57 protein-coding genes (1 of these 57 cut by a window edge) are annotated in these 57,178 nt (G+C 42.2%); 22 read left to right on the plus strand and 35 right to left on the minus strand.

Annotated elements, in window-relative coordinates; translation table 11 throughout:
- Positions 1-138: 138 nt before the first annotated feature.
- Positions 139-930: an Rpn family recombination-promoting nuclease/putative transposase gene (locus AC5JM2_RS00420; protein ID WP_495832946.1), complete on the plus strand. Its 792-nt coding sequence runs from the start codon at positions 139-141 to the stop codon at positions 928-930.
- Between the two features lie 16 nt (positions 931-946).
- Here AC5JM2_RS00420 and AC5JM2_RS00425 read toward each other — a convergent pair whose 3' ends face one another.
- From AC5JM2_RS00425 to AC5JM2_RS00440, 4 genes are all read right to left on the minus strand, one after another.
- On the minus strand, positions 947-1,207 hold the full coding sequence (locus AC5JM2_RS00425) for a type II toxin-antitoxin system RelE family toxin (RefSeq protein WP_495832947.1): 261 nt from the start codon (positions 1,205-1,207) through the stop codon (positions 947-949).
- A complete protein-coding gene (locus tag AC5JM2_RS00430) occupies positions 1,204-1,452 on the minus strand; it encodes a hypothetical protein (RefSeq protein WP_495832948.1) in 249 nt (82 codons plus the stop codon). Before AC5JM2_RS00430 ends, AC5JM2_RS00425 begins: the two co-directional genes overlap by 4 nt.
- A 329-nt stretch (positions 1,453-1,781) precedes the next feature.
- The gene (gene sir, locus AC5JM2_RS00435) at positions 1,782-3,809 is read right to left on the minus strand and encodes a sulfite reductase, ferredoxin dependent (protein ID WP_495832949.1); all 2,028 of its coding nucleotides are present in this window, start codon (positions 3,807-3,809) and stop codon (positions 1,782-1,784) included.
- A gap of 329 nt (positions 3,810-4,138) precedes the next feature.
- Positions 4,139-4,684 carry an outer membrane beta-barrel protein gene (locus tag AC5JM2_RS00440; protein WP_495832950.1) on the minus strand — a complete coding sequence of 182 codons (546 nt, stop codon included), beginning with the start codon at positions 4,682-4,684 and terminating at the stop codon, positions 4,139-4,141.
- 876 nt (positions 4,685-5,560) lie between these two features.
- Between AC5JM2_RS00440 and AC5JM2_RS00445 the strand changes: the two genes are divergently transcribed.
- From AC5JM2_RS00445 to AC5JM2_RS00465, 5 genes are all read left to right on the plus strand, one after another.
- Positions 5,561-6,922 carry a CmpA/NrtA family ABC transporter substrate-binding protein gene (locus AC5JM2_RS00445; RefSeq protein WP_495832951.1) on the plus strand — a complete coding sequence of 454 codons (1,362 nt, stop codon included), beginning with the start codon at positions 5,561-5,563 and terminating at the stop codon, positions 6,920-6,922.
- A 50-nt stretch (positions 6,923-6,972) separates the two neighbouring features.
- Positions 6,973-7,812 (plus strand): nitrate ABC transporter permease, encoded by an 840-nt coding sequence (gene ntrB, locus AC5JM2_RS00450; protein WP_495832952.1) that lies wholly within the window; start codon positions 6,973-6,975, stop codon positions 7,810-7,812.
- 227 nt (positions 7,813-8,039) lie between these two features.
- A complete protein-coding gene (locus AC5JM2_RS00455; protein ID WP_495832953.1) occupies positions 8,040-10,046 on the plus strand; it encodes an ABC transporter ATP-binding/substrate-binding protein in 2,007 nt (668 codons plus the stop codon).
- A 45-nt stretch (positions 10,047-10,091) separates the two neighbouring features.
- On the plus strand, positions 10,092-10,934 hold the full coding sequence (locus AC5JM2_RS00460; RefSeq protein ID WP_495832954.1) for an ABC transporter ATP-binding protein: 843 nt from the start codon (positions 10,092-10,094) through the stop codon (positions 10,932-10,934).
- A 121-nt stretch (positions 10,935-11,055) separates the two neighbouring features.
- Positions 11,056-11,556: a hypothetical protein gene (locus tag AC5JM2_RS00465; protein ID WP_495832955.1), complete on the plus strand. Its 501-nt coding sequence runs from the start codon at positions 11,056-11,058 to the stop codon at positions 11,554-11,556.
- Positions 11,557-11,790: 234 nt separating this feature from the next.
- Here the strand turns inward: AC5JM2_RS00465 and AC5JM2_RS00470 are convergent, their stop codons facing one another.
- The 5 genes from AC5JM2_RS00470 to AC5JM2_RS00490 all read right to left on the minus strand — a co-directional run bounded on the left by AC5JM2_RS00470 (position 11,791) and on the right by AC5JM2_RS00490 (position 14,621).
- Complete coding sequence (locus AC5JM2_RS00470; RefSeq protein ID WP_495832956.1) at positions 11,791-12,540, minus strand: CHAT domain-containing protein; 750 nt, start codon at positions 12,538-12,540, stop codon at positions 11,791-11,793.
- 8 nt (positions 12,541-12,548) lie between these two features.
- Positions 12,549-12,965: a nucleotidyltransferase family protein gene (locus AC5JM2_RS00475; RefSeq protein WP_495832957.1), complete on the minus strand. Its 417-nt coding sequence runs from the start codon at positions 12,963-12,965 to the stop codon at positions 12,549-12,551.
- Between the two features lie 5 nt (positions 12,966-12,970).
- Positions 12,971-13,171 carry a hypothetical protein gene (locus AC5JM2_RS00480; RefSeq protein WP_495832958.1) on the minus strand — a complete coding sequence of 67 codons (201 nt, stop codon included), beginning with the start codon at positions 13,169-13,171 and terminating at the stop codon, positions 12,971-12,973.
- Positions 13,172-13,474: 303 nt separating this feature from the next.
- The gene (locus AC5JM2_RS00485) at positions 13,475-14,068 is read right to left on the minus strand and encodes a hypothetical protein (RefSeq protein WP_495832959.1); all 594 of its coding nucleotides are present in this window, start codon (positions 14,066-14,068) and stop codon (positions 13,475-13,477) included.
- On the minus strand, positions 14,055-14,621 hold the full coding sequence (locus tag AC5JM2_RS00490; protein ID WP_495832960.1) for a 7-cyano-7-deazaguanine synthase: 567 nt from the start codon (positions 14,619-14,621) through the stop codon (positions 14,055-14,057). The genes AC5JM2_RS00485 and AC5JM2_RS00490 overlap by 14 nt, the downstream gene beginning before the upstream one ends.
- 210 nt (positions 14,622-14,831) lie before the next feature.
- Here AC5JM2_RS00490 and AC5JM2_RS00495 point away from each other — a divergent pair, with 210 nt between their 5' ends.
- Positions 14,832-14,960 (plus strand): hypothetical protein, encoded by a 129-nt coding sequence (locus AC5JM2_RS00495; RefSeq protein WP_495832961.1) that lies wholly within the window; start codon positions 14,832-14,834, stop codon positions 14,958-14,960.
- Between the two features lie 1,227 nt (positions 14,961-16,187).
- Here the strand turns inward: AC5JM2_RS00495 and groL are convergent.
- The 6 genes from groL to sufB form a co-directional block, all read right to left on the minus strand.
- Positions 16,188-17,828 carry a chaperonin GroEL gene (gene groL / locus AC5JM2_RS00500; RefSeq protein ID WP_495832962.1) on the minus strand — a complete coding sequence of 547 codons (1,641 nt, stop codon included), beginning with the start codon at positions 17,826-17,828 and terminating at the stop codon, positions 16,188-16,190.
- 118 nt (positions 17,829-17,946) lie between these two features.
- Positions 17,947-18,258 (minus strand): co-chaperone GroES, encoded by a 312-nt coding sequence (gene groES / locus AC5JM2_RS00505; RefSeq protein ID WP_210613015.1) that lies wholly within the window; start codon positions 18,256-18,258, stop codon positions 17,947-17,949.
- Between the two features lie 477 nt (positions 18,259-18,735).
- Entirely contained in the window at positions 18,736-19,998 is a 1,263-nt protein-coding gene (locus AC5JM2_RS00510) for a SufS family cysteine desulfurase (protein WP_495832963.1), read from the minus strand.
- 23 nt (positions 19,999-20,021) lie between these two features.
- Complete coding sequence (gene sufD, locus AC5JM2_RS00515) at positions 20,022-21,425, minus strand: Fe-S cluster assembly protein SufD (RefSeq protein ID WP_495832964.1); 1,404 nt, start codon at positions 21,423-21,425, stop codon at positions 20,022-20,024.
- Positions 21,425-22,213 carry a Fe-S cluster assembly ATPase SufC gene (gene sufC / locus AC5JM2_RS00520; RefSeq protein ID WP_495832965.1) on the minus strand — a complete coding sequence of 263 codons (789 nt, stop codon included), beginning with the start codon at positions 22,211-22,213 and terminating at the stop codon, positions 21,425-21,427. The genes sufD and sufC overlap by 1 nt, the downstream gene beginning before the upstream one ends.
- A gap of 104 nt (positions 22,214-22,317) precedes the next feature.
- Positions 22,318-23,757, minus strand: a complete 1,440-nt coding sequence (gene sufB / locus AC5JM2_RS00525; RefSeq protein ID WP_495832966.1) for a Fe-S cluster assembly protein SufB — start codon at positions 23,755-23,757, stop codon at positions 22,318-22,320.
- Between the two features lie 232 nt (positions 23,758-23,989).
- Between sufB and sufR the strand changes: the two genes are divergently transcribed.
- Together sufR and AC5JM2_RS00535 are read left to right on the plus strand one after the other, a co-directional pair.
- Positions 23,990-24,667, plus strand: a complete 678-nt coding sequence (sufR, locus tag AC5JM2_RS00530; RefSeq protein WP_495832967.1) for an iron-sulfur cluster biosynthesis transcriptional regulator SufR — start codon at positions 23,990-23,992, stop codon at positions 24,665-24,667.
- 159 nt (positions 24,668-24,826) lie between these two features.
- The gene (locus AC5JM2_RS00535) at positions 24,827-25,087 is read left to right on the plus strand and encodes an NDH complex assembly factor CRR9 (protein ID WP_169155553.1); all 261 of its coding nucleotides are present in this window, start codon (positions 24,827-24,829) and stop codon (positions 25,085-25,087) included.
- Positions 25,088-25,307: 220 nt separating this feature from the next.
- Here the strand turns inward: AC5JM2_RS00535 and AC5JM2_RS00540 are convergent, their stop codons facing one another.
- Positions 25,308-26,018, minus strand: a complete 711-nt coding sequence (locus tag AC5JM2_RS00540) for a CHAT domain-containing protein (RefSeq protein WP_495832968.1) — start codon at positions 26,016-26,018, stop codon at positions 25,308-25,310.
- A gap of 698 nt (positions 26,019-26,716) precedes the next feature.
- Between AC5JM2_RS00540 and AC5JM2_RS00545 the strand changes: the two genes are divergently transcribed.
- Entirely contained in the window at positions 26,717-28,819 is a 2,103-nt protein-coding gene (locus tag AC5JM2_RS00545; protein WP_495832969.1) for an NACHT domain-containing protein, read from the plus strand.
- Positions 28,820-29,277: 458 nt separating this feature from the next.
- On the opposite strand, the gene AC5JM2_RS00550 is transcribed toward AC5JM2_RS00545, so the two are convergent.
- Both AC5JM2_RS00550 and AC5JM2_RS00555 read right to left on the minus strand, forming a co-directional pair.
- Entirely contained in the window at positions 29,278-29,913 is a 636-nt protein-coding gene (locus AC5JM2_RS00550) for a hypothetical protein (RefSeq protein ID WP_495832970.1), read from the minus strand.
- A gap of 477 nt (positions 29,914-30,390) precedes the next feature.
- Entirely contained in the window at positions 30,391-30,717 is a 327-nt protein-coding gene (locus AC5JM2_RS00555) for a YbjQ family protein (RefSeq protein WP_495832971.1), read from the minus strand.
- Between the two features lie 256 nt (positions 30,718-30,973).
- Between AC5JM2_RS00555 and AC5JM2_RS00560 the strand changes: the two genes are divergently transcribed.
- Positions 30,974-31,657: a tetratricopeptide repeat protein gene (locus tag AC5JM2_RS00560; RefSeq protein WP_495832972.1), complete on the plus strand. Its 684-nt coding sequence runs from the start codon at positions 30,974-30,976 to the stop codon at positions 31,655-31,657.
- Between the two features lie 2 nt (positions 31,658-31,659).
- Here AC5JM2_RS00560 and AC5JM2_RS00565 read toward each other — a convergent pair whose 3' ends face one another.
- The 5 genes from AC5JM2_RS00565 to AC5JM2_RS00585 all read right to left on the minus strand — a co-directional run bounded on the left by AC5JM2_RS00565 (position 31,660) and on the right by AC5JM2_RS00585 (position 36,208).
- Positions 31,660-32,511, minus strand: coding sequence for an ABC transporter ATP-binding protein (locus AC5JM2_RS00565; RefSeq protein ID WP_495832973.1), 852 nt, complete (start codon positions 32,509-32,511; stop codon positions 31,660-31,662).
- Between the two features lie 212 nt (positions 32,512-32,723).
- Positions 32,724-32,909, minus strand: a complete 186-nt coding sequence (locus tag AC5JM2_RS00570; RefSeq protein WP_495832974.1) for a hypothetical protein — start codon at positions 32,907-32,909, stop codon at positions 32,724-32,726.
- Positions 32,910-33,085: 176 nt separating this feature from the next.
- Positions 33,086-33,931 (minus strand): 3'(2'),5'-bisphosphate nucleotidase CysQ family protein, encoded by an 846-nt coding sequence (locus AC5JM2_RS00575; protein ID WP_495832975.1) that lies wholly within the window; start codon positions 33,929-33,931, stop codon positions 33,086-33,088.
- Positions 33,932-33,977: 46 nt separating this feature from the next.
- Positions 33,978-34,841, minus strand: coding sequence for a sugar kinase (locus tag AC5JM2_RS00580; RefSeq protein WP_495832976.1), 864 nt, complete (start codon positions 34,839-34,841; stop codon positions 33,978-33,980).
- A 5-nt stretch (positions 34,842-34,846) separates the two neighbouring features.
- The gene (locus AC5JM2_RS00585; RefSeq protein WP_495832977.1) at positions 34,847-36,208 is read right to left on the minus strand and encodes a TrpB-like pyridoxal phosphate-dependent enzyme; all 1,362 of its coding nucleotides are present in this window, start codon (positions 36,206-36,208) and stop codon (positions 34,847-34,849) included.
- A gap of 116 nt (positions 36,209-36,324) precedes the next feature.
- Here AC5JM2_RS00585 and rsmI point away from each other — a divergent pair, with 116 nt between their 5' ends.
- Both rsmI and rpsU read left to right on the plus strand, forming a co-directional pair.
- Positions 36,325-37,185 (plus strand): 16S rRNA (cytidine(1402)-2'-O)-methyltransferase, encoded by an 861-nt coding sequence (rsmI, locus tag AC5JM2_RS00590; protein ID WP_495832978.1) that lies wholly within the window; start codon positions 36,325-36,327, stop codon positions 37,183-37,185.
- A 121-nt stretch (positions 37,186-37,306) separates the two neighbouring features.
- A complete protein-coding gene (rpsU, locus tag AC5JM2_RS00595) occupies positions 37,307-37,486 on the plus strand; it encodes a 30S ribosomal protein S21 (RefSeq protein WP_171977719.1) in 180 nt (59 codons plus the stop codon).
- Between the two features lie 287 nt (positions 37,487-37,773).
- Here the strand turns inward: rpsU and pth are convergent, their stop codons facing one another.
- A complete protein-coding gene (gene pth / locus AC5JM2_RS00600) occupies positions 37,774-38,415 on the minus strand; it encodes an aminoacyl-tRNA hydrolase (protein ID WP_495832979.1) in 642 nt (213 codons plus the stop codon).
- Positions 38,416-38,427: 12 nt separating this feature from the next.
- A complete protein-coding gene (locus AC5JM2_RS00605) occupies positions 38,428-38,724 on the minus strand; it encodes a TatA/E family twin arginine-targeting protein translocase (protein WP_210613000.1) in 297 nt (98 codons plus the stop codon).
- Positions 38,725-38,898: 174 nt separating this feature from the next.
- Between AC5JM2_RS00605 and AC5JM2_RS00610 the strand changes: the two genes are divergently transcribed.
- Positions 38,899-39,162, plus strand: a complete 264-nt coding sequence (locus AC5JM2_RS00610; RefSeq protein ID WP_495832980.1) for a hypothetical protein — start codon at positions 38,899-38,901, stop codon at positions 39,160-39,162.
- 27 nt (positions 39,163-39,189) lie between these two features.
- Here the strand turns inward: AC5JM2_RS00610 and AC5JM2_RS00615 are convergent, their stop codons facing one another.
- Both AC5JM2_RS00615 and AC5JM2_RS00620 read right to left on the minus strand, forming a co-directional pair.
- A complete protein-coding gene (locus AC5JM2_RS00615; protein ID WP_495832981.1) occupies positions 39,190-39,459 on the minus strand; it encodes an alpha/beta hydrolase fold domain-containing protein in 270 nt (89 codons plus the stop codon).
- A gap of 45 nt (positions 39,460-39,504) precedes the next feature.
- Complete coding sequence (locus AC5JM2_RS00620) at positions 39,505-39,939, minus strand: putative quinol monooxygenase (protein ID WP_495832982.1); 435 nt, start codon at positions 39,937-39,939, stop codon at positions 39,505-39,507.
- Positions 39,940-39,957: 18 nt separating this feature from the next.
- On the opposite strand from AC5JM2_RS00620, the gene AC5JM2_RS00625 reads away from it, so the two are divergent.
- A complete protein-coding gene (locus tag AC5JM2_RS00625) occupies positions 39,958-40,092 on the plus strand; it encodes a hypothetical protein (RefSeq protein ID WP_495832983.1) in 135 nt (44 codons plus the stop codon).
- 3 nt (positions 40,093-40,095) lie between these two features.
- Here AC5JM2_RS00625 and AC5JM2_RS00630 read toward each other — a convergent pair whose 3' ends face one another.
- Both AC5JM2_RS00630 and AC5JM2_RS00635 read right to left on the minus strand, forming a co-directional pair.
- A complete protein-coding gene (locus AC5JM2_RS00630; protein ID WP_495832984.1) occupies positions 40,096-40,836 on the minus strand; it encodes a carboxymuconolactone decarboxylase family protein in 741 nt (246 codons plus the stop codon).
- 29 nt (positions 40,837-40,865) lie between these two features.
- Positions 40,866-41,852 carry an aldo/keto reductase gene (locus AC5JM2_RS00635; protein ID WP_495832985.1) on the minus strand — a complete coding sequence of 329 codons (987 nt, stop codon included), beginning with the start codon at positions 41,850-41,852 and terminating at the stop codon, positions 40,866-40,868.
- A 640-nt stretch (positions 41,853-42,492) separates the two neighbouring features.
- Between AC5JM2_RS00635 and AC5JM2_RS00640 the strand changes: the two genes are divergently transcribed.
- The gene (locus AC5JM2_RS00640) at positions 42,493-43,515 is read left to right on the plus strand and encodes an AraC family transcriptional regulator (protein WP_495832986.1); all 1,023 of its coding nucleotides are present in this window, start codon (positions 42,493-42,495) and stop codon (positions 43,513-43,515) included.
- A 307-nt stretch (positions 43,516-43,822) separates the two neighbouring features.
- Here AC5JM2_RS00640 and psbH read toward each other — a convergent pair whose 3' ends face one another.
- The gene (gene psbH, locus AC5JM2_RS00645; protein WP_169263314.1) at positions 43,823-44,029 is read right to left on the minus strand and encodes a photosystem II reaction center phosphoprotein PsbH; all 207 of its coding nucleotides are present in this window, start codon (positions 44,027-44,029) and stop codon (positions 43,823-43,825) included.
- 83 nt (positions 44,030-44,112) lie between these two features.
- Between psbH and psbN the strand changes: the two genes are divergently transcribed.
- The gene (gene psbN / locus AC5JM2_RS00650) at positions 44,113-44,244 is read left to right on the plus strand and encodes a photosystem II reaction center protein PsbN (protein ID WP_169263313.1); all 132 of its coding nucleotides are present in this window, start codon (positions 44,113-44,115) and stop codon (positions 44,242-44,244) included.
- Between the two features lie 43 nt (positions 44,245-44,287).
- Here psbN and AC5JM2_RS00655 read toward each other — a convergent pair whose 3' ends face one another.
- Positions 44,288-47,728 (minus strand): alpha-mannosidase, encoded by a 3,441-nt coding sequence (locus tag AC5JM2_RS00655; protein ID WP_495832987.1) that lies wholly within the window; start codon positions 47,726-47,728, stop codon positions 44,288-44,290.
- Between the two features lie 168 nt (positions 47,729-47,896).
- Here AC5JM2_RS00655 and AC5JM2_RS00660 point away from each other — a divergent pair, with 168 nt between their 5' ends.
- The gene (locus AC5JM2_RS00660) at positions 47,897-49,648 is read left to right on the plus strand and encodes a hypothetical protein (protein ID WP_495832988.1); all 1,752 of its coding nucleotides are present in this window, start codon (positions 47,897-47,899) and stop codon (positions 49,646-49,648) included.
- 710 nt (positions 49,649-50,358) lie between these two features.
- On the opposite strand, the gene AC5JM2_RS00665 is transcribed toward AC5JM2_RS00660, so the two are convergent.
- Positions 50,359-52,341 carry a hypothetical protein gene (locus AC5JM2_RS00665; RefSeq protein ID WP_495832989.1) on the minus strand — a complete coding sequence of 661 codons (1,983 nt, stop codon included), beginning with the start codon at positions 52,339-52,341 and terminating at the stop codon, positions 50,359-50,361.
- Positions 52,342-53,115: 774 nt separating this feature from the next.
- Positions 53,116-53,244 (minus strand): hypothetical protein, encoded by a 129-nt coding sequence (locus AC5JM2_RS00670; protein WP_495832990.1) that lies wholly within the window; start codon positions 53,242-53,244, stop codon positions 53,116-53,118.
- Between the two features lie 175 nt (positions 53,245-53,419).
- On the opposite strand from AC5JM2_RS00670, the gene AC5JM2_RS00675 reads away from it, so the two are divergent.
- From AC5JM2_RS00675 to AC5JM2_RS00690, 4 genes are all read left to right on the plus strand, one after another.
- The gene (locus AC5JM2_RS00675) at positions 53,420-53,896 is read left to right on the plus strand and encodes a GNAT family N-acetyltransferase (RefSeq protein ID WP_495832991.1); all 477 of its coding nucleotides are present in this window, start codon (positions 53,420-53,422) and stop codon (positions 53,894-53,896) included.
- Positions 53,897-53,898: 2 nt separating this feature from the next.
- On the plus strand, positions 53,899-54,363 hold the full coding sequence (locus AC5JM2_RS00680) for a GNAT family N-acetyltransferase (RefSeq protein WP_495832992.1): 465 nt from the start codon (positions 53,899-53,901) through the stop codon (positions 54,361-54,363).
- A 51-nt stretch (positions 54,364-54,414) separates the two neighbouring features.
- Complete coding sequence (locus AC5JM2_RS00685; protein ID WP_495832993.1) at positions 54,415-55,062, plus strand: pyridoxamine 5'-phosphate oxidase family protein; 648 nt, start codon at positions 54,415-54,417, stop codon at positions 55,060-55,062.
- A 237-nt stretch (positions 55,063-55,299) separates the two neighbouring features.
- Positions 55,300-56,088 (plus strand): Rpn family recombination-promoting nuclease/putative transposase, encoded by a 789-nt coding sequence (locus AC5JM2_RS00690; RefSeq protein WP_495832994.1) that lies wholly within the window; start codon positions 55,300-55,302, stop codon positions 56,086-56,088.
- Between the two features lie 370 nt (positions 56,089-56,458).
- Here AC5JM2_RS00690 and AC5JM2_RS00695 read toward each other — a convergent pair whose 3' ends face one another.
- A complete protein-coding gene (locus AC5JM2_RS00695) occupies positions 56,459-56,572 on the minus strand; it encodes a type II toxin-antitoxin system RelE/ParE family toxin (RefSeq protein ID WP_495833013.1) in 114 nt (37 codons plus the stop codon).
- Positions 56,573-56,617: 45 nt separating this feature from the next.
- Positions 56,618-57,178: the 3' end of a DUF3769 domain-containing protein gene (locus AC5JM2_RS00700; protein WP_495832995.1), read on the minus strand. 1,941 nt of this gene lie beyond the right edge of the window; 561 of the gene's 2,502 nt are visible here — the last part of the coding sequence; its start codon lies beyond the right edge, outside the window — the gene reads right to left on this strand; it ends in the stop codon at positions 56,618-56,620.

A 57,178-nucleotide genomic window follows, 5' to 3' on the forward strand; every position in this document is an offset into this window, starting at 1 on the left:
TGGTGAGTTTATTTACGGACTGATTACCGAGATTCACTCACAACGAATCGCACCAGTCAAGATTATCTCACCATCAAAATTTGGCGGTTACGGTAGTGATAAAATCGCTACAGCTAAAAACTACGCCAAAACCTAAGTGTGAAAACTGATAGCATCTTTTATCGTCTCTTTCAAGAATTTCCCAATATCTTCTTTGAACTGATTGGTAACTCTCCCGAAACAGCGAATCTCTACGAATTTTCTTCAGTTGAAGTCAAGCAAACAGCCTTCAGAATTGATGGTGTATTTCTTCCCATCCAAGATGAAGAAGTTCCGATTTATTTTGTCGAGGTTCAGTTTCAACCAGACACAGATATTTACTTACGTCTTGTGTCGGAAATTTCTTTATACTTACGCCAAAACAAACGCAAAAATTCTTGGCGAGGAGTCGTGATTTATCCTAGCAGAGAGATAGATAAAGGTGATAAACAAGATTTCTGGGAATTCTTCCATAGCCAGCGTATCAGTCTAATTTATTTAGATGAATTAGGTGAAGCTGCATCACTGCCGCTAGGCATTGCTACGATAAAATTAGTAATAGAAGAGGAAGATACAGCCATTAGCACCGCTAGGCAATTAATCAACCGTATCCAGCAATCAGTAAATTTGCAACTGCCACAAAAACAATTACTAGAATTAATAGAAACAATCTTAGTTTATAAATTTCCGAAAATGAGTCGCAAGGAGATAGAAGCTATGTTTAGTCTCAGTGAATTGAAGCAAACGCGGGTTTATCAAGAAGCGAGAGAAGAAGGTGAACAAAAAGCAAAATTAGAAGCTGTACCTAAGCTTTTAGCATTGGGCTTAACTGTGAAACAAGTAGCACAGGCTTTAGATTTAGATGTTGCACAAGTCCAGCAAGCAGAACAGCAAACGCGATTAGATGAATAGTAAGGTAATTTTCAAATTATTTTCTATAAACATCTTTCCGATGCTTGCACTGTAAAAGTTGTACAAGTTGACTTTCATCATCAATCTCATAACGAACTCTATAATCACCAACTCGGATACGATACTCGTTATCAGAGCCTTTTAATTTGATAACTCCATCGGGACGCGGTTCATTTGCGAGATTTTGAATTTTTTCAACAACGCGCTCAATAACATCATTTGGCAAGTCGTCAATCTGCTTTTGTACCGACTTTGAAATAACGATAGTATAGCTCATGATGCTTGATTTGAGCGCTTAGCAAGAAATTCATCCATAGTCGTGTACTCACCAACTGCATACTCAGCGCGAACTGCTTGAATTTCTGCCTGTGTTTCTGCATCATCTTCGTACAGCGCTTCTTCAGTTTCAAAAATTTGTTGCTCAATTATCTCTTGAAGTTGACGTTTTTCTTCTAAATTCAGAGAAGATATCACTTCTGCTAAAGCTTCCAAGGAGAGTTGTAGTTTAACAATGGCTGGCATTTTTCTCCAATTGGTTTTGTTGTTTTTCGTATTCTTAGACTATGAGGTTCGCCTCATACTCTCTGTTGGGTACAATACAAGTCGATTGTAGAGGCACAGCATACTGTCATTGGTGTCAACTTAAGCCAAAAGCCTTTCTTGGCAAGCATTTGAGCATTTTTTGATGTACCATCTAGATTTTCGATCCCCCAACCCCCTTAAAAAGGGGGCTAAGATTTATTTCCCCCCTTTTTAAGGGGGGATTAAGGGGGGATCGAAAACGTCGGTAAATTAAGTGTTTGAGCTTTAAGTTGACACCAATGAGCAAACTGTACCCCTACCCTGTAGTGCTACAGATTCTTCAAATAATCCAGAAGCGCTTCATTCACCAAATTAGTCATCGCCTTCCCTTGACGCTGAGAGATTTCCTTCAATCTGTTGTAAACCTCATCTTGCAGGGTGACGCGATGGCGGTTTTTGCTTGTCGCTGTTGTCGTATTGGCGATCGCCACTTCCTGACGATCGCTATCTTCTGTAATTGCTGCTGTGGTAGAATCTGCCATTGTCTCCACCAAACCATCACCATCGTCTGTGATTTCTGGTGGTGCAACAGTTTGAGATTCGTAGTTAGCAGCAAACTCGCGGATAGCATCAAAACCCATGCGATCGCAAAAATCACCAAATGTTTCTTCTGTCTGGCGCTGCTGTTTGAAGTAGACAAAAATCGGTTCTAGCTGGGTTTCTATGTCATTATCGTGCAGCCGCTCCATGTAAGGTAACGCCAGCCGTGTTTGATTTGGTGAACCTCCCAGCCAAACTTGGTAAGATTCAGGAGCGCTACCCACAAAGCCGAGTTCTGCCATGTAAGGACGAGCACAACCGTTGGGACAACCCGTCATTCTTACCACAAAATGCTCGTTTGGTAAATCCACTTTATCCAAAAGGGTGCGAATCCGCTCTAAAATTCCGGGAATTGCTCGTTCTGATTCGGTGATAGCCAAACCGCAAGTGGGCAAAGCTGGGCAAGCCATAGCATACCGTACAAGGGAGTCAATTTTTTCTGGTTCAAAAATGACTCCGTGACTGCTAAGAATCTTTTGAATCGCTTGCTTGTTCTTTGGTTCGATATCGTAGAGGACGAGGTTTTGGTGGGGTGTTAAGCGGATGGGCAAGTTATACTTTTCAACAATTTTCCGCAAAGCGGTTTTGAGTTGGAAGTCGCCTTCATCCTTAACTCGACCGTTGTCGATGGAAATCCCTAAGAACAGCTTACCGTCGCCTTGTTCATTCCAACCGAGGAAGTCATGATATTTAAACTCTGGCAGTTTTTTAAAGGGTGCGAGTGACTTGCCAAAGTATTCCTCAACTTGGGAGCGGAACTTATCAACGCCCCAATCGTGGATGAGATATTTTAACCTGGCATGACGGCGGTCAGTGCGATCGCCATAATCTCTTTGAGTCGCAACAATCGCTTTGACGAGATCGTAAACGTCATTCTTATCTACATAACAAATTGGATCTGCTATTCTGGCAAAGGTTTCTTCTTTATTATGTGTTCGTCCTAAACCACCGCCAGCAAAAACGTCAAATCCCTCTAACTCTTCCTTGTCATTGGTTATGACTACCAAAGTCAAGTCTTGGCTATACAAATCAATCGAATTATCTCCTGGAACCGTCACACAAGCTTTGAACTTGCGCGGCATATAGTAAGTTCCGTAAAGAGGTTCTTCTTTGTCGTGAAAGATTGTGCCAGTGCCATTTTTCTCTCGCGCCGCCTTCACTTCTGGGTTTTCCTCAGCGCTAATTGCCATTTCCCCATCTAGCCAAATTTCGTAGTAAGCGCCTGTTTGGGGTGTTAGCAAGTTAGCAATATTGTCAGCGTATTCCCAAGCGTACTGATACTCAGGCTTATTTTTGAAAGGTGCTGGAGGTGCCATGACGTTGCGGTTCACGTCGCCGCAAGCGCCCAGCGTTGAACCCATGTTTTTGATAATAGCGGCAAATGCTGCCTTAAGATTTTTCTTTAAAATCCCATGCATCTGAAACCCTTGACGAGTGGTTACTCGTAAGGTGTGGCTACCATATTCATCTGCCAGCTTGTCTAAAGTCAGAAACAGCTGTGGCGGGACAAACCCACCCGGATTTCTCGTCCGCAGCATGAACTGGTAGTCTTTTTCCTGTCCCTTGACCCGATTATCACGGTTATCTTGCTGGTAAGAGCCATGAAACTTTAGTATTTGTATGGCATCTTCACTAAAGTGAGTTGTATCTTGAAGTATTTCCGTTGCTACAGGTTCACGCAAAGAATTGCTGCGTTCCTTGATTGCTTCTACTTTGGAGGGCTTACGGCTTGTGGTCGGAGGAGCAGATTTAACCATTACAGTGGTACAGAGTTTTTTCAAAAAATTATTACCATGGGCCGAAGCGTAACTGAGAAGCACCCTTTCGGCTGACTTTTTTCCGATAATCCGGTCGGAATTAGGAGAAATACAATGATCTTAACACGCGGAAAAGCCGGGTTTTTCAGTGATGTTACACTTAGATAAACCCAGCAATATTACTTATACTATTGTTATGAGTTATAACTTACCATTTGGCACTTGAAAACAGACAAATGATTCGTTTATAATTCCTCAACCTAACGGGATATAGTTCCTGTGAGGATTCGCTTATCGCTGTGGTTCAACCCGACAATTGAACTACAGCTTTATCTAAAACGATAACCAACACCACCACTGAGGTTGACAGCAGAAGCAGGGCTATTTTTGTAAGCATCAACTCCCACGGTAGCGTTGCTGTAGAGCATAAAGCTATTACCCAGTTCTGATTCAACGCCAGCAGTCAGCGCTACACCATCTTTGTTACCCAACGGACTTGGTTTACCATCTTTCTCTACAAAAGAGTAACCAGCGCCAAGGTAAATATTAGTACCTTTACCCACACCTAAATCTGCGGAAATTTGTGGGATGATAGCAGTTGTTTCATTACCCCAAAGAAGTTGACCGCGTGCAGATAAAGGTGTGTCTCCTAATTTATAGCGACCAGTGACATTTCCACCAAATGTCGCTGCATCACCCTTTTGCCCACCATTGGTGATACCACCAGAAGGACCAACACCGATATAGCTAGCGTCAGTACCGTTTTCTGTTGGTCGAGGCGAAGCAGAAGCTTGACCAGCTGAAAGAAAAATAGGAGCAACCACAACAGACGACAATGCAGAAATTGTCACAAAAGACTTAAGCAACCGTTTCATAATCTTTACCAAATGTTGAAGGTATTGATTTTAGATCCCATGTCGAAAAACTACTTAAAAGGTTCCACATTTTTTAGAAAAAAAATCCTTATTTTTTGCGAGAAATGGAGAATACACCAAATATTTTATTAATGTATAAATAAGGCTTTTCTTATTACATAGTGTCATTTTTTTATCCGGAATTTTTATCTTGAAAGTAGACACTTGTTTTACTGGCACATAAGTAACTAAGTAAGTCAGCACAAATAAAGTTAACTCGTTAAGGCAGTCAGTTCCGAAGGGGCTGACCTTTTCCTTACAATGCATCGTCACTAGTTACTGCTACTCGGTTGATAAATAGAGGATTGTGATTCATCATTCTTTACAATTCCTCTGATAAGATAAACCGGAGAGCACTGTTATTTTGATGGGAGTGACTAAATATTAGATTTTTCTCTTGACTTTGTAGTAATTTAGTGCACATTGAAACTTTTTCTAAAATTATAAAATATTTATTATTAAAGACAATAGTTACTATAAATCAGAAGTTATAGCTTATTGTTAATACGGCTAAAACAGAATAGTTATTATTGAATAAACTCTATATAAAAGAGTCAAGCAATAAAAGTAAATATTTAATTAAGATTTTTCTTATAGGAACCATATAAGATTTCTTTAATTATTTTGCTTGAGACATTAACCACTGCTGATAAAAAAGTGATAAGTTGATTTACAACAGTAAATTCTGCTGATGACAAATACCTCAGTTCATCCAATTGAGGCGCGAATAGATTTCAAATTACGTGTGAATAGCACATAAAAAAGCAATGAACATAATTGTTCTGTTGCCCTCATTTGCATACCCAAAAACAATTGTAATTAACAAGTTTTAATGTTATGGCTGACTTTTCAAATCAATTTTCTCGACGCAAGTTTTTGTTAACTGCTGGAGTTTCTGCTGTAGGGTCTGTATTCCTCAAGGGTTGTTTGGGAAATCCTCCCGACACTGCAACTACAAGTCAAGTACAGCAAGTTGTTGCTACCAATATCAGTGCAGCGGATAAACCAGAAACAACCAAAGTCAAGCTAGGGTATCTGCCTATTGTTGAAGCTGCTCCTTTGATTATTGCAAAGGAAAAAGGCTTCTTTGCTAAGTATGGTATGACCGAAGTTGATATCTCTAAGCAAGCTAACTGGGGTTCAGCAAGAGACAACGTAGAAATTGGGGCTGCTGGAGGTGGTATTGATGGTGGTCAATGGCAGATGCCTATGCCGTATCTGATTTCTGAAGGACGCATCACCAAGGGTAACCGAAAAATACCCATGTATATCTTGGCTCAGTTAAATACTCAGGGTAATGGAATTGCGATCGCATCTAAGCACCAAGGCAAAGGTCTGGGTGTGCAGATTGCTGGCAAAGAAACGTTTTTTGCTCAACTCAAATCAGCAAAAAATATCTTCAAAGCTGCCATGACTTTCCCAGGAGTGAATCAAGAGCTTTGGATTCGCTACTGGTTAGCTGCATCGGGTGTCGATCCAGATAAGGAAGTTCAACTACTAACAGTCCCAGCAGCTCAAACAGTTGCAAATATGAAGACGGGGTCGATGGATGCTTTTAGTACAGGTGACCCTTGGCCCTACCGAATTGTCAAAGATAAGATTGGCTTCATGCCAGTATTAACTGCAGAAATCTGGAAAAATCATCCAGAAGAATATCTTGCAATGAGGGCAGATTGGGTTGACCAAAATCCCAAGGCGACTAAAGCCCTTTTGAAAGGTCTGATGGAAGCGCAACAGTGGTGCGATAACTTTAACAACAGAAAAGAACTCACTCAAATCCTTTCAAAGCGGAGTTACTTTAACGTGCCCGCAGACGTTCTCAACGATCCATTCATGGGTAAGTATGACATGGGTGATGGTCGCACTGTTAACGACAAAAAAATGGCATCTCTGTATTGGAAAGACGAAAAAGGTAACGTCTCGTATCCATACAAGAGCCATGACCTTTGGTTTTTAACAGAAAGTGTGCGCTGGGGCTTTTTACCACCAGACACCTTAGCAAATGCCAAAACATTGATAGATAAAGTTAACCGTGAGGATTTGTGGAAAGAAGCTGCCAAAGAATTGGGTGTTCCGGCTGCGGATATTCCCAGCAGTACGTCTCGTGGGGTTGAAGAATTTTTTGATGGTGTCAAGTTTGACCCAGAAAATCCAAAGGCTTATTTGCAAAGTCTGAAGATTAAGAAAGTGAAAGTTTAAGCTCAGTTTTTACTCAGTAAGAAAAACAAAATTTCAAGAGGAAATAAACAATGGTAACTCTGCAAAGACGCTCTCGGACAAATACTGGTGATAATGCTTGGTTCTCCCGTCTGCAAAAGCAATATCCTGGTTTGATACCACCGATTATAGCGATCGCCATCTTTTTAGTTCTATGGCAGTTGTTTGCTTGGACTCCTGGAGCAACACTACCAGGACCAATCCAGGTCATACAAGACACTTGGATACTGATTATGTATCCTTTTTATGACCGAGGTGGTACAGACAAAGGTTTATTTTGGCAAATCTTGGCAAGTTTACAACGGGTAGCAATTGGTTACTCACTTGCGGCAATTGTCGGTATTAGCTTGGGCATCGTAATTGGTACAAGTAAAGTCATGTCCAGGGCGTTAGATCCGATGATTCAATTATTCCGAACTGTACCACCTCTGGCTTGGGTGCCGATTTCTCTTGCAGCTTTACGACAAAACGAACCTGCTGCACTGTTCGTGATTTTTATTACGGCGATTTGGCCCATCTTAATAAACACAGCAGTTGGTGTAAAACAAATCCCTCAAGATTACAACAACGTTGCCAAAGTTCTGCAACTTTCTCGTCGGGAATATTTCTTTAATATCCTTATTCCTGCTGCTCTCCCCTACATTTTTACAGGCTTAAGAATTGCGATTGGTTTGGCTTGGTTGGCGATTATTGCGGCAGAAATTATCATGTCCGGTATTGTTGGAATTGGCTTTTTTATCTGGGATGCCTATCAGAATAACAAAGTCAGTGAAATTATTTTGGCTCTCGTCTACATCGGTGTGGTTGGTTTGATACTCGACAAGTTGATGGTTTGGGTACAGTCGAGAATTTTACCAGAAGAACAAAAGTAGTTGTTAGTTGCTTCTTGAGCGAAGAAGATTTATTTAATGAACCGCCAAGACGAGGCAGTGCGTTGCGGGGGTTCCCCCCGTTGTAGCACCTGGCGTGCCAAGAGCGCAAAGAAAGAAGAAAAAGAGAAGATAGTAATCTTGTCGCGGGAAAAGAGTGGTTATTCATCCTTTGTCATTAGTAAATGGCAAAGGGTAAAAACAAATAACAAATAACAAAGGATAAGAAAATGAGTGTTTTTGTTGCTGTTGACCAGATTGATAAAGTTTTTTCCTTAGCTAATGGTGGTGAATATATTGCTCTTAAAGGAATTGACCTCCAGATTAAAAGAGGAGAATTTATCTCTCTGATTGGTCACTCTGGTTGTGGTAAATCCACCCTTTTAAATATGATTGCTGGTTTGGATTTACCAAGCGAAGGTGTGGTGACGCTAGAAGGAAGAAGAATTACCAGACCTGGTCCAGATAGGATGGTGGTGTTTCAGAATTATTCACTCTTACCTTGGCGGACAGTACGAGAAAATATTGCTCTTGCTGTAGATTCAGTGCTGAATGATTACTCTGTGGATGAGCGCAAGGCAATTGTAGAGCAGCATATCGATATGGTAGGGTTGCGTCCTCATGCTGATAAAGCCCCAGCAATGTTATCGGGTGGACAAAAGCAGCGGGTGGCGATCGCCCGTGCCTTAGCAATTCGTCCCAAATTACTCTTGCTAGATGAACCATTTGGTGCGTTAGATGCACTCACACGAGGCAATTTGCAAGAACAGTTGATGCAAATTTGTCAAGAAAACCAAGTCACCGCTGTTATGGTGACTCACGATGTCGATGAAGCGGTGCTGTTGTCCGACCGAATCGTGATGTTGACAAATGGACCAGAATCGAAGATTGGAGACATTTTGGAGGTGGATATTTCTCGACCTCGTAAGCGGATGGAAGTGGTAGAACATCCTAGCTACTACAGCTTGCGGAGTGAAATGATTTACTTCCTGAATCAACAAAAACGGATTAAGAAAATTAGGGCAAGGAAAACAGCAGCGATCGCCCGTCATGGTTTAGAAAAAGTGAACCTGGAAATAGGTTTCCTTCCCTTGACTGCTTGCGCCCCTCTGGCTGTCGCTAAAGAAAAAGGTTTCTTCGCCAAACATGGTTTAGATGAAGTAACTCTGGTGCGCGAAGCGAGTTGGCGCGGAATTACCGATGGGATTAGTGGCGGATATTTAGATGCAGCGCAAATGCCTTCTGGGATGCCAGTTTGGATGACAGTGGGAGGTGATAGGGGTCGTCCTGTACCAGTTGTCAGCGCTCTTACTCTCACCCGTAATGGTAATGCTATTACCCTGGATAAACGTTTTTATGACCAAGGAATATATTCCCTGGCAGACTTTAGACGATTGCTGCAATATTCTACAGATCAACGTCATACTCTCGGGATGGTTCATCCTTCCTCGATGCACAACATGCTGTTGCGTTACTGGTTAGCAGCTGGTGGAATTGATCCTGACTATGATGTTTCCCTGAAAACGATTCCTCCAGCTCAAATGGTGGTTGACTTGCAAGCAGGGACTATTGATGGTTACTGTGTGGGTGAACCTTGGAACCTCAGGGCGTCAATCGAAGGTGTTGGCTTTACTATCGCTACAGATTTGGAAATATGGCAAGGACACCCAGGCAAAGTTTTAGGAGTTCGGGAAGACTGGGCAAATGCTTATCCTAACACCCACATCGCCTTAGTCAAAGCCTTGTTGGAGGCTTGTCAATACTGCGCTGATCAAAATAATTTTCAGGAAGTTCGCCAAATTTTATCTGGGCGGGAGTATGTCAGTACAACTGAGGATTACATCCAACTTGGCGATCCAAACTCCTACGTATGTAGTCTAGAACAACCAATGCGGCAGTATGCCCACCACCTATTTTTCGGAGATGGTGTGAATCGTCCCAGTCGAACAGAACATCTGTGGATGATGACTCAGATGGCGCGTTGGGAAGATATTCCCTTCCCCCGGAACTGGTTAGAAATCCTGGAACGAGTTTGTCGAGTTAGTGTGTTTAGTACCGCAGCACGAGAACTCGGTCTACTTGATATGAAGTATCATCGTGGTCCCATCGAGTTATTTGATGGCAGTGTGTTTAATGCTGATGATCCAATCGCCTATCTCAACAGTCTCGACATTAAACGCAATGTCTCAATAGCAGAAGTTGTCATTAACTCACGCCAAGTTTTGGCAGTTTCTTGAGAATTGTAGATTTTGATTCTGAATTTTGAATTGGGAAATACTGACATGTACGATCGCACTTTTTCTAACCCTTACAGACAGTCTGGGGCAACAGCTACACACCAAAATCCTTTCTTACTGATTGAGAACGTTTCTAAGGTTTATCCCACAGCGAAAGGTTCTTATACAGTACTACAAGATGTGAACCTCACCGTGAATGAGGGCGAGTTTATCTGCGTCATCGGTCACTCTGGTTGTGGTAAATCAACTTTGCTGAACATGGTTGCTGGGTTCGCCACACCCACTGACGGATCAGTGCTACTCAACTCCAAACCCATTACTCAACCAGGACCAGATAGAATGATGGTATTTCAGAACTATGCTTTGTTACCCTGGTTGACGACTTCTGAAAACATTTACTTAGCCATTAACGCCGTTTTCCCAAATAAGCCAAAAGCACAGAAGTCAGCGATTGTACGCGAACATTTAGCACTGGTGGGACTGACAGAAGCTGCTGACAAAAAACCGACGCAAATTTCTGGGGGGATGAAACAGCGGGTTGCGATCGCCCGCGCTTTGGCGATTCGTCCTCAAGTTTTAATTTTAGATGAACCTTTTGGGGCGTTAGATGCGATTACCAAAGAAGAATTGCAAGAAGAATTGTTGAAAATTTGGAACGAACGACGATGCACAGTGTTGATGATTACTCACGACATTGATGAAGCACTGTTCCTTGCAGACCGTTTGGTCATGATGACTAACGGACCTGCTGCTAGAATTGGTGAAGATATCCAAATTCCTTTTCCTCGTCCGCGCGATCGCGCTCGGATTATGGAAGATCCAGAATACTACAGACTGCGGAACCACGTCCTTGATTACCTCTACCGCCGCTTTGCGCACGACGAATAAATGTGACAAAGCTAAAATCTCGTTTCCAGGTTCTACCTGGAAACGCAATCAAAGCGGCTTTGCTACGAGTAAGTGAAGCGGTTTCGTTTATAGTATTCTCTATTGCCACTAAATGAAAGCTATGAGAATACTCGTTTTAAAAATAACATTAGCTACTGCAACCGCTTTAATTATTGTACTGACGGGAATAACTCCCGCTCATGCTATTACATTAAACTTCAACTGGAATGGTAATAATAATTATTCTGCTCTTGGTTCATTTAGTTATGATGAAAACACCGCGCCAGGAAGTTTTTCTGAAAAAGGGGCTGGACAGACTTATGTTTTACAATCCCTCAATGTTTCTTTTTTCGATCCTCTGAAGAATGTTATTGCTACTTATAATAACGTTGTAGATGGCGTATCAATACCTAAATATTTCCAATTCAATTTCAACACCGTCACGCAAGAAATTTTTGGCTTAATAGATTTAGGAGGCGAAGTCGCTGGCGAGACTTATTTAAAAGGAACAGTTAATACCGATTTATCACTATTTCAAGTTCCTCAATCTGGTTCTGATGCAACGATAGATAGTAATTCAGGAACTATTGTTGTTAAGCCTGCACCATTACAGAGTCATTAATTATTAATGTAAGCATGAGAATAAGTAGGTAGGCATGAAGAAACCTCACTATGTAACAAAATGTAAAATTATCAAAACCGCAAGCGAATTGCTTCACTCCGCTAAGTTCCAAGGGGACACGCTGCGCGTTCGCTCTTAGCGTGCGCTTTGCGCTTACGCTCTGAGGTAATCTGCCCCTACTCCTGATGCCTCAAAACCAGTAACAGGAGTGTTTGATAATTGTTTAATTTCATGTTAGTTTAAAGTTTTTTTGAAAACTGGTATCTCCCCTTGTGAAAGGCTCTCCAATTGAATAGCAACCATACCTTCATCAAAGGCTCTTTGAAATAAATCTTGGTTGCCTGAGTTTTTATAACCCAGTCCATCATAAAATCCTTGAGCAAATGTAATTGCTGCTTTGTCTTGAATTGGGTTATTCATCCCAATGACATAATTAATGTATTGGCTAATTGCCATAGCAGCTTGTTCTGAATAACAAGCATTAAGCAGTACGCATTTAACATAATCAGCGTGTAACTTAAACAGAAATGCTAAAGCTTCTGGTGAAACAGGTTTATTATTTCCGCCATCATCTTCTAATAATAAGCTGCCATCCGGTTCACCATGTCCACAGAAATGAACGATTTGAGGCTGTTCTTCCGCGATAGCTCTGCGAATATCTCTTGGACGTACAGCGGTTCTAATTTCAATTTCAAATAAATCTCGATTGGTGGCTCGTAGTATAGCTTCTTCAATTTCTCGAATCTCTTTATCCAAACGCAGTCCGTGAGGAATTGCTGTTAGAATCAAGATTTTTTGCATCAACGTAGATGGTTCTATTTGTTTATTAGTATCGTGAGATTCTAGAGCTTGGATTAACTTTACTATACCTCTTACTACTTCTTTCACAGGTCTTTTGCCTTGACGGGTGGTTAAACCAGTGACAAGACTGCCAACAGCACTAGTATCAAAAATATGGATGAAACGATGAGGTTCTCCACACATTTCCGTTGCTAAACGTGGCCCTCCCCCACTCCCATCATTGCGGCTAGAGGTTTAATTCGCAGTGCAAAGTAGTCTAAAACTTCTTGAGGAGAACTTTTTTCTAAAGACGTGTTATTAACGAGTACTAATGTATCTGCATCACTCAAACCATTGATGAATGTGTTTTTACGAATTGAGCCACCAAATAATAAGTCAACGCTATTTTCTATTTCTGAATCAATTGCTTCTTTGAGAACATCTAAATGCCGTTGGGTAGCCTCAGAGTCTCTATTATTAAAGTCCTTTAATGCACCTTGAAGTAGACTGTTGACTTCTGAGTTATAAGACGAAGTGTCGGTGCTTTCACATGCACGCTTGAGCATTTGGCTAATGTCTTCTGAGGAACTACTAGAAGACCAGCTATAACTTCCACTACTGCCACCCATAACTGTTACTCCTCAACTTCTAGTCCAGCATCTTTTACCAAATTAAGCACTTGTGGCATGACCTTTTCCCATGCAGAAAATTCTTGGAGAAGTTTTGTATGACAAAATCTATTCATTGCATGAGATAAGAGGTTAAGGTTTTGAAGATTTTTAATACTATAAAGTTGATTTAGCTCTGATTCAGAATAATGCCAATCTGCTTGCATGAGTGCTGCTGTTGATTGGTACAATGTCAGACCATCAACAAAAGCGTAGCGCAGCCAAGCAAGTCCATCAAATATGTCTGCTCCACAAAGAAAGTAGGAAATAATTAAAACCGAGTCTAAGCATCCTAAAATATGGATTGGTATTTCGATACTTTGTTGTTGAAGGTGGAAGCGAATTTTTAAAAGGTTACGGCATCTTTCTAGGATTGAACTCCCAAGTTCTTTTTCTGTTATGCCTAGTACAGTGCGGCGTAAGTTTAGATAGGGTTATACTGCCAAACGCTTCCCCTTAAAAGTCTATATTTACACCCTAACCGAATTTACGCCTTGGAGTACTAGTACTGAAAATGAAGTTAGGCAATGAGCGTGTTCAAGTAAACTATCTATATTGATTACTTCTGATTCAGGTGTTTCAGGTTTATAAAGAAAATTTGAGGCAAAATTTGGATATTGCTGAAAGAGAGATTTAGCAGTTTCTATTTGATAGAGTGTTAATTGATGTTTATCCCAATCATCATAACTTATTAAAACTAATTGAGATAATGATTGTAAGTTATCAAGTAGATCTTGGTGTAATTTTCTAGACCAGGGGCGGACAGGTCTACAGTCTCTGTACGCATAAACATCATCTGAAGTGGCAGTTAATTTGATTGGTTGAGTCTCATAACCACCACTATCTATAAAAAGAAGATCAGAGGCATAAATATATACGTCTTGGAGTTCGTAATGTATATCATAAGCACTTATTAGCGAGACATCTGAAATATATTCTTTTGTTTTTGTGTAAATGTTTTTTAATTCAGGAAATCCCCGGCTGGAAAATGATGGGACGATGAGGGGAGTAGGGATATCAATGATAGAAATTTGGCGAGATTTACAAATTTCAGAAACTCTCATCCAATGCTCTCCTGTCTAAACATGATGGGCATTCTTCACAGGGGATATCTCCGCGACGTTCGCAACTAAACGTCATCTCTATTGGCATTTTTGTGATTTTACAATATTTGAAAATATCTTTTTTGGTGAATTCTATAAATGGAGCTTCAACTTGAACGGAGCCTGCAAAATAACCATTAAAAATTCGTTGAATATCTTCTAAAAATGCTTTGGAGCAATCGTAATAAGGTGTTCCGGCATGAATTCCTATAGCAAATCTGCCGTGCTTAGTGGAAAGAATGCTAGCAGATGCGAGCAGTAGGGTTGCGTTGCGACAATGGTATTCTCCCTGAGTGCGGACAATTTTCAACCCCAAGTCAATTGTGTTGAGGGAGATGTTGTAATGTTGAGTTATTGCTAGGACAGCACGGCGTTCTCCTTCAAAGCTGGGTTGGTTATAGTTGAAGTGAATACCTCTTATAGTCAAACCGCGTGAAAGGTAGAAGGCGATTAAAGCTGCGGAATCAATCCCTCCCCCAAGTAGTAAATTTACGTCTGCATCTGGTTGAAGCATCAATTGCTGAACTAGCTAAAAAGTTGAGTGTCAATCCTAGCACAATAAACAAGTTCTGAGAATTAGCTCTTTGAACGCAACTTAGTATTAAATAGGGTTTTAAAGATTTCATTCTTCTAGGTGAAGTGATCACCTTGGTGAATATCTTCAGCATGTTGCTGATTGTCTTCGGCATTATCATTACTGGAGTTTAGACTACTGCATGACAAAATGACTCAAGGGCAAGCTTGTGATGAACTAAACACCTCAAATTTATCACTATTTCAAGTTCCTCAATCTGGTTCTGATGCAAGAATAGACAGTAATTCAGGAGATATTGTTGTTAAGCCAATATCATAACCGATTCCTTTCCTCGGTTGTTTACTTTCTAGTGTGGCTCATTTTCCACAATCAAATAGGATTGATATAGGACTCCTATTTGATTTTTGAACAACTAAGCTGGCTATAAGCTTGATATACAAAGCTTTCCTTATCAGTATACTGAGCAAGATTCAAGTAGGATTCCTATATAGCAATCCTAAATAATTCGTGAACAACAAGATTCCCGATTTCTTTGGCTCTTACTTTTATTACTTACTAGTGCCCAAGAATTTGCCATGATATAGCAGTCCTATTTCATTTGTGTGAAAGTGCCTGCGCTCTGCGCTTAAAAACAAAGTAAATTTGTACATTCTTCTTCCCTGTTATACCGTTTCACTTTAAGGTTGATACATATAAGGGGCAGGAAGCAGGGGGAAAGAATTAGAAACCAATCATTTGTATCAGGGATTTCGTGAAATGGTATTAAACGTTAAGCGTTCCCTACCTCAACGAGTAATTTCACAACTCCTGCACAGATTGCTATAACAGTTTTTTCATTACTGAAATTTATCAAATTGAGTAAAAATAATATTTGTAATTATTAAAAAACCTATTTAAACTAAAAATTAAGCACTTAATTGATGGCTTCTATCAAAGTAATATCACCACTACCAATCATGAGATGATGAGCTTATCGATGACAAATTTATTGTTAACATTTGGAATAATTTGCTTCATAATTGCAGTAATTGGTCAAGCCAAGCTGTTTTTTCTTGAAATTAATCCTGGTTGTTTTGGGAGATTTATAGCTTTAACAACTGCTATTTTTAGCTTTGCATTAGCAGTTATCTTCATACTATTCCCATTGTCAACACCAGATTTGGTGAGCAATTACTTGACCCCCTATATTTCACAGTTCATGGAGCAATTTCTGGGCATGATTTTTTATCATTAAAGGTGGTCGTCCAGGGGAAAAGCATCTAATTTCAATAGGATACCATGAGTGCAATGATTTTTTGTAAATTTTGGTGAGTTTGCCCTGTTTGGAAATCCTCTTTAATTTTTATTAGGAAATAAGATGCGTTTCTCCTGACGCCTACTCAAACTCTGCTTCGAGAAGCCTTGGGACTACATAAAGAGAAATCGCAATCTCAAAAGGTGATTTCAGCATCTGACGATCACCTCTTGAGATTGATACTTTGCACGGTTGAAACTGAGCTTTTTTGATTCAGGCAAGAGCAATTCACGGTTACTCTTGATGAATCATTAGTAATCGAAGTCGCCGCCTAAGCCACCGCCACCGGGTACAGCAGGAGCATTATCCTTCGGTTCTGGCTTGTCAACTACAATGGCTTCGGTGGTCAATACCATACCTGCAATTGACGCAGCATTCTGCACAGCCGAACGGGTCACCTTAGCGGGATCAACAATCCCCGCTGCAAACAAATCCACGAACTCGCCGGTTGTTGCGTCATAGCCCACATTGAAGTCCTTCTCTTTGACTCGTTCCGCAATTACCGCACCGTTTTGACCCGCATTTTCGGCAATCCGCTTTAGAGGTGCAGCCAGTGCCCGAGACACAATCAATGCCCCTGTCAATTCTTCACCTACTAGGGTAGACTTTGCCCAGCTTTCCAATCCAGGAGCCAGATGTGCTAGCGTTGTGCCACCACCGGGAACGATACCCTCTTCAACAGCAGCTCTAGTAGCGTTAATCGCATCTTCCAGACGTAGCTTGCGGTCTTTGAGTTCGGTTTCTGTGGCAGCACCGACTTTAACAACTGCAACCCCGCCAGCTAGCTTGGCCAAACGTTCTTGCAGTTTCTCTTTGTCATAAGAAGACTCGGTTTCTTCGATTTGCCGCCGGATTTGTTCTACCCGAGCCTTCACAGCTTGCTCATTGCCTTCAGCAACGAGGGTCGTGCTATCTTTGGTGATGGTGATGCGGCGAGCTTTCCCGAGTTGCTCAAGCTTGGTAGCATCCAGCTTCAGACCAGCATCTTCGGTAATCAACTGCCCGCCTGTGAGAATGGCAATGTCCTCTAGGATAGCCTTGCGGCGATCGCCAAATCCAGGTGCTTTTACAGCAGCTACGTTCAGCACACCACGCAAACGGTTAACAACCAAGGTTGCCAAAGCTTCTTTTTCAATATCTTCGGCAATAATTACTAAGGGACGACCAGCACGGGCTACTTGCTCAAGAACGGGTACTAAGTCCTGTACCAAAGCAATTTTCTTATCGGTTAGTAGCAGGAAAGGCTCATCCAGCACTGCTTCCAACCGCTCCGTATCCGTAGCAAAATAGGGAGAAATATAACCCTTGTCGAAGTTCAAGCCTTCTGTAACTTCCAATTCGGTGGTGACTGACTTACCTTCTTCCAGGGATATTACCCCTTCACGACCAACCTTATCTAATGCTTCTGCAATTAAAGCACCCACGATTTCATCGTTACCGGCAGAGATGGCAGCAACTTGAGCGATCGCTTTGGAGTCTTCGACGGGACGCGCATGTTCTCTAATCTTGTCCACTAGAAAACCTGTGGCTTTGTCGATACCACGCTTGAGTTCAATGGCGTTTGCACCAGCAGCGACATTGCGCAATCCTTCTTTGACAATGGCGTGAGCCAAAACAGTTGCAGTTGTGGTGCCATCTCCAGCAGCATCATTGGTTTTAGAAGCTGCTTGACGAATTAGAGATACACCCGTGTTTTCAACGTGATCTTCTAGTTCAATTTCTTTAGCTATGGTGACTCCATCATTGACAATTTGAGGAGCGCCAAACTTCTTTTCCAAAACAACATTACGGCCTTTAGGACCTAAAGTCACTGCTACTGCTTCAGCAAGAATGTCAATTCCTTTTTCCAGAGCACGACGAGCATTTTCGTTGTATATGATGCGTTTAGCCATAGTATTCAAGTTTTCTGTGTAAGTAGTGTGTAAGTTGATCAGTTGTAACTGTCATCAGTTATTTGTCATTCGCTATTTGGCTTGTGGAGTACGAATGACTAATAGCTAATGGTATCGACTATGAAACAATTGCCAGAATGTCCTTCTCAGACAACAGCACATAATCCTCCGTACCAAGCTTAATGTCGGTGCCAGCGTACTTAGAGTAGAGAACTTTATCGCCAACTGCTACATCAATTGCTTGATGGGTGCCGTCATCGTTGCGTTTACCGGGGCCGGCTGCAACAATTTCACCCACCTGCGGTTTTTCTTTAGCGCTATCAGGCAGAAGAATGCCTCCCGCTGTTTTCTCTTCAGACTCACTAACCTTGATGAAAACGCGATCACCCAGAGGCTTAAGAGTAGATACGCTCAACGCTATAGCTGCCATACAAAACTTTCCAAGCTAACTTTCTTAAGGTGAACAAATGAGTGTAATTAGGTTATGAACTGGTAAAGACAGATGTTTGCTCAATCACAGATGTCTAATCGGGAGGAAAATCCATCATACGTTGTGTCGTAGGCATGGAAGGTTTTCTGATCAAATCAATCCAATCAATACTGAGCAAAATGAGAAATTGCTAGTAGTGCCAGTTAAAATTCACTAACTTGATTGACTTGCAGTAGTTTTATGTTAAGTATCATGTCATATAGTTTTAAAAAAATCAAGCAGTCCCGAAGTATTTAAGCTTAGGGACTTCAATTCAGGCACTTACAAGAAAAAAATTTAAAGGCGCAGGACTTGCGCCTTTCTGGCTGGGACGATCTCCACGCACCAACTCATACACCCACTAATTATTGTTAGCGCAGCGTTGTTGTATCTTCTACGGAAACTGCACTTAGAGCTTAACCGAACCGTATTGCAATTTCACTCTAAGAAACCACCAAAGAAATCTAACGTTTCCTTCAACGCTTTCACAAAAACATCTATCTCTTCACGAGTATTGTAAAAAGATAAACTTGCCCGTGCAGTCGCCGCAATACCTAAATGACGGTGCAATGGTTGTGTGCAGTGGTGTCCAGAACGAATCGCGATACCTTCTTGATCTAATAATGTAGATATGTCGTTAGCGTGGATTTCGCCAGCGGTGAACGCAGCAAGAGCAGCTCTGCCCAAACCTGCTATTTTAGGTTTAGGACCGTAGATGCGAAGCTGAGGAATTTGTTCTAACTGCTCAAACAAATAACCAGTCAACTCAGCTTCATAGGCATAGATTTTATCCATACCAATGTTGGTAAGATAGTCTACCGCTGCACCAAGAGCAATTGTTTCGCCAATAGCTGGTGTTCCTGCTTCAAATTTATGTGGTAAATCTGCATACGTAGAGTGGTCTAAAAAAACCTCCGCAATCATTTCCCCACCACCCAAGAAGGGAGGCATTGATCGCAGCAAGTCTAACTTGCCATACAAAAAGCCAATCCCACTTGGAGCACACATTTTGTGACCAGAAGCTACCAACCAATCACAGCCAATTTGCTGTACATTGATAGGCATATGAGGGACACTTTGGCAAGCATCAATTAATACTTTAGCACCGTGTTGATGAGCAATTTCGCAAATTTCCTTCACTGGGTTAATACAACCCAAAGTGTTAGAAACATGCACCACCGACACTAATTTTGTTTTTTCATAAACCAGCTTTTTAAACTCTTCTAAATCAAAAGTTTCTTCCGCAGCCAGTTCAATAAATTTCAGCACCGCGCCCGTCTTTTGGGCGACAAAATGCCAAGGTACTAAATTACTGTGGTGTTCCATCACCGAGAGGATGATTTCGTCCCCTGGCTGCAAATTGCTCATTCCCCAACTGTAAGCAACCAAATTGATCGCCTCAGAAGCATTGCGAGTGAAAACAATTTCCTGGCGTGATGCAGCTTTTACGAACGCAGCAACTTTGTCTCTGGCGACTTCATAAGCTTCCGTCGCTTTAGCGCTAAGAGCATGTACACCGCGATGTACATTGGAATTGTACTGCTCGTAATAGTCTCGAATCGTGTTGAGAACGAGCAGAGGTTTTTGTGACGTAGCAGCGTTGTCAAAGTAGACTAAGGGTTTGCCGTTAACTTCTTGGTGTAATATTGGGAAGTCAGCACGGACTTGATCAGCAAGGGTTCTTTCTTGGGTAAAGGTCATAATTAGTCATTAGTCATTGGTCATTAGTCATTAGTGATTGACTGATAATTATTGACAGTTTGTGTGAGTCTTTCTTGTAAAGACGGAACAGGTATTTGGTTAATAACTTCAGCCGCGAAAGCATTAATTAATAAGTTGCGAGCATTATCCTCATCAATACCCCGACTTTGCAAGTAGAAGATTTCATCATCCTCCAACTGACTGACGGTAGCACCGTGAGCGCACTTCACATTATCTGCGGTAATTTCTAATTGCGGCTTAGTATCAACCCTAGCCTTTGGCGATAGTAACAAATTCCGATTCAACTGTGCTGCATCTGTCAACTGTGCAGGCTTAGGAACAAAAACCTTACCGTTAAACACAGCATGAGCGCGATCGCCAATAATACACTTATGCAATTGCTGACTTCTGCCATAAGGATAATTCAGAGCGATCGCACTATGAGTATCCGCCAACTGGTTTCCCCCAATCACCGTCAACCCATTCAGAATCGTTTCCGTTTGCTCACCAGCCTGTAAAATCTCTAAATTGTGACGCGACAACTTCCCACCAAAAGTGATTGCATGACAAGTATACCGACTGTAACGAGCTTGAGAAACAGCAGTCTTCCCTACGTGGAAAGCCTCCGCACCTTCCAACTCAAGCCGAGTGTGATTCACTTGAGCATTTTCCTCAAGCCAAACCTCAGTCACCGCATTGGAAAAGTAAACCCTCTTTTCCTCTTCTTCCTTCGTGTCCTTTGCGCCTTTGCGGTTCGTATACTCTTCCACCAACGTCACACTACTACCAACCTCCGCCACCACCAAACAACGTGGTAGAGAAATCGTGGCAGACTTCCCAGCAGCAACAAACATCAAATGAATCGGTGTTTCCACCACCACATTCTTCGCCACCCAAACCACAGCTACATCTTTGATTCCACTCGTGTTGAGCGCAGTAAACACCTCATGCGCCCCCTCAGTTTGAGCCAAATATTGCTGCACACGCTGGCGATCGCCCACAGGTAAACCAGCCAAATTACTAACGATCACCCCATCTGGCAAACCTGCAACCGCAGATAACTCAGGCGCATAAACCCCATTCACAAACACCAAACGGTTCGCAGCTTCTGGTATCGAAGGAATATCCGATAAACTGATATCTGCTGGCTGACTTACAACACCTTCAAACTTTACTTTCCGCAAAGACGACAAATCGCTAAAGCGCCATTCCTCATCGCGAGTGGTGGGAAGAACCGATTTACGCACCCAAAGCGTAGCGCGATCGTGTAACTCCTGCAACCAAGCATCAGCACCGTCAAAAGATGTGTGATCATCTATGATCTGATTTAATAACCCAGTCAGTTCAGCATCCCTATCCAACACAGCAGACGCCAAATCAACTGGATTTGAATTAGGAACCGGACTAGGAGAAACTAGAACGCTCATCACACACCCACCTCATCAAGCGCATCTTCCAACACCCAGTCATAACCGCGTGATTCCAATTCCAACGCCAGTTCCTTACCACCACTCGTGAGAATTCGTCCATTTGCCATCACATGAACGAAGTCTGGCACAATATAATTCAGCAACCGCTGATAGTGAGTAATCATAATTGTGGCATTTTCCGGATTCGTCAGCTGATTCACCCCGTTCGCCACAATCTTCAAAGCATCAATATCCAAACCTGAATCAGTCTCATCCAAAATTCCTAACTTTGGTTCCAGAAGCGCCATTTGCAAAATCTCATTACGCTTCTTCTCACCACCAGAAAAACCTTCATTCAAACTCCGACTCAGGAAAGCAGGATTCATCTTCACTACATCCAGCTTTTCCTCAATCAAATCATCAAAATCAAACGCATCCAATTCCTCTAAACCCTGCGCCTTACGACGAGAATTATAAGCCACGCGCAGAAAATCCAAATTACTCACACCCGGAATTTCCAACGGATACTGAAACGCCAAAAATATACCACTTCTGGCGCGTTCCTCCGGTTCCATCTCCAGCAGATTTTGCCCCTGGAAAATCACCTCACCGCCAGTCACCTCATACGCCGGATGTCCAGCCAGAACCTTAGAAAAAGTACTCTTACCAGAACCATTCGGTCCCATAATCGCATGGATTTCACCCGAACGTACCTCAAGATTCAAACCCTTAAGAATCGGCGTCCCATCAACATCAGCCGTCAAATCTCGTACTGACAGCACAACTTCACTATTCTCAATAATCATGTATCTTCTCTCTCTTCTCTTCTCTTTCTTCCTGCTTCGCGCCCTTCGCGCCTTCGCGGTTAAATATTTATTGAACCACGAAGACACAAAGGACACGAAGAGAATTACCCAACACTACCTTCCAACTTCAGACTCAACAGCTTATCAGCCTCCACCGCAAACTCCATCGGTAGCTGATTAAACACATCCTTACAGAAGCCACTAATCATCATCGAAATAGCATCTTCTGAGGAAATGCCCCGCTGTGCGAAGAAGAACAATTGATCTTCCCCAATCTTAGAAGTCGAAGCTTCGTGCTCAACCTTCGCAGTATTATTCTGTACCTGAATATAAGGGAAAGTATTGGCGTGAGCATTATCCCCAATCAGCATCGAGTCGCACTGGGAATAGTTCCGCGCCCCTTGCGCCTTCGGGTTAACTTTCACCAAACCACGGTAACTATTACTCGATTTACCGGCGGAAATTCCCTTAGAAATAATCGTACTGCGGGTGTTCTTACCAACGTGAACCATCTTAGTACCCGTATCAGCTTGCTGCATATGATTCGTCAGCGCCACTGAGTAAAACTCACCCACAGAGTTATCACCCACCAACACGCAGCTAGGATACTTCCAGGTGATAGCCGAACCAGTTTCTACCTGTGTCCAAGAAATCTTAGAATTCACACCTTGACACAAACCGCGCTTGGTGACGAAGTTATAGATACCGCCTTTGCCGTTTGCGTCTCCAGCGTACCAGTTCTGCACGGTGGAGTATTTAATCTCGGCATTGTCGAGGGCGACGAGTTCTACGACAGCAGCATGTAGCTGGTTACTGTCGTACATTGGTGCGGTACAGCCTTCCAGGTAGGAGACATAGCTATTTTCTTCAGCAACAATCAGTGTCCGCTCAAATTGTCCAGTTTCGCCATTGTTGATCCGGAAGTAGGTAGACAGTTCCATCGGGCATTTCACACCCTTGGGAATGTAAACGAAGGAACCATCACTAAAGACGGCGGAATTAAGCGCTGCAAAATAATTATCTGCTGTTGGGACAACGCTACCCAAATACTTGCGCACCAATTCTGGATATTCTTGTAAGGCTTCAGAAATGGAACAGAATATCACACCTTCTTTGAGAAGTTTTTCTTTAAAGGTGGTTCCGATAGAAACGCTATCGAAAATCGCATCCACAGCGACGTTTGCCAGTCGCTTCTGTTCAGACAGGGGAAGTCCCAGCTTTTCAAAGGTTTCCAACAAAGCGGGATCAACTTCATCTAAGCTGTTAAGCTTTTCTTTCTTTTGTTTCGGCGCGGAGTAATAAATGATATTTTGGTAATCAATCACCGGATACTTAACGCTTGGCCAAGTTGGTTCTGCCATTTTTTGCCACTGGCGAAAAGCTTTCAGGCGAAAATCCAGCATGAACTCTGGCTCGTTTTTCTTGAGCGAGATAAGGCGGATGGTGTCCTCGTTTAGTCCACGCGCGATTGTGTCGGCTTCGATGTCGGTGATAAAGCCGTACTTGTATGGCTGGTTGACTAATGTCTTGACAGTGGCACTCATTGGTAGTTTTCTCTTGCGTTCGCTTTGTAGAATCTCTTTAAGGAAGGGAGACGGGCTTTTTTAACCGATTCCCATGTTTCGTCACCGAGTGGTTACGAGACTGCTAAAATAACTATATAGACTAAAACAACAACATTGTTGTTTAATGTATATTCATTTTAAGCTAGATTAACAACAACATTGTTGTCAAACTTATATTTTTCTGCAAATCAAATGAACTTTTGGGACGACGATGGAGACTACCCACCAGTCCTCAACAAAGCAAGATATTCTAAAATATCTTTTGAAACACTCACAGGCTACAGCTTTTGAGTTAGCCGAAGCTCTCGATATTAGCCCCCAAGCAATTCGTCGTCATCTGAAGGATTTAGAGGGCGAGGAGTTGATTTCTTTCTCATTGTCAGTGCAAGGAGGAATGGGGCGTCCACAGCATGTTTATCAATTGACTCGTACTGGACGCGATCGCCTGCGTGGAGATGGTGCTGATGGTTATGGTCAATTTGCGGTTTCTCTGTTGGACACATTAGCAGAAACGGTCGGACACGACCAAGTCAGTTCAATTTTACGAAAGCAATGGGAGCGCAAGGCAGAAGAATATCGCGATCGCCTGGGAAACGCCTCTTTGTCAGAAAGGGTGGCAATTTTGGTAAAACTGAGAAAAGCTGAGGGCTTTATGGCTGAGTGTCATCCTGTAGAATCGAGTGAGTCATCACAAGGCGACGGATTTATTTTAACCGAATACAACTGCGCGATTTCTAACGTTGCAGAATCTTTCCCCAGCATTTGCGGTCATGAATTAGAAATGTTTGCTACAGTTTTACCTGATTGTACAGTAGAACGTACTCACTGGATTATTAACGGCGAACATCGCTGCGGCTATTTAGTACAAGAGCGAAAAAACAAACTTTAAGTTTTTCCATTAAGTGAGTAACCGCAACAAGTGAGCATTTTTATTCAGTCTAAACCAAAGATTATAGGTAGTTAGTAATCGGATTTACGAACCAGTGATTTCTAACCCGTTACAACCGCAACATTTGAGTAAATTTTAGGCAAATCTTAAACAAAAGTTATGGAGTTACCATCACCACAATCAACCTCACAATTTATAACTCCAGAAGAGTTAGTAAAAGTCGATGCTGCTTTGCTCTCCTCACCAGAGAAATTTTTAACTCGATTGACAATCTCATCTCTGAGGCTTTTGAAGCAAATCGCCCAAGAAAACGAAGTGAATATTGAAGATTTGACAGCCCAGCAGGTGATTGATTGGTTTGAAAAAGATGGAAAGATTCGACGAGAGCAAGGAATTGAGGCAGCTTATTTAAAGTGGTAAGCTTAAAAGTCTTGGGCGAATATAATTCGCTACTACACAAGCAAAGTCCACCTCTGTGGACTAATGAAGAATCAAGAATTTCAGAACCTGCGGAGGCAGGTTTTGTCTGTATAGCTGCGATTTCTAATCGCCAAGATACATAAAAGTAAGCTTTTAAAACATCCTCTTAAAAGTTCCCTGTTCCCTGTTCCCTGTTCCCTGCCCTATTTTAACGACCTACTTACTTCTTCTTTAATACAGGAGTTAAATATTCTGGAATACCCTCTAGCTGAATAACGTTGCACCCAAGCTTATAAGCAAATTCAACCGACTCTCCAGCACCCAATACGTTATAAAAAGCTGTTGCAAATTTAATTGCAGCTTGATCACCAATCTGCTTGTTCATTCCAATCACGTAGGGAATATGCTTAACAATCGCTTGGGCTTGAACTTCTGAGTAACAAGCGTTGAGAACAACGCACTCAATGTGAGAAGCAAATAACTCGAATAGTCTAGCCAAAGCTTGTGTATCTACTAATCGCACATTCCCGGTTTCATCCTCCAGCGCCAAACCATCATCACCTGTACCATGACCGCTAAAATGAACAATTTGTGGCTTAAAGTCCAATAACGATTGGTAAACTTCTTGAACACGCACAGCCCGACGCTGTTTTAGGTCAAATAATTCTCGTTTTTTTGCTCGTCGCAATCCAGCCTCAATTTCTCGCACCTCTTCATCTAATCGCAGGGGCAAACTGTTTTTTGGATTTGCTGCCAAAATTAGAATTGTTTTGACTGCAGAATTGTTGGCTTCTGTTCGTGCAACTTGGTTGTAGTTGGTAATATCACCACCTATTTGATGGGCGTTCACTGAATCAGCGTTTACAAGACCTCCAGCGAATTGAGCGCCTTGTAAGTTGAAGTTAGATTGTCTATTAGGAGTTTCTGGCATAGATTTACAAAAATTAGGGGGGTAAGGGTGTAGGGGTGTAGGGGTGTAGGGGAAGGAAAATCCGCGTGCCCTAATTCAGATCTTGCATCTCGACCTGAGTACGCCTTGAACTGAAGTTCAAGGCTTATAGCTAAAGTCCGTTAAAACTGAGATCTTGCACCATTCTCAATCACCGTAGGGTGGGCACTGCCCACAACGTAAAAATAAGGTTTTGAGCGAACTCTAGGCAGTGCCCACCTTACAAAAATTGCAATAACGCAACTGCTGCAAGATGTGAGCGCCCAACGGGCGCGATTAACGCTCCCGCAAAATATGAAACAAGCACATTTTTATAAGATTTCTCAAAGCCTTACTGTATAACGGTTCTAAAATGTGCAAGTTAGGAGTTAAAACGGACTGAAACGCATATCCAGTGAGCTTTAGCTTACTTGAGCTTTGAGCCAAGAAATTTATTTCTTGGCGGACAAGAATTATGGTGCAAGATCTGAGCTAAGCCAGTTTCCTGCAGCATTGGTTTTACTTCGTTACACTCGCTGCGGACACACAGAACTTTTTTCCACCTACTTAATTCAGTTAATCAGACATAAGTAGCTCGCAAAATTAAACTCACTTGACTAATATTCTCCTTCACCTGGAATCAAAGCAGATAGAGGTGGAGACATATATAATACAGACAACCAACAACGCCCAAACAAGCCATGCCGGAGTCAGAAGACCCCAAAGACCCTGGAAAAGTCTCTAATAATGACTTACGCAATTCCCAGTTTGCAGGTGGGTTTATCGATGCCCAGAACGTTAATGCTGGACGTATAGGCGGCGATATTCGCAATACTGTGAATTTTTCCTTTGGACGAAGAGCTAGTAATGAATTACTCAATCCCAAAACCAGAAATCATATACGGCAAATACTGTTAAAACAAGTCAGCAATGAAGTTGAAAGTCGGATAAGTACCTCTCTCCATAATCGGATTTATATTGTCCAAGATACAGACCAAAATCCGTCTGAGATTGAATTACCTTGGGCAAGTGAGATAAAGGTTGGCTCCACACCAAAAATTCATTTAACCAATACAGAAATAACAACAGTTTATGACTTACCTGATATTGCAGGCAGATTATTAATTCTGGGGGAGCCTGGTGTTGGAAAAACTACCATGCTTCTTAAATTAGCTGAGGAACTAGTCAAACGTGCTAAAAATGACTCAACACATCCAATTCCAACGTTATTTAGTTTATCTTCTTGGAAAAGTGATAGTCACAGTATTAAAGATTGGTTAGTAGACCAACTTAAACATAAATATGGAGTACGGAAAGATATTGGTAAACAGTTAGTAGAAAATCAAGAAATTCTACCCCTTTTAGATGGGTTAGATGAATTAGCGGCAGAACGTCAAGAAAAATGCGTCGTCAAAATTAATAATTTTATAAACACGGGATGGAGCAATCCTTTAGTTATTTGCAGTCGGAAACAAGAGTATCAACGTTATAAAGCTTTACTTCAACTAAATAATTCTTTGGAACTATGCCCTTTTACTCAAGAGCAAGTCAACCAATATTTACAAAACACAGATAATTTACAGTTGTGTGACAGTATTAATCAGGATGAAGAGTTAAGTAAGTTAGCTAAAACACCACTTCTATTAAATATTATTGTACATTCGGCTCAAGAACTATCAATAGAAACGTGGCAGCGGTTAAAGTCTTCTGAAGAACGTCTAAACTATCTGTTTGAGACTTACGTTAGTAGAATGCTAAAACGTAAATATAGAAATAAAAAACCTGATTTAGAAAAGACTAAACACTGGTTAAGTTGGTTAGCGCAAAGGTTAAATGAGCAAAATGTCAATGAGTTTTTTCTTGACGTAATTCAACCAACTTGGTTGAGTAAAGCAAATCTAAAATTTGTTTATTTTATTATTGTAAACCTATTTTTACTAAAGCTGTATCCAGGGGTGATGAAAGGGCTGTTTATAGCGATTAATTTAAGAGTGAAATCAGAGGTGAATTTAGAGATGATTTCAACGATAATTTCAACAGTGAGTTCAGAAATAATTTCATATTTCGATATAAATACGATTATACTCATACCATTTTTTGGGATTGTAAGCCAAATTGAAACAGTTAATGCTAGAAAGTTTTCTTTAAAAAACTTTTTGTTTTTTCTGATTGTCGGATTGATTTCAGGATTTACTTCATTGAACACTGAAGAGCTTATTCTAGTAATAACTTTAGTACTAAATTTCGGCTTAATAACTGTGATAAATAGGCAACCGATTGAAAATAAAACTATTCCTAATCAAGGAATTCGCTTATTAGTTAATGACACTATTATTATATTAACGAGTAGTGCTTTCTTGGTTACATTAATAGTTATTATAGTAACAAAAAAATTCCAACCTCTACAAGACTTAACTTTTAGTGCAGTGTTTGGATTATTGTTTGGGCTGTTAGTTGCAATGCCTGAAAAGCTAACACCGCTCATCCAACATTTTGTTTTACGCGTAATTCTCTGGGCTAATGGTTACGCTCCTTGGAATTATGCCAAGTTTCTTGACTACTGCACCAATCGCCTATTTCTACAACGAGTAGGGGGCGGCTATCGGTTTATGCATGACTTGTTACGCCAGCACTTTGCCGATTACTCTGTTCCAAGGAATCTAGCACCTATTCAAGAAACTACAGTAGCAACTTCTGTTTTAATTCCAGATTATATTTCATGTACCAGTTGCGGTCATCATAATTCTACTAATTGCAAGTTCTGTACGCAGTGCGGAATGGGATTGAATAAACTAGATATTTAAACTTTTAAGATGCGCAGGGGTGTAGGCAATACGGTTCGCAATACTGCTCGGGTTTTGCCCAAAAAACAAAAATGTGTAGGTTGGGGAGCCAGTATTGTAGGGTGGGCAGTGCTTATCGTATTTTGCTGACAACATCCAGGTTTTGCTAAGCACTGCCCACCCTACGTGTCGTTCAAAAATCAAATAGGAGTCCTATAGCAATACGGTTTGGTTAGTTTGTTCATGTCAGGAGATCCCCCCAACCCCCCTTAAAAAGGGGGGCTTTTAACCTTCTTTTACCCCCTTTTTAAGGCGATCGCCGCAGGTGGAGGGATCTTATGCGCGTATTGGTTGCACTCGCTGCGGACATTTTACATTTAATTATATTGAACTACTTAACAAAAAAAAGCACCTTAATAAAGGCACTGTGTAAAGAAGGTTGAGACATTAATTTGTCTAAACAGCTTTTTAAAAAGAAGTTATGAGACGTAATTATTAGTACGTGGACTGCGAGTTCCAGTTGCAGCTCCAATCATTGAAGTAAGTAAACCTAACAAGGAACCAAAGACAAACCACCATAAACCGGAACGTACATTTGCTGCAATTTCTCTCGCCTGTTGAGCACTTACGTTAGGTGTGTTTTGCGGTATATTCACACCACCTTGCTGTTGCACTTGGTTAACCACAGCACCAGCATTAGAAGCAGCAACACCAAAAGCGCCGGATACTCCGCTTGCTAGTAACCAAGAGCCAACTGCTAATGTTGTTGCCCAAAGTATTGCACCGTTGAGAAGAGCTGTGTTGCGGTTCATCGGACCACAAGCACGAGCCATTACCCAACCACCAGTAAATAGTGAAATTAATAAACCAATAGTAGACCAAATGCCAACATTACCTGTGACATCTGAAGCGATTGTTCTCGGTCTACCTGAAGCTTCAACAGTACCTGCTCCGATCGCAGCAAAAATAGAACTTAAAATTAATTGAGTTGCTAGGGCAATTAATAAACCAGAAAGTATAGGACCCCAACGAACGCGATCGTGATAATCAGCTGTTCGAGCTACTACTACAGGCTCGCCAATCACCTCATCACCTACTCGATTTGTATATGACATAAGACTATTTATCCCTTAGTGCTCCAGTAAACTTTTTTCTAGCTATTTATGCTAATGATTACAATTAGACTACATATAAAAGTTTTTTATCTCTATCATCAGAAATAATTAATCACTATATCTTTAGTCACATAACTATCATGATTGTCCACGATGTTTTTTTCAGTGATCATACTTTGATCAAATGAAAAACTCTCTGAAAAAATTAACATAATTTCACAATAGCAATCAACATAACTTCATTATGTTTTGATTCTATCTCTAGTCATTTAATGGGAATGATAAATTAGTGTCTTTCATCAAGTTGTAAATAGTTATCAGTGAACAGTTAACAGCCATCAGTTACCAGTTACCAAGTACCCGCAGTACCAGTGATCAATTGTTCACTGTTCACTGTTCCCTGTTGCCTGTTGCCTGTTCCCTGTTCCCTATCTCCACTTTGTGATTCACACTCATCAAATCGGATTGCTATAACTGCTAACGCAGTTTCACCGCAGTACCTGTAGCAGTAATAAGCATGAGAACACCTGATTGGTCAACATTGATTGTGCCAGTATCGACTTCGATACCAACAACAGCATCTGCCCCTAGACGTAATGCCCGTCGCTCTAATTCTTGTATAGCCTTACGTTGTCCTTCCTCAAAGAGGCGTTCGTAGCTACCTGTGCGCCCGCCAACAACATCCCGGATGCTAGCAAAAAAATCTCGTAAGAAATTGCTACCGTAGACAACTTCCGCCGTCACGATGCCTAAATATGACTGAATGACGGCTCCTTGAATGACATCAGTTGTGGTTACTATCATAGATTTCCCTCAAAAAGGTAACTATCAGCTCATACTCCTGCTTGGATTTTTAAACGTCGAAGCAGATACTTGGAAAGCAGATTTTATGAAAAAAACTGTTAATTTATTGTAATCTCAAAAAAAAAAAGAAAATTATCGTAAATATTTTGTAAATATAAACTTAGAGATCTTGCAAAATCAAATAAATCTGTTTTAATAGACAATCAGCCACGGAGATTGTGGAAAAAAAGTTGCAGGGACTTTTAGGTAATTTACTGTGTACAAACGAACATCATTTATAGTAAGTGTTCTTTTAGTAGGGAGCTTTCTGGCAACAATCCCTTTGGTTGCTCAAGCTCAAGATGCATTACCACAACAACAAAGTAGCGAAGAGATAAAAGGACTTTTACAGGAAGGACGCAAATTAGTAGATAGTGGTGATTATAATGGGGCGATCGCTCTTTATCAAAGAGCATCCACTCTGGAGCCAAAAAACGCTACGATTTATTCTGGCATTGGCTACCTCTACGCCTTACAAGGAAATTTTCCCTCATCACTACAAGCTTACCGTCGTGCTGTTGCCTTAAATCCGAATAATAGCGATTATCAATATGCTTTGGGTTATGTCAGTGGTAATTTAGGAGACAATAAGGCAGCAAAGGACGCCTACCGGCGTGCCATTCAAAGTAACCGGAGTAACGTCAATGCTTATATAGGGTTGGCTACAGTTCTATTGCGTTTGGGAGAGAAGGACAATGTGAAATGGGCATACGAACAAGCTGTTAGCCTTGATCCCAAAAATCCCCAGGTTTATGAGTTGCGGGGTAACATCTTAATGAAGCAGGGTAAATCAAAAGATGCGATCGCAGCATTTCAACAAGCGAGGAGTTTATACCAAAAGCAAGGTAAACAGGATGGCGTAGTCAGGATAGAAGCGGTGCTACGAACTTTGAAAGGATAAAATTAGTCCAACTTGCGTCCGGTTAATTCAACAAAGATATCTTCCAAGTTAGAAGGACGAACCATCATGCCAGTTTTGTTTTCTTGTTGATTAAGATACGAGTTAGCATCTTCCAAAGTTGGGAAAAAAACATATTCCCAACGTTCTCCTACTTGCTTGATAACTAAACCCTCACCATGAGTAGAGCGTAACTCTTGTAGAGTGCCAAGAGATATTAATTTTCCGCCGTCCATAATGCCAATGCGGTCGCACAAATACTCCACCTCATCCATATAATGAGTCGTAAGCAGCATCGTCATCCCTTGCTTGTTCAAATCCCGAATAATTTCCCAAAGACGTCGCCTTGTTTGAGGATCTAGTCCCACTGTGGGTTCATCTAGAAACAGAATTTGCGGTTGATGCAACAAAGCCCTAGCTATCTGCAGCCGCCGCTTCATACCTCCAGACAGAGTTTTTACTAAGCTATTACGTCTAGGTGCGAGATCAACATACTCTAGCCATTGATCAATTAGGCGCTGTCGCCCAGGATTGGCAATGTGATGTAGCCTTGCGTGCAGCTCCATATTTTCCCATACTGTCAAATCTCCATCTACACTAACTGCTTGCAACACAACACCAAGACGCTGTTTTGCTAGTATGGGTTGACTGACGACATCATATCCAAATACCTCTATCTGCCCCTGGGTTGGTTTTGTCAATGTGGTTAACATCCGAATTGTGGTAGATTTCCCTGCACCATTCGGACCAAGTAGACCAAACATTTCTCCCGCATTGATAGTGAATGAGAGGTCATTCACTACAGGAATGTTATTGTAACTTTTGTGGACGTTTTCTAAATGAACAGCAACAGTCATGGATAGCTTGGCAAGAGAAAATTTGATCACATATTGTGACCATTGTGCCAGATGAAAACGCTTAAAATTGAAATTTACACTAAATATTTTTGCAACACAAAATAATCCCCTGCCTTTTATACTATGATGGCAAGGGGATAACTAATCAGCAAGATTTGACCAAGCGATGTCAAACTAACTTGTGATCTATCTATTTGTTGCTTTTGCCAAAATTAGTTACAATTGTTTCGATTAGGAGTCTTATCCTCACCACCAGAACGACTCGTGTTTGGCAACATCTGTACGGGCTGAGAAGGCTCAAGTAACTTAAGATGGTTCGTATCCGATGTAGACTCTACTTGGGCTATGATGTCTCTCAATCGTTCATTAACGACTGTAGTTCGATGCTGTCTTTTCATACGTTCCATTCCTAATACAGTAGCTGACCCAGATAACAATAAAGAGTGGAAACCTTCATTATATAGCAATTCAAGATTGACTATATGATGTTGAACTTTTTTTTAATATGAAACCGCAGATAGATGCAGATAATTTATCCATGTTTCTCTACGTCTATCTGCTGTTCTAAATAACTTTAAAAGCCCGCTAAAATCCTTTCGGCTTCCCGACACAGCACCTCGTGATACTGACCGTTGCTTGCAAGCAAACCACCCCACTGATTCACATCACCAGTGTTATATTGCAACGGCGTACCATCAAAATGAGTAAACTGGCCACCAGCTTCTGTTAAAATCAGTTCTGGAGCTGCTATATCCCAATCTTTGGGAGCAGACTTACCAGACAGAGAAATATAAACATCTGCTCGTTGTTCGACGATTGCAGCAATTTTGCCGCCTACACTACCAACTGCTTTCTGATTTTGACATGGTAGGTGTTGCAGTAGGTAATTTAATCTTTCGTTACGGTGGCTACGACTGACAACTAAAGTTAAATCCTCAATGCGTTCTCGTGACGAGACTTGTAGTGGTAAAGTTTTGCTATCGCGATCGCGCGTTTCTACAAAAGCGCCGCCTCCCTTTATGGCATAGTACAACTTTTCTGCTTCAGGTACTGCTACCACAGCAAGCACTGGGCGTGTTCCCTGCACCAACGCGATGTGGATAGCATATTCCCCGGTTTTTTCGATAAAATCTCGTGTACCATCCAAAGGGTCAATGATCCATACCCATTCTTGTTTAGCTTGTTCCCCTTTGTAAGTTTCTTCGCTAATGTAAGCAAAATCCTCTTTGCCCAAAACTCCTTGCAGATTCTCCAGGATGTAATTATTGACATTTACATCTGCAATAGTGACAGGCTCATTTTCATTTTGTTTATACTGTACTTCTATGTTGTCGGTCTGGTGGTAGTAAAATCGTAGTCTATCTGTTGCTCCCCAACCCACGGAACGAGCTAGTTCTAAAATTTTTTCTAGGTCTTTCATTTATCGCTTTGTCCCATTGTCCGGTGCCTATTGTAAAGTCAGCAATCTACTGTTGGAAATGCATCCAGCGGCGTGTGCCAAAAAATTGACAAGAGAAAGAAGTCATATGAGCTGCTTGCTGCAACGCAGTGATAAAACTTTCCTGTAAAATATGATGACAAAAAGCACCGTGGAAAATATCTCCAGCCCCCAGTGTATCAACAGCTTGAACAGCTGGTACATCTATAACGCCAGCTTTTCCATCTTCGAGATATCGAATCGGTTTTTCTCCATGAGTGATAGCAATGTGACAAATACCAAATCCACTGAGATAGCTAAAAACCTTATCTTCAGTCTCGCAGTTGGGCGGATGAAAATTAGCAGAACAAATAGCGTAGTCTACAAAAGGTAAAACTTTATCAAACCCGTTTTTCCAACTACCACCATCAATGACAACTGGGATATTCCTCGCTTTAGCTATTTGGGCAATTTCACTTCCAACAGCCATTTGATGTCCATCTATCAAAACAATGTTAACGTCTTGTAAAATTTCTGGCGAAATAGATTCACGGTTTGCTTGAGTTTTGACAGCGTTTATGGAAACGACTGCGCGTTCACCAGTTGCTTGGGTGACAATGATAGAAGAAACTGGTGGTGCGTTTTGTGTGTTGGGATCAAGGTCAATTATTTCAACTTTGTAATTTGCTAAATCTCCTTTTATCAACTGCGTCATTGGGTGAGAACCAACTATACCCAACACTGTTGCTTGATTACCCAAATGACTGAAAGTAACAGCCGCGTTTGTTGCTGGACCACCTGCAGCAACAGTGTAGTCAGCAGCGACTATTTTCTGATTACTCTGAGGAGGAGATTGGGCAAGGTAAATCAAATCTAAGGTGACTAAACCGACAAATAACCCATGTTTTTCCATATAGTTCAACGAATCACAGGCAAGCCTGACAGCGCCATCGCTATTTCTTCAGCACTATATTCAGTATCGCGTAACAATCCTGCCTGATAATCCATGTACGCTTGCATATCGAAGTGACCGTGACCGCACAAATTGAATAGAATGGTTTTACTGACTCCTTCTTCCTTGCAGCGTAGTGCTTCATCAATCGCACCCTTGACTGCATGATTAGCTTCAGGCGCAGGCAAAATCCCTTCAGCACGGGCAAAAGTTAAGCCCGCCGTAAAACAATCAAGTTGTGTGAAAGCTCTTGTTTCAATCAAACCCAAATCTACAACGTGACTCAGCAAAGGTGCCATCCCATGATACCGCAACCCGCCTGCATGGATGCCTTGGGGAATAAAGGAACTGCCCAAAGTGTGCATCTTGACAAGAGGAGTGAGATGTGCTGTATCACCAAAGTCATATGTATATTTGCCCTTAGTTAAGGTTGGGCAAGCAGCCGGTTCAACTGCCACAAATTTGATATTATTCTGCTCACCGCGCAGCTTTGCACCCATGAAGGGAAAGGCAATACCAGCAAAGTTACTACCGCCACCTGTACAACCGACGATAATATCAGGATAGTCACCTGCTTGTTCTAGTTGTGTCAGGGCTTCTTGACCGATCACAGTTTGATGATGTAGCACATGATTCAACACGCTACCTAATGCATATTTTGTCTGCTCATCTTGAACTGCGACTTCTACCGCTTCACTGATGGCAATGCCCAAACTGCCTGTGCTATCAGGATTTTCTTGGAGAATCTTTCGCCCTGCTTCTGTTTCATCACTGGGGCTAGCTATGACACGCGCACCAAAAGATTCCATAAAAGCACGACGATATGGCTTTTGCCGATAGCTCACTTTTACCATGTAAACCACGATTTCTAAGCCAAAAAAAGCACCAGCAACTGCCAGCGAAGAACCCCATTGCCCTGCACCAGTTTCTGTTGTCAGGCGCTTTACCCCTGCTTGCTTGTTGTAATAAGCCTGTGGAATCGCTGTATTGGGTTTGTGGCTACCAGCTGGACTGACACCTTCGTACTTGTAGTAAATTTTGGCTGGGGTATCAAGAGCTTGCTCTAGGCGTCGGGCGCGGTAAAGTGGAGTTGGTCGCCACTGACGGTAAATGGATTGTACTTCCTCAGGAATTTCAATCCAGCGTTCAGTGGTAACCTCCTGCGAAATTAGCGCCGCTGGAAAAAGGGGTTCTAAGTCTTTTGCTGTAATTGGCTGATGTGTAGCAGGGTGTAGCACTGGTGCCATCGGCGTGGGTAAATCAGCCTGGATATTATACCAGGACTGTGGCATTTGGTTTTCACTAAGCGTGTATTTGATCGTGTCCATTGCTGAAAAGTGACTACAAGAAATTTTTCTTTCTATCGTACGCTTTTCGCTGGATAGAATACACACACTTGAAAACTGCTATAAACTCCAGTCAACACACAAGATAATACTTATTCATGGATATCAAACCAGGAACACTTTACGTTGTCGGCACACCTATTGGTAACCTGGAAGATATGACATTCCGGGCAGTGAAAATTTTGCAGACAGTGGATCTGATTGCGGCGGAAGATACACGCCACACTGGTAGATTGTTACAACATTTTCAAGTGACAACGCCACAGGTGAGTTACCACGAACACAACCGTAACAGTCGGATTCCAGAGTTATTAGAGCAACTCAGTAACGGTAAAGCGATCGCCCTGGTGACTGATGCAGGTATACCAGGAATTTCTGATCCTGGGTATGAATTGGTGAAAGTTTCTGTTGAGGCTGGGATAACAGTTGTGCCAATCCCTGGTGCAAATGCAGCAATGACTGCATTAAGTGCAGCTGGATTACCAACGGATAAATTTGTTTTTGAAGGATTTTTACCAGTTAAAAGTCAACAAAGGCGATCGCACTTAGAATCCCTGAAAATAGAACCTCGCACACTCATTTTCTACGAGTCTCCCCACCGCCTACGCGAAACTTTGGAAGATTTAGCAGAAGTCTTTGGAAACACTCGTCAAATTGTCATCGCGCGGGAGTTAACTAAGTTGTATGAAGAATTTTGGCGGGGAAGTATTGAATCAGCAATTCTTCATTACACCCAACGCGAACCTCAAGGTGAATACACTTTAGTTGTGGCAGGAACACCACCCACTCAACCGCAACTTTCAGAAGAAGAACTCAAAGCAGAGTTACAAAAGATCATGAGTCAGGGAATATCGCGATCGCAAGCCAGCCGTCAGTTAGCAAAAGAAATTTCCTTTCCCCGTCGTCAATTATATCAATTAGCTCTTTCTATCAAAATGCCCGATCAAGATAGTCATTAGTCATCAATCTTCTTCTTCCCTGATTCCCTCTACTTTTCCCTTTCTCCTACTTTTGTCAAGGGGAGTTTCGCTCCCGGTTGCAGTCGCACTACAATGAGAGTATTGTTCATGAGGAAGAAGAATGACCCAGGTGCTTTTAGGAGACAATGAAGGAATTGATTCGGCTTTGCGTCGATTTAAACGGCAAGTTTCCAAAGCAGGAATCTTAGCTGATGTCAAGTTTCACAGACACTTTGAAACACCATTAGAAAAACGTAAACGCAAGGCTGTAGCTGCAAGACGCAAGCGAAGTATGAGATAAACCGAATTGGAACTGACGTTGCTTGACTACGTTCAGTATGTTAGATAAGCTTAAATAGATTCGGTAGCCTTGATATAAAAATTAGACAACATGAATCGTACCCCCTACAGGGGTACGATTTAGTCGGTTTTAAAAACCATAGAATACGCCAAGTGAGTCAGAAACTCATGTCTTATGTGTAATATTTTAAGTGAAGAACGGTCGTACTCAGCCCAACAATTCTACTTCTTTTTGAAATAGGTGAGCTTAGCTCACCTATTTCAGTAGTGGGAATGTCAAAAATACACCTAAGATTGCGAACTATCAAAAGAGCGGCTATTACAGACATTCATCGCCTTTTCTACTCCCTGCTTCAGGCTGAGTTCTACGCATTCAACCACAAACTGTAGTACAACAGAAACCATCTGATTTTCAGCAGCAGAAAATCGTCCTAAGACATGAGAAACAGTACCATGTTCGTCGTTACTCGCTGCATTTTTTGGTTTACCAATGCCGATACGTAAACGAGGAAAGTTTTGTGTCCCAAGGTGTGCGATCGCGCTTTTCATACCATTATGTCCTCCAGCTGAACCAGATAAGCGCAAGCGAGTTTTTCCCAAAGGCAAATCCATATCATCATAAATAACTAGAACTAACTCAGGTTGCAGCTTATACCAGCTTGTCACGGCTTGCATTGCTTGTCCTGAAAGATTCATATAAGTCAGTGGCTTCAACAAACGGATTTTCTCTCTATTTGGTGCAATTCCTTCGCCATATTCGCCTTGAAACTTGCGATTTTCTGCCAAAGGAATCTTCCAAGAACGAGATATCGCGTCTATAGCAGCAAAACCAATATTGTGGCGTGTTTGATCATACTTGGGTTCTGGGTTCCCCAACCCGACAATTAGTTGGGGAATGACCAAAGTTTTTTTAGCAACAGCTTCTGTCATTTTGCCTTCTGTCTAGCTTTTTTGGGCAGAACTCGCAGTGTCTTGCTCCAACTTAGTTGCTTCTATTTGCTTAGTTTCTGGTTGAGTTGTTTGCTTGGTATCTAGTTCAGCAGTCGTTTTCACTGCTTCTTGCAACTCAACTGCTTCTTTTTGAAACTCGTTTTGAAACTCCTTAGAAGCTTCTTGAAAACCGCGAATTGCTTTTCCTAGACTGCGACCAACTTCTGGTAGCTTTTTCGGACCAAATATTAACAGTGCTACCACAAAGATTACAGCCATCTCCGGCAAACCGATACCAAATACATTCATGTTTTTCTCCAGTCACATCAAAAACCGCATTGGAAACCCACATATGTAGTTTAATCAATAGTTACCGTCATTGCTGCGATCATAATTTTAGTGACTTAATGCTCCAACATAAGTTGCAATCTCTGCAAATGCAGGCAAAGCTTCAGGGCAAAAGGGAGGAAAACTTAAAAAGCCATGCACCATACCAGAACAGGACTTACGCAACTGGCACATTTTTCTTCCAACTATCACATGGGTATAATTCAATACAGTTCAGTTCAGGAAATTAATCTGTTGAGGCAGGCAGAGGAGCAGAGGAGCAGAGGAGCAGAGGCGAAAGAACTAATGGTAATGGACGTTAACTCTTCATCTCCCCTGCTCCCCATCTCCCCATCTCCCCTGCTGTCTCAACGAATAAATGTCTTAACTGAACCGTATTGGGGTATAATTTGGCTATAACGTTTATAAATCAATATTTACGAGCATTTATCTCAATGTGAAATATATGTGCCAGTTGACCTTATATTGTGACGCTTGCGTAAGTCCTACAGAATAATCGATTAAGCGAACTTGATTGCCAGAGTCGTGCAATCGTTGGGCGTACTTCTGCTTCTGGTCCTGTAGGGGATCATATTCAGCCGTGATAATCAACGCAGGAGGAAGATGACTTAAGTTCTCTGCCAGGATTGGTGAGAAATACGGTTCAAATCGATCAGCTTCACTGCGGGCGTAATATTTCACAAAGCTCAGCTTCATTTATCCGCTTTAAATTTTCTGCTGTGAATTGTTTATTTTCTGAACTCATTTTCCACCTTTTTCCATCTTTTTGAATATTTTAGTCATCGTCTTTGCGTCTATCGTTTCCATATCAACCAACTTCAGCGATTTGACCATTTTCAGCGTTGTGGTTTTATAGTGTTGGAAATGCGGGGTTTTGAGATGTGACTCGTATGCTTCGCGGCTGGCGTAGATTTCTAGAATCCTAACCTCAGTCGGATTTTCTTTTTGATACATCGGGAAAATCGAAATAACCCCCGGTTCCAATCTGACTGACGCTTCAGATTCTTCTTTCAGAATGGCTTTGTACTCATTGAGATAATTGGAATCTATTTCAATTTCCGAGATACGCACCATTATCTCTTTTTGCTGGGCGGAAGCCGCGCTGCAACTGACAAGCATAATTATCAGAATTAAAGAAATAACTATTTTTTGAAAACAGACGATAACTTTATCCATGTTCTTTGGTTCACGACGATGAAGTCTAAAAATAACGGCAAGCTTTTAACAATTACTTGTTGTGCGCTGCCGATCACCGATGAAGCCTGCCGTTATTTTTCTTCCCTTCTCTCGGATATTAAAATTACTTTCGGCAAACAGTTCGCCGAATGAGTGCTACTGCTTTTTTTGTCTGGCAGCAATAACTTTCGCCAAGGATTTTCTGGCTGTTTCAGCTTGCTGTCGGCTGATGTTTTTTTCGATCAAACCAAAAGCCTCTCTTAACCCGCTTTCCGTCAGCCCGGTATTCATTCCCATTGACAAATGAGATTCTAATTGCGATTCGACACCCGGCATTGCGGCGAGTGCTGAAATAGTGGCTAGTTCGCGCTGCTGATAGTTCAAAATATCGCTGTCGAAAATATCGGCGAACAAATGCTCTTTCAAAAAGCGGTCAATCGTCGGACTAAATTCACCGAAACCTTTGGCAGGCTTGGATTGGGGCTGTCCAGTGAGCATTTCCAATGTCTTTCTGCCTCGCTCGTATTTGTCGCCAGTATCATTAATCGGCGTTGCCGTTTTTCCCTGTGTATCAGCAATGCCCTTATTTTTTCTTTCTTTCAACGCTGCCATAAATGTGTTGATACCGTTTAAGCTGCGCGGAAAACCGCAGTAGGCATACATTTGAACCAAAACTTCTTTGACTTCATTAACGGTCAGCCCGGCATCAAGTCCGCCATTTAAGGCTTTTCGCAGATTTTCCAAATCGCCGTTGGCGGTGAAGGCGGAGATCGTGACAATGCTTTGTTGTCGTGCGTTTAAGGTTTGATCATTGTTCATTGTTTGTGCCTCCGACAAAAATAAAAGGCTAAATATCACAACAGACACCAGCGCTAAGAATACGATGAGCTTTTTCATTGGAACTGCCTCCTCAACAGCGCTGCGTTCTACCAGGCGTATGCTTTGGGTGCCTCGCCGCCGGGACCAGGCCAGATCTCGTCGAGCCGGCGGAGTGTCTCGTCCGACAGAGAGATCTCCAAAGCCCGCAAGCTCTCGGTTAGTTGTTCCACAGTGCGGGGTCCGATGATCGGAGCCGTGACGGCAGGATTGTGCAACAGCCAAGCCAATGCGATATCGGCGGGTCGCTCATCGAGCTTTTCACAGAGTGCCTCGTAGTCCTCGATCTGCGCTCGATGCCGATCGATCTGTTGCTGCATCTTCGGCTTGGCTCGGCGACCTTCGCTCACCTTCCGCAGGACGCCTGCCAGTAGCCCGTTGCCGAGGGGACTCCACGGAACAAGACCGATGCCGTAGTACCGAAGCGCTGGGATGACCTCTAGCTCAACGGTGCGGGCAGTCAGGTTGTAAAGGCTCTGCTCCGACACTAACCCCAGGAAATTGCGCGACGCGGCAATATTCTGCGCGGTGGCGATGTCCCAGCCAGCGAAGTTGCTGCTGCCGATGTAGATTACCTTGCCTTGCTGTACCAGGAGTTCCATTGCCTGCCAAATCTCCTCCCAGGGCGTGCGCCGATCAACGTGGTGCATCTGGTAGAGGTCGATGTGATCAGTCTGCAACCGACGTAAGCTGTCTTCGCAGGCTTTTCGGATGTGATACGCCGAAAGGTGGCGATCATTCGGGCTGTGACCCATCGGCTGGTACACTTTAGTCGCCAGGACGATTTGATCGCGCCGCCCGCCCTGAGACAGCCACCGCCCGATGATCTCCTCGGAGATGCCGTAGCCCTTCTCCATGTCCGGGGACTGGGGACCCCCGTACACATCTGCGGTGTCCATATAGTTGATGCCGACTTCCAGAGCCTCATCCATGATCTTGAAGCTGGTGGTTTCGTCCGTCAGCTCCCCGAAGTTCATGGTGCCCAGACCGAGCCGGCTGACCTGTAGTCCGGTGCGGCCGAGATGCTTGTACTGCATTCTGTTTCTCCTCTTCTCCTAATTTTGTTGCCAGCAGGCGAGTCTCGTCCCCTGCCAAAGCTGGCTTCTTGCCTATCACTCGTGAAGCGGTGTTGCCTGGGTTGCCGTCACTACACGGTTTGACCGCCATCGACGACCAGGGCGTGCCCGACGCGGTGTTGCCTGGGTTGCCGTCACTACACGGTTTGACCGCCATCGACGACCAGGGCGTGCCCGACGACGAAGGAGGATGCATCCGAACACAGCCAGACGACGGCCCCAACGGGTGGGTGTGCCATGCAGTCCGAGCACCAGGCTCGAACGTCACACTGGCACCAGACGTGCGTGCTGGCTCGTGTGCCTCGAACAGGGGATCAACGCGGACAGTGCCCGTAAAATACTCGTCGGGTCCTTTAGCGGAAGGCTGTGAGCCACTTCGTTTGATATCCATTTTCTAATTCCTTCACTTGATGCCCTGCATGGTTGCGAACAGGCCAGTCTCTTGGTCATCAAAACTGCATTTTCTCTTAAATAAAAATCCACAATGCTTACAAGAAGCCGAAATCATTTTTCATTGCTTTAGCTTCATTTTAAGCATCCTCAAGGACAAAGCAATAAAACGATCGTCTAAAATTGTTGTACAATCCTGCAAAACTTAAAAATGAATGCTGTCAAAACAAGTAAAAATGCCGATATGGATTTCATGAACGACCAGCAGGCAAAGCGCGAGGCAGACAGAGTGCAAGCCAACCGAGACGAATTGGTTGAGCGCATCTCACAGACGATTCGCGCTGATGGGGCGATCGAGCCGCTGAAGGGCTTGCATCTTCACCGATTCTCCTCGCCTATGGAAGCCTGTCATGCTGTCTCTGTCCCAGCCTTTTGTGTAATCGCCCAGGGCAGTAAAGAAGTGCTTTTAGGTAACGATCGCTATCAATACGACCCTGCACATTATCTGCTGGCGACGGTCGAACTGCCGATTATGAGCCAAATTCTGGAAGCATCTAAAGCGCAACCGTGCCTGAGCCTTCGCCTCGATCTCGATTCCACCCTGGTCGGTTCAGTTATGGTCGAGGCGGGCTATCCCGCATCCCAAAGTCGTGCCAATGTCAAAGCGATCGACGTGAGTCCACTAGATGCGCCGCTGCTCGATGCCGTTGTCCGGCTCGTTCGGCTGTTGGACACGCCCGCCGAAGCGCGGGTTCTGATGCCGCTGGTCGCACGGGAAATCATTTACCGACTCCTGATTGGAGAGCAAGGCGCGCGGCTTCGTCATATTGCCGTTCTAGGTGGCTACACCCACCACATCGCTCTTGCCGTCGAGCGACTTCGTAAAGACTTTAAGGAGCCGATCAAGATTGAAAGCATCGCACGAGAGCTTGGAATGAGTGTCTCAGGCTTCCACCATCACTTCAAGTCTGTCACTGCAATGAGTCCTTTGCAGTTCCAGAAGCAAGTGCGTCTCCAGGAGGCTCGCCGTCTGATGCTGGGGCAAAACCTTGACGCTACCAGTGCTGCTTACCGAGTGGGTTATGACGATGCCTCGCACTTCAACCGAGAGTACAAGCGGCTCTTTGGTGCACCACCGATGCGTGATGTAGAACGCCTGCGAGAATCTGTTAGGGAGACTGCTAGTTCAATACGATCTCCTCAAGACGCCGGGCATCTTGCCAGAAATCGTTAAAGCATTTGGTGTAGAGCACCGTATGCTGAATGTTTTTGTGTCTTAGGAGCAGGGGCACTGGCGGCGACAGCCACCCGCTACGAATGAAAAAAACACCTTCTTTCCTGTTCCCTGTTCCCTGTTCCCTGTGTTTCTTGAAAGGTTTAATTTGCTATTTTAACTTGAAGTTCGCTACGCGTTCTCGGTTTTTCATGCATACTTTAGGGGAGTGCGAGTCTAAACTCAAGCCTGACAACTGACAAAAAAACCCGGACGGGAGCCGGGTGTGGAGTAACATATTGTTATCCAGGTTTTTGGACTAGAAACATCATTTAACGCCCAAAGCCCGCCAGTCAACCAAAACATCTTGGATCGTGAAGGACTTGTTATAGAGTTGCAGAATAATCAACAGAAACACGAAAAATAGCAGAATAAAAACAGCCATCACGGGGGTAGTACCCCAACCTGGAGTCACTTTACCATACTCAGAGTTTAAAGGTTTGAGGATATCTCCTAATTGCGTCCTTTGTGCCATAGTTCACCTAAGATGAGTTGCCAAAGCATTTTTTAATCTTCTGTAATATTCTATAGGAATAGGACACATAATCGATACTTGTTATGGAACCCGCAATAGTTCTTAGTATTTCTGTCGGCGCTGTTGTGATCTTCATTACGGCGTTCTCCATCTATACCTCTTTTGGCCCTCCTGGTAAGGAATTGAGCGATCCCTTTGAAGATCACGAAGATTAAAGTTCATGGGTTTGTGATTGTGTTAAACACAATCACAAACCCCTCAGCTAACCCTAAAGCTGCTAATTTTCCAAGGTTGAATTGTAAAGATTTGTTGCCCAGATGAGAATTCGGGTGTGGGCAAAGAGTGCTCTAACAAGTCCACTGACTCTCCCAGAGTCAACCCCAAATCACTTTGTAACTGCAAATCGGCTGTTTGTCCGTGACATTCATAACATCGGATAATCCATTGTTTTGGGTTGTCTTCTGCTTGCTTAAACGCCATTAATATCAAGTTGTCAGCCGACAAATCTAATAAACGACCAACTGGCGGTAAAGATTTTTTGTTCTGGTGATGTTTGGAACTCAACATCATTACTTCCATTGGTAGATGCAATTCATAACCGTGTCTGATTGTATGGGCTGATTCCCAGCTACCAGCATGAGGATACAAAGCATAAGTAAATTCATGAAATCCTTTGTCTGCTTCCTCGTCAGGCCAATTTGGACTGCGTAACAGACTTAAGCGTAATTGATTGGATTGGCTGTCGTACCCATACTTACAATCGTTTAACAGACTAACACCGTATGTATCTTCATTGTTAACGGTGGCGGGAGTTGTCAAATCTGCCCAACGTAAAGCCGGGACTTCCCATTTTGCCTTTTCTGCTGGAGTTTCGGGTTTGGTCGGACGGCGAATCGTCCCACAAGGAATTTCATAAGTGGCAAAGTCTGCCTCTAGATTTAATGGAAAAGCAGCTTTCACCAAACAGTTACGTTCCTGCCAGTTGACAGTTGTGGCTATTTTCAGGATTGGCGATCGCCCTTGTAATATGTAATCACAGCAAAACTCTGATTCACCCAGCTGGCGCACCACACGCAGACGAGTTTGCACAGGTCCAGTTTCGGGCCACTCAATAGATTTTAGCTGCGTTGGTGGTAAAGGATGCTCAAAATAGTTCGGGTCAATATTCCAAGCATCCCAATATTGACCACTATCTTGGAAAGCTTGTAATTGATTTCCAGCGCCGCTTAGAACTTCTCTATCATTAACTTTGTCAAAAAGACTCGACAAATTACCAGTTTCTTCGTCAACAGTTACCCGCAAAAACTCATTTTCAAAAGTCAATCTTTTTCGATCAAAATATTCTTGCTTTCGCAAACTCGAATTGGTATCATCAGACTGGGTTATGTTATTGCCTTTTTTAGGCAGTTGAGGACAAAGCCAAAAAACGCGATAGCCAACAGAGGGAACATCGCTTGCTATAAACAGCAGCTTTGAGTCGTTGCTCAGTTGGGAAGGCAAAAGTTCTCCTTCGAGATTATAAACGCAAGCATCCAAGTGAGGTAATGGTAGCTCAACAGCGACAACCGAAGAGCGCTGCCAATTCAGGGAGTTAAAGACGAAAATTGGTACAGCATCGGGTTGGGGCGGCTCGCTTAAGTTTATTTGGGATGCAAGATAACTCAAAGACTCCTGCAATATGTCATTGCCAACTTTCTCCACCTCCTGCCAAGTTGGAAGCGCATCCGCATAAACTTGATTAATCGAAGAACCAGGCAGAATATCGTGAAACTGATTAAATAAGACCTTTTTCCAGGCTGCTTCTAGTTCAGCTTTCGGATATGTCACCCCAGAGCTAATTGTTGCCAAAGCCGCAAACAGTTCTGCTTGGTACAATAATCCTTCACAACGACGATTCCAACGTTTTTGGTCAGCGTGGGTGGTATAACAGCCGCGATGGAATTCTAGATAGAGTTCGTCTTCCCAAGTGGGGAATGAGGAAGGGGAAGCAGAGGAAGTAGGGGGAGTAGGGGGAGTAGGGGGAGAATTATTTTCTTGTCTATTCTTGATTTGCTGTAAGTAATTTTCGGCAGTCGTAAATTCTAGCTTCGGGAACAAAGGAGATTTTTGCCAACGCTGGGCAGTTTCCAACATATCACGAGTGGGACCGCCGCCGTGGTCACCCACGCCAGGAAGCCAAAGAGCATCACAAAGACCTGTTTGGGTTTGCCATTCACAGGCGTAGGATGCCATTTTAACTGGGTCGATACCTTCACCAACAAGCGCAGACATATAGCTAAAGACTTGACTACCGTCAGGCGATCGCCACCAAAAAGCACCATAATCAAACTTCGTCGTATCATTCCAGCGCAACTTCTGAGTCACGAAATACTCAACACCAGCACTCGCGAAAAACTGCGGCAAAGTTGCACAAAAACCGAAACTATCTGGTACCCACACCACAGGAGAAAGCTTGCCAAATTTCTCCAACACATAGCGCTGACCATACAACAACTGACGGACAATAGATTCACCTGCTATTAAATTCAACTCCGGTTCAACCCAAAAACCTCCCACAACTTCCCAACGCCCAGCTTTTACCGCTTCTTGAATCGCATCAAACAAATCCGGGCGATGTTCTTCAATCCAAGCATAAAGCACCGGCGAAGAATGACAAAAAATCAACTCCGGAAAATCTTGCTGAAGTTTAAGAACCGACTCAAAAGTACTTTGTGCAGCCTTCCAAGTTTCACTCACAGGCCAAAGCCATGCTAAATCAAGATGAGCATGACCTAATAAGTAAATCTTTGAATTAAGATTTTGAATCTTCGATTCCAGCAACCTCTGACGAACCGTAAACAAAGAATTCTCAAACTCTTTCTTATCTTCCTTGGCGTCCTTGGCGTTTTGGCGGTTCGTTTCCCAATCTATCCCCGCCACACTCTCCGCCAAATCCTCCAACCTCTGCGGCTCAAAAGTTTCCAAAAACCGCTGCGTCACAGCCAACTCATCAGCCACAAAACCGGGATCTGGGCGATTCTCATCCGTAGACTCATAAATCAGCAGCGACTTAACAAGAGCACCATCACAATGCCCCGGACTCACCAAACGCAGAGCTATGATAAATTCATCTCCTGGTGTCACCGCATCATTCAGTAGTACCCTTGGCGAACTATCAAACAAATCTCCCTCAAGTACTAACTTCCCATTAACATAAACTTGAGCAGAATCTGCCCACCAAACCAGTGATAGCCGCAAAGACAAACCTTGTAGCGGGTAACCCTGTAAATCTTGGGGAATAACTAATTTTTGCACCAACCATAGCACATTTTGCCCAAGAGCCCAAGCAATGTGTCCTTTGGCGTTTAACTTGGCAAGACTCCAAAGCGAAAAGTCGCAGGTGCTAATATCAGCCACGGGTGAGACAGCGCTGCGGGAGGGGAGCCAGTGCGTTGCGGAGCCAGTACTGCAGGAGGGTTTCCTTCCGTAGGTATCTGGCGTTGGGGTTCCCCCCGTTGTAGCACCTGGCGTTTTCTCTCCGCAGGCGACTGCGAACCCGAAGGGCAAGTCAGCTTCCAAGCATTGCCAGGATGACAAATTATTTACTCTTACATAGGAGCGCAATTTTTCAATTGCTTCCAAGATAAATTTAGTATTAGCTTGAGATACTGGAGAGGTCATAATTTCGCTAAGATGAGGAAACTCATAATCATCAATCATCGTTTCGATTTATTGTTTGGTGCGAGTCCGACAGCTAAGCAACACTCTTAACAAAAGTTCACCATTACGTCACGCATTGAACTTGTACGCAGCTAGGGACTAGACCAATTACTAGCACTGGTTGTTTTCTTAATTTTGAACTTTGAATGAGCGAATTTTGAATTGCCTATGCCTCCTGCTACCCCTGGTCGTTATCAAAGCAAACTTTTTAACTTTTTTCACCAGCAATCTCGGCGCTGGGGTGAACAGTTTGAGCGTACCGTACGGCATGTACAAGTCGCCGCTAATTGGTCATTAGAGGCTCTACTTTACCCAGTATATCTGCTGATTCGCAAAGCAACAGACTCAGCTGGTAAACAACTGCATACAAATGAGCAACAACCCAGGTTCCAGTTACAGGAAAATCAGACTAACTCCGAAACTGTTTCATCTGTAGATACTCCAATTCAGCGAGTTCTAGAAACAGCGGTGACTCTGGAAATTGCAGAAGCAGCAAAGCCGGGGAAAGCCGGGAAAAAGAACTCCTTAACTGTCTGGATACCTTACTTTTCTATATTCCCCACTGTCTCATCTCCCCTGATTGTCTCACACCCTGACTCCACGGCAGGTGCTACAAGGGGGGGAACCCTCCGCAGTCGCCACAACGGGGGGAACCCCCGCAAGGCGCAGCTCTCCGCAACGCACTGCCTCCCTACTGTCTCATCTCCCCCAATAGTGCGAGGAATTGCTTCAGATTTAGGAAGTCGTAATTTGGTACTCGTTACAATTGAAAATAAAATTCTCGATATTTTAACGCTTCAGCAGCAGGAAATATTGCAAAACCGGATTCTTCAGGAAGTTGCTAGATGGCGTTCTTGGCAGTTGACTCAAAGCAAAGACGAAACAAAAGTATTATCTGAAATTGATCGTCTGCTGAACAAATTGACGGGTAGTAATCAAAGCATACCTGCTCTACCTCAAGCAACGGAAACTGAAGATAAAATTGAGTATCAAAAATTACCTATAATGGTCCAAAAACTACCATTACTAGACGCAGCGATCGCCCAAATAGAATCTCGTGCTGTAGTCACAATATCTCGTACGACTGGACAATTGCTCCGAACTGTTCAAAATCAGCTAAATATCTTTGTCTACGGTAAAGACCAGCAACTGACCACTGAACGAAAAATATTAGATGCTGATTCACAACATCTAACGTCGAAAATCCAAGCTCTAATTTGGGGAGCAATTAATTATTTTTTTGGCGATTCCAACACTAAGAAACTAGAGCAAAAAACTCCAAAAAATAGTATTAACCAATCTTTATCAATAGGTTCAAATAAAAAATCAAAAACTGTACAATTACCACAGCGCCCTTCTTCCCCAGCTTTACCCGAAAGTCCTGATTTACCAAGTGAGAATATAGCAGACCCTTGGTTAACAATGGACGATTTGTTTGGAGATTTACATGAAGTAACAGAGGTTGTTAACGAACAACAATTTTTAGTGACATCATCTGAGTCTCCAAAATCTGCTCTGCCTGCGGGTTCTTCCGTGAAGATAAGCAGAGAATTTAATTTGAAATGGCTCAGCATTTTGAGTCAAACAAAAGAGCTCATTCAAACTTCTAAAAATACTCTACAGAGAAGCTACGCAAATAAAATTTGGAAATCTTCCTCTTCTTCCCATTCACTTATTTCTCAATCAGAAACTGAGAGCAACCTAATTAAAGATAATAAGGGAGAAATTCTTTATCAGCAGCAGCAAACGACTCAAGTTGAGGCTAAACCAGATTGGATTGAAGCACAAGCTCAAATCATGGGGTATGAAAAACATCCTTTGGAACAAGTTCTTGAATGGCTAGACCAAATTATGCTTTGGATCGAACATCTTTTTGTAAAAATTGGTCTATTTTTGCGGGGGCTGTTCCGGGGAAAATAAAATTTGAGCTATCCTACAAATGCTCTCCATTAGCTGCTGCTGTGTCAGTTCACCGTAACCAAAAATAAATTCTCCTTGAGAATGCGATCGCAGATAATGACTGGAGTTTAGACTAAAAGTTAGCGATTGCCACTCCAAAAGTACAAATATACTAATTCAATTTGAGACTAAAAGCGATACAAGGGAACGTAAGTTAACTGAAATGACAGGTCGAAAATATGAATGAGTCAGTCTCAAGCGATTCGTAACTCTGGAAAAATGTGTAGTACGCAGATGACGCAAATAGAAGAATGATAATCTTGCTAAAGGGAGGGAGAGCTACCTGATGGGTGGCTCTCCCCCCTTACAAAGGTAGGTATTTTGTATTTGGTCATTTTTTGACGATAAGAGCTGATTTAAAAATCCTGAAACGACCAACTGACGTTAAACACTTGACAATTTTCTCAACTATTTTCGACATTCCAAAAAACCTACCCTTGAAAGGGCTCTCCCCCTCCCTCTCTTTTTTAATTATCATTCTCTTATAAATTTCTTTCTACATTTGGACGTATTGACAAAATACACTTGTTTTTAACTTGTCTCCAATGCACGTCAGATAATAAAACCCGCCCCTAGAAACGGCTAGAAACGGGTTTATCTCAAAAAGTTAGCTTTGCATATCACTTGAGGCTTGGATACCTTCTCACTGCTGGAGTCACTTTTTTACGCTCCTATTGGTCTTTTAGTGGTTCCTCCTCAAAGGTGCAAGATATAAGTCCCTCCGATCCGCATAGCATTTTTTTTCGGATATCTTTATGATCTTTCCCGATTACATCAACAATGTAACGTTCTGGGGATAACACTGTCTTGATCTGTTTACTCTTCATGTATTCGTTGAGTTTATCTAGCGCCTCATGACGTTTTGCGAAATCTGGATTGAGATCTGGACTTTTGGAATCCGGAAAAGTATCTAAAAACTCTTGGAAGCCAACAAATGCCAGTCGATACATTAATGTCTGACTAAATTTCCCCTTGAAGTAGCCACCGTGTACATCCCTCCCATTGCCACAAAAAAGTTCCTTTCCAGTAGAATAAGCAAAATACGCCCAGCTTAGTTCCACATAATTCCAAAAGGTAAATGGTGGAATTAGTTTGTCTAGGATCATGACGTTGTGTTCCTCATCACCTGTTTTGGGATCATCTGTGAAGTCTTTGTACTCGGTACAATCAAAGTAGGTGAACAAGTCAGAGATGGACTGCTCGTTTTCGATAGGTGTCCCAACACTTTCCCCAACAATGTTGTTTTTATTTTGTTTGGACGCCTTTTCCTGATTAGTTGAATTTAATTCTTGGTTTAGTGTTTCACTTAACATATTAAGTTCCAAGTAATTGCTCAAGGAACTCATCTTCTTTAAGATATTAAGTTCCAAGTCATTGCTCAAGACACTCATTTTCTTTAACGGGTTGTCTAATGACTTATTCCAGTTGTCTGATAACTCTTCAAAGTTGAGAATTCCATACTTTTTCTTGGATTCTTTTTTTAGGTTTTTATCCTTACTGCTCAGTTTGTCCTTGGGACGAACATTTACATTACCCAGTCTATATCCCTCCTTTCGGCTACTTGCTGGAAAGGAAAAGTAATTAGCCGCCGTAGAAGCCAGACGGAGGGCTAAATCCCCTTCGTTACTGAATAGATAAGCCTCTTCAAATCGTCGTAACGATGAGCGTAGAAAGTTTGATCTGCCTGAAGTAATAGTTAGTAGGGGAATATCCGGAGAAACAAGAATTAAGCGCCCTAAACTAAAAACTCGCCCAATTTTAGAAGAGGGATTTTTGTTAGTTTTTTCGTTATTAGACTTTCCTATAGAATCAGTGTCAAAGATATCAGAAAGAATTCGGATTACTTGTGTAGTTACATACCCACCCATACTATGCCCAATGAAAGATAGTTTAAGACGTCTGTTCTCCCAGTCTTTAACTGCATTGATATCACACACTTCGGTATTTTCGTTACAGTTTATCAATCCTTGATCTATTTGGCGAATTAATTCAACCAGGTCATTAACTGCGTAGTGAGTTGCCCGATAGGTATCCCTAAAATATACAATTATACGCAGAATCATCAAGGTCAAAACAAGGGTAGAGAAAAATGTAGCAAGAATAATGGGAAAAATGAAGAGTGGGGAAGATAACCAAAAAAAGAACAAGAGAAAAGATATGAGTCCAACAATTAAACTTCCGTATAGCAGATTGGAGAGTAGAAAGGGTAAAGTCATTAGGGAAGTGTAAAAATTTTTATATGTCACATTTTCAGAAGGCCATCGATAACCTATAAAAACTAGGCGATCTGATTTTTTAGAAATGACATCATCCTTGTTGATATATTTATTAATTTTTTGATACGAATCCCAAACATGATCTTTGCGTAAATATTTGTCGTTTAGTTCATCGCTTAACTTAATATCAGGATTTCCTGTATTGTATCCATGAATAGCGATCACGACACCCAGATCTTTAGAATCTTTGCTTTTTTTATTGAGGAGATTGATCACAGTTTCAATAGTTGGCTTCTCCTTATCTCGATCAATCTTTAGATCATCTTCCACATTTATTCCTGCGGTGCTGCGGATAAAGTATCCTGAAATACCTTCAGGTACTGAATCGTCTTTTGGGATGAACATGTTATCTACTAAAAAATCCAAAGATTTTTTCATAATGTTTGTATCTACTTAAAAAGAGAAAATTAAGTTCCTGCTTTGTATATAGTTGTAAGCAAAATCAACTTATGCACTTCAAATCCTACATTAAGTTTTTTATACTAGTACACTAGCCAACTGGAGTTTAGACTAAATTCTATTTATTAGGCTACAATCCTTGTATAGCAAGCATTTTAGATTTTGGAATCCAAAAGCGGTTATAAATTGGGAAAAACAGTCTGGATAAGGGTTAGGCGGTTTGAAAGCCAAAATTAGTCTAGTAGGACATAATTTCTAAAAACCGTGTTTTCATCCCTCATGGAACTTGCGTTGAATAAGCGTTTTACAGAAAACAAAAACACGGGTTTTAACGATTAAGGACTACTAGTTCGCGGTGCTAAACGTAAAATAGAACAAATGCACTATCATGATCTTGACCCAGCGAAGTCCAAACTTAGCTCTTAACTTGCACATTTTAGAACCGTTATACAGTAAGGTTTTGAGAAACATTATAAAAGTGTGCTTGTTTCATATTTTGCGGGAGCGTTAATCGCGCCCGTGGGAGGCTCACATCTTGCACCTGTACAAGTAAACCCTAAACAAGCAAAACTACAACAGAAAAGTGTGACACCAAAAGAAGAAAGAACTTCCGTTATTAATTGTTTTAATATTACTAAAAGTCAAGTGATAATACATAGGATGAAGATGAAACTGAAGAAACTGTTTTTAATAATGATAATTATTACGGAAGAGGGGTAGAGACGACGAACGTCGCTCATCGTCTCTACCCCCTTAATGTGGATAAGGAATGCATCTTCCTGGTAATAAACTTCCGCCAAGAATGGCTTGACGCAGTTCTTCGTAAAGCTGTTGATGAAGTGGTGAAGGGGAATTGCATAAGAGCGTAATGGCAAAATTCATACTTGCTGAGCGTTCAAAGTGGACTTATGTAAAATCAAAAAAGTGGCTCTTGTAAAAAACCACTATGGAAAATTACCCTAACAATAGACTATCGAGCAAAACTTTTGTCTAACATACGCTTTTTCTATAATTTAGCCTCTTTTGGTATAATTCCAAATTTGAGGTGAAGTTACTTATGCGGACACAATCAACAATTCAGGTCAGAGAAGCAACTCCACAAGAAGATTCACTGGTTGCAAAGCACTCGTGTAATTTGTGGCGAGATATTGGTGTTCCTGATGACGCCATTGATCCTAACTGGCTTGAGATAACCCTCCAGTTCATGGAACAAGCGCGTCGGGATTTGTTTTACAAAGCGTTTGTTGCAGAGGTTGATGGTGTAGTTGTTGGTTCTGTTAGTTGTCAACTTTACTCTGGTTTATACCCAAATGTTCTCATGCCACATTACCGCAAATATGGATACATTTGGGGCGTTTATGTTGAGCCAGCTTATCGTAGACAAGGTATTGCTAAACAATTAACCAGCACAACAGCCAACTATTTTAAATCAATAGGTTGTACGCAAGTGGTTCTTAACGCCTCTCCCTTAGGTAAACCAGTGTATGAGCAACTTGGTTTTTTACAGAGTAACGCCATGCATCTAGATTTGTAAAAATGAAAATTACGATTACAGAAGCGACTCCACAGGAAGATTCACTCATTGCAAACCACTTTTACCATATGTGGCGAGATATTGGTGTTCCTGATGACGCCATCAACCCCAACTGGCTTGAGATAACTCTCCAGTTCATAGAACAGGCGCGTCGAGATTTGTTTTACAAAGCGTTTGTTGCAGAGGTTAATGGTTCAGTTGTTGGTTCTATTAGTTGTCAACTTTACTCTGGTTTATACCCAAATGTTCTCATGCCACATTACCGCAAATATGGATACATCTGGTGCGTTTACGTTGAGCCAGCTTATCGTAGACAAGGTATTGCTAAGCAATTAACCAGCACAACAGTTAACTATTTAAAAGCAGTAGGTTGTACGCGAGTGGTTCTTAACGCTTCTCCAGTAGGTAAACCAGTGTATGAGCAACTTGGTTTTTCACACAGTAACGCTATGCATTTAGATTTGTAAAGTTACAAAATTCAATACTTACAGCAATTTTCGCAATTGGAATACAAAACTATGAGTTCTTTAAACAATCAAATTAACCAGGAACAGTTTACTCCTACACAACGCACCTCTATTAAGCGAATCCCTCAGCGCGGTCATTACGAACATCAACTTATCTATCAAATTTTAGATGAAGGGTTGATTTGTCATGTAGGATTTGTTGTAGATAACCAGCCGTTTGTTGTTCCAACTGCTTACGGTCGTGTGGAAGACAAACTCTATATTCATGGTTCACCTGCAAGTCGAATGTTGCGTTCTTTGCTTACAGGTATCGAAGTTTGCGTGACCGTCACTTTGTTGGATGGTTTAGTACTAGCGCGGTCAGCGTTTCACCATTCCATGAATTACCGTTCTGTGGTTATATTTGGTACAGCTACCCTCGTGCAAGACGCTGAGCAAAAGCTAGAGGCACTCCGAGCTTTTACTGAGCATATTGTACCAGAACGATGGACTGAGGTTCGCCCACCTAATCGTCAAGAATTACAGGGAACTTTAGTGCTTTGCCTTCCGATTACAGAAGCATCTGCCAAAGTGCGGACAGGTCCACCATTGGATGATGAGGAAGATTATAGCTTGTCTGTGTGGGCCGGTGTTTTGCCTTTGCAAGTGGTTACTGGTGATGCGATCAGCTTCGCTGGCCCCCTGCTGGGGCATCGCTGATCCACGTTTGCATACAGAAACTGCTTTACCAAAATATATAGAAAAATATACTCGCCAAGCGCAGCCAAATAACAGCCGGGAGTGAACTTTTCAACAAGTTTGTAGATTAATAGGCGATATTTCTTCCCAAACTTCTGATTCATTTGCAGCACACCAAAGATCACATTTCTGCTGAAGATTTCACCAAGTGGTCATCCTCGTAGTTTACAATGTTTCAAAAATTCGTAACTCGTAAGTATGAAGACAGATGCAATTTTCTACGAGATATTTAAAGAATTTCCCAACATATTTTTTGAAATCATTGGCAAACCTGAGATGAACACCAATACTTATGAGTTTACCGCACCAGAAATTAAACAAAAAAGCTTCCGATTAGATGGAGTATTTTCTCCTCTTGAAGAATTCTCTAATAAACCACTGTATTTTGTCGAGATTCAGTTTTACAAAGATGAAGAATTTTATGATCGACTGTTTACAAGTATTTTCCTTTACTTCACCCAATATCAGCCACCCAATCCTGACTGGTTCGCAATAGTCATTTATGACAAACGCAGCAATGAACGTAGCTATCCTCTACGTTATCGTTCCTTATTGGAACCTCATCTACGTCGCTTTTACCTAGACGAACTTGAAGACGTACCAGATGATTCTCTGGGAGTAGGAATTGTACGCTTAGTTGTAGAGAGTGAGGACAAAGCCGGAGAATTAGCCAAAACGCTCATTAACAAAGCTAAGGAGGAATTGAGTGATACTCTCATCCAAAGAAAAGTTTTAGAATTTATAGAGACAATCGTAGTCTACAAATTTCCTAACTTAAGCCGCGAGAAAATAGAAACCATGCTGAATTTAAACTTGCTGAAAGAGACTAGAGTTTATCAAGAAGCAAAAGCAGAAGGTGAAGAAGAAGGTGAAATCAAGGCTAAATTAAAAATTTTGCCAAAGCTTGTGCAACGAGGGATAAGCATTCAAGAGATAGCAACAATTTTAGAATTAGATACTGACACTATTAGAAATGCTTTGCTTTGAAAAATCTTAAAAGCGTTGGGCGAAAGATGCACAAGTGAGGTATATTTTTGTGTTTTTCAACAAGTTTGTAGATTAATAGGCGATATTTCTTTCCAAGCTTCTGATTCATTTGCAGCACACCAAAGGTCACATTTCTGCTGAAGATTTAACCAAAGCTCAGGAGTGGTTTGAAATGCTAAGCGCTAATCGAAGCGCCATATTCGGTGTCACGCTTGCCTGTTCATTAACTATCTCAGATACCGTTTTACGAGATACATCAAGAATTTGGGCAAGTAAGCGTGATTGTCATGTTAAGAGGTTCAAGGTATTGACGCACTTATTAATCCTCCCGGATGTCTGGGTTTTCTTTTAGTAATCATGATTTTATATTCTAGTGGTAATCCTCGTAATTTACGTCGTAAGCATTCCCATCCTGAAATGTAAAGGTGACACGCCAATTTTTGGAAACAGTAACTGACCATTCTCCTTTTCTGTCTCCTTTCACGTAAATCTCATCATTTTCACTGAAGAAATCTGACAGAATCAATCACTAATCCCGCCTGACACCATTGACAACTGGCTTAACTTCAGAAGGATCAGAAAATGGATCGGTACCACCACTCCAATTGAAATCACTAATCCTGAAACTTATACCACCTAATTCTTGCACTGGATTGTAACGCAAGGTAATTCCAAAAGTGCGGCGACTATATTCTACGATGTAGTCGGTGCTGGTACGTGCCCCAGTGTCCAAGTTGATTGTTGTTTGAAAGCCAACCCGAAATGGCCCGTAAATTTGCTGTACAATTTCACCACTAAATACTCTGTTATCAACAGAACGGTCAAATTTGAAAGGCGATAAGCCACTATTTAGACCTTGGGAGTAACTAACTCTAAAGGCGGTATAATCAAATAAGGGTCGAGAGAAATGACCAAACTGCCCTTCTAGACCAACCGTACCAGTAAAGGTGTTTTGAGTATCACCACTGCTGTAATAACTCGTAGTACCAGTCAGCCCAGCAAAAGTTTGAACAAAAGGAACTACTGGGTTTGGTGTATATCGTAATCCCTCAGTGGGTGTCGGTGGTAACCCTTTTCCCCGCCAGAGTAA

The sequence above is a fragment of the Brasilonema angustatum genome, assembly GCF_059505445.1.

Excerpts from the sequence above, each read along its gene's own strand:
- AC5JM2_RS00495 (WP_495832961.1), top strand. The coding sequence starts at position 14,832 with ATGACTCAAGGGCAAGCTTGTGATGAACTAAACACCTCAAATTTATCA.
- AC5JM2_RS00605 (WP_210613000.1), bottom strand. The coding sequence starts at position 38,724 with ATGAATGTATTTGGTATCGGTTTGCCGGAGATGGCTGTAATCTTTGTG.
- psbN (WP_169263313.1), top strand. The coding sequence starts at position 44,113 with ATGGAACCCGCAATAGTTCTTAGTATTTCTGTCGGCGCTGTTGTGATC.
- pth (WP_495832979.1), bottom strand. The coding sequence starts at position 38,415 with ATGACAGAAGCTGTTGCTAAAAAAACTTTGGTCATTCCCCAACTAATT.
- rsmI (WP_495832978.1), top strand. The coding sequence starts at position 36,325 with ATGGATATCAAACCAGGAACACTTTACGTTGTCGGCACACCTATTGGT.
- AC5JM2_RS00445 (WP_495832951.1), top strand. The coding sequence starts at position 5,561 with ATGGCTGACTTTTCAAATCAATTTTCTCGACGCAAGTTTTTGTTAACT.
- AC5JM2_RS00440 (WP_495832950.1), bottom strand. The coding sequence starts at position 4,684 with ATGAAACGGTTGCTTAAGTCTTTTGTGACAATTTCTGCATTGTCGTCT.
- AC5JM2_RS00430 (WP_495832948.1), bottom strand. The coding sequence starts at position 1,452 with ATGCCAGCCATTGTTAAACTACAACTCTCCTTGGAAGCTTTAGCAGAA.
- ntrB (WP_495832952.1), top strand. The coding sequence starts at position 6,973 with ATGGTAACTCTGCAAAGACGCTCTCGGACAAATACTGGTGATAATGCT.
- AC5JM2_RS00470 (WP_495832956.1), bottom strand. The coding sequence starts at position 12,540 with ATGTGTGGAGAACCTCATCGTTTCATCCATATTTTTGATACTAGTGCT.
- AC5JM2_RS00680 (WP_495832992.1), top strand. The coding sequence starts at position 53,899 with ATGAAAATTACGATTACAGAAGCGACTCCACAGGAAGATTCACTCATT.
- AC5JM2_RS00665 (WP_495832989.1), bottom strand. The coding sequence starts at position 52,341 with ATGAAAAAATCTTTGGATTTTTTAGTAGATAACATGTTCATCCCAAAA.
- AC5JM2_RS00490 (WP_495832960.1), bottom strand. The coding sequence starts at position 14,621 with ATGCTTCAACCAGATGCAGACGTAAATTTACTACTTGGGGGAGGGATT.
- AC5JM2_RS00540 (WP_495832968.1), bottom strand. The coding sequence starts at position 26,018 with ATGCCAGAAACTCCTAATAGACAATCTAACTTCAACTTACAAGGCGCT.
- AC5JM2_RS00475 (WP_495832957.1), bottom strand. The coding sequence starts at position 12,965 with ATGGGTGGCAGTAGTGGAAGTTATAGCTGGTCTTCTAGTAGTTCCTCA.
- AC5JM2_RS00580 (WP_495832976.1), bottom strand. The coding sequence starts at position 34,841 with ATGGAAAAACATGGGTTATTTGTCGGTTTAGTCACCTTAGATTTGATT.
- AC5JM2_RS00610 (WP_495832980.1), top strand. The coding sequence starts at position 38,899 with ATGCACCATACCAGAACAGGACTTACGCAACTGGCACATTTTTCTTCC.
- sufC (WP_495832965.1), bottom strand. The coding sequence starts at position 22,213 with ATGATTATTGAGAATAGTGAAGTTGTGCTGTCAGTACGAGATTTGACG.
- AC5JM2_RS00675 (WP_495832991.1), top strand. The coding sequence starts at position 53,420 with ATGCGGACACAATCAACAATTCAGGTCAGAGAAGCAACTCCACAAGAA.
- AC5JM2_RS00455 (WP_495832953.1), top strand. The coding sequence starts at position 8,040 with ATGAGTGTTTTTGTTGCTGTTGACCAGATTGATAAAGTTTTTTCCTTA.
- AC5JM2_RS00625 (WP_495832983.1), top strand. The coding sequence starts at position 39,958 with ATGAAGTCTAAAAATAACGGCAAGCTTTTAACAATTACTTGTTGTGCG.
- AC5JM2_RS00685 (WP_495832993.1), top strand. The coding sequence starts at position 54,415 with ATGAGTTCTTTAAACAATCAAATTAACCAGGAACAGTTTACTCCTACA.
- AC5JM2_RS00425 (WP_495832947.1), bottom strand. The coding sequence starts at position 1,207 with ATGAGCTATACTATCGTTATTTCAAAGTCGGTACAAAAGCAGATTGAC.
- AC5JM2_RS00570 (WP_495832974.1), bottom strand. The coding sequence starts at position 32,909 with ATGAAAAGACAGCATCGAACTACAGTCGTTAATGAACGATTGAGAGAC.
- sufB (WP_495832966.1), bottom strand. The coding sequence starts at position 23,757 with ATGAGTGCCACTGTCAAGACATTAGTCAACCAGCCATACAAGTACGGC.
- AC5JM2_RS00660 (WP_495832988.1), top strand. The coding sequence starts at position 47,897 with ATGCCTCCTGCTACCCCTGGTCGTTATCAAAGCAAACTTTTTAACTTT.
- AC5JM2_RS00565 (WP_495832973.1), bottom strand. The coding sequence starts at position 32,511 with ATGACTGTTGCTGTTCATTTAGAAAACGTCCACAAAAGTTACAATAAC.
- psbH (WP_169263314.1), bottom strand. The coding sequence starts at position 44,029 with ATGGCACAAAGGACGCAATTAGGAGATATCCTCAAACCTTTAAACTCT.
- rpsU (WP_171977719.1), top strand. The coding sequence starts at position 37,307 with ATGACCCAGGTGCTTTTAGGAGACAATGAAGGAATTGATTCGGCTTTG.
- AC5JM2_RS00545 (WP_495832969.1), top strand. The coding sequence starts at position 26,717 with ATGCCGGAGTCAGAAGACCCCAAAGACCCTGGAAAAGTCTCTAATAAT.
- AC5JM2_RS00670 (WP_495832990.1), bottom strand. The coding sequence starts at position 53,244 with ATGAATTTTGCCATTACGCTCTTATGCAATTCCCCTTCACCACTTCAT.
- AC5JM2_RS00655 (WP_495832987.1), bottom strand. The coding sequence starts at position 47,728 with ATGATTGATGATTATGAGTTTCCTCATCTTAGCGAAATTATGACCTCT.
- AC5JM2_RS00630 (WP_495832984.1), bottom strand. The coding sequence starts at position 40,836 with ATGAAAAAGCTCATCGTATTCTTAGCGCTGGTGTCTGTTGTGATATTT.
- AC5JM2_RS00640 (WP_495832986.1), top strand. The coding sequence starts at position 42,493 with ATGAATGCTGTCAAAACAAGTAAAAATGCCGATATGGATTTCATGAAC.
- AC5JM2_RS00535 (WP_169155553.1), top strand. The coding sequence starts at position 24,827 with ATGGAGTTACCATCACCACAATCAACCTCACAATTTATAACTCCAGAA.
- AC5JM2_RS00460 (WP_495832954.1), top strand. The coding sequence starts at position 10,092 with ATGTACGATCGCACTTTTTCTAACCCTTACAGACAGTCTGGGGCAACA.
- AC5JM2_RS00550 (WP_495832970.1), bottom strand. The coding sequence starts at position 29,913 with ATGTCATATACAAATCGAGTAGGTGATGAGGTGATTGGCGAGCCTGTA.
- AC5JM2_RS00615 (WP_495832981.1), bottom strand. The coding sequence starts at position 39,459 with ATGAAGCTGAGCTTTGTGAAATATTACGCCCGCAGTGAAGCTGATCGA.
- AC5JM2_RS00635 (WP_495832985.1), bottom strand. The coding sequence starts at position 41,852 with ATGCAGTACAAGCATCTCGGCCGCACCGGACTACAGGTCAGCCGGCTC.
- AC5JM2_RS00585 (WP_495832977.1), bottom strand. The coding sequence starts at position 36,208 with ATGGACACGATCAAATACACGCTTAGTGAAAACCAAATGCCACAGTCC.
- groES (WP_210613015.1), bottom strand. The coding sequence starts at position 18,258 with ATGGCAGCTATAGCGTTGAGCGTATCTACTCTTAAGCCTCTGGGTGAT.
- AC5JM2_RS00575 (WP_495832975.1), bottom strand. The coding sequence starts at position 33,931 with ATGAAAGACCTAGAAAAAATTTTAGAACTAGCTCGTTCCGTGGGTTGG.
- groL (WP_495832962.1), bottom strand. The coding sequence starts at position 17,828 with ATGGCTAAACGCATCATATACAACGAAAATGCTCGTCGTGCTCTGGAA.
- AC5JM2_RS00510 (WP_495832963.1), bottom strand. The coding sequence starts at position 19,998 with ATGACCTTTACCCAAGAAAGAACCCTTGCTGATCAAGTCCGTGCTGAC.
- AC5JM2_RS00465 (WP_495832955.1), top strand. The coding sequence starts at position 11,056 with ATGAGAATACTCGTTTTAAAAATAACATTAGCTACTGCAACCGCTTTA.
- sufD (WP_495832964.1), bottom strand. The coding sequence starts at position 21,425 with ATGAGCGTTCTAGTTTCTCCTAGTCCGGTTCCTAATTCAAATCCAGTT.
- sufR (WP_495832967.1), top strand. The coding sequence starts at position 23,990 with ATGGAGACTACCCACCAGTCCTCAACAAAGCAAGATATTCTAAAATAT.
- AC5JM2_RS00480 (WP_495832958.1), bottom strand. The coding sequence starts at position 13,171 with ATGCAAGCAGATTGGCATTATTCTGAATCAGAGCTAAATCAACTTTAT.
- sir (WP_495832949.1), bottom strand. The coding sequence starts at position 3,809 with ATGGTTAAATCTGCTCCTCCGACCACAAGCCGTAAGCCCTCCAAAGTA.
- AC5JM2_RS00690 (WP_495832994.1), top strand. The coding sequence starts at position 55,300 with ATGAAGACAGATGCAATTTTCTACGAGATATTTAAAGAATTTCCCAAC.
- AC5JM2_RS00485 (WP_495832959.1), bottom strand. The coding sequence starts at position 14,068 with ATGAGAGTTTCTGAAATTTGTAAATCTCGCCAAATTTCTATCATTGAT.
- AC5JM2_RS00620 (WP_495832982.1), bottom strand. The coding sequence starts at position 39,939 with ATGGATAAAGTTATCGTCTGTTTTCAAAAAATAGTTATTTCTTTAATT.
- AC5JM2_RS00555 (WP_495832971.1), bottom strand. The coding sequence starts at position 30,717 with ATGATAGTAACCACAACTGATGTCATTCAAGGAGCCGTCATTCAGTCA.